Annotated in this window: 53 protein-coding genes and 2 tRNA genes; 18 read left to right on the plus strand and 37 right to left on the minus strand. The window is 60.1% G+C overall.

Annotation, left to right across the window (positions count from 1 at the left end):
* The 4 genes from aspS to RTS12_RS04465 all read left to right on the plus strand — a co-directional run.
* The coding region (gene aspS / locus RTS12_RS04450; RefSeq protein WP_312525897.1) for an aspartate--tRNA ligase at nt 1–1,631 on the plus strand (1,631 nt) is incomplete at its 5' end.
* A 73-nt stretch (nt 1,632–1,704) separates the two neighbouring features.
* Complete coding sequence (locus tag RTS12_RS04455; protein ID WP_312525899.1) at nt 1,705–3,078, plus strand: DUF1800 domain-containing protein; 1,374 nt, start codon at nt 1,705–1,707, stop codon at nt 3,076–3,078.
* Nucleotides 3,079–3,084: 6 nt separating this feature from the next.
* Nucleotides 3,085–4,260 carry a DUF1501 domain-containing protein gene (locus RTS12_RS04460; RefSeq protein WP_312525900.1) on the plus strand — a complete coding sequence of 392 codons (1,176 nt, stop codon included), beginning with the start codon at nt 3,085–3,087 and terminating at the stop codon, nt 4,258–4,260.
* A 41-nt stretch (nt 4,261–4,301) separates the two neighbouring features.
* The gene (locus RTS12_RS04465) at nt 4,302–4,985 is read left to right on the plus strand and encodes a GNAT family protein (protein ID WP_312525902.1); all 684 of its coding nucleotides are present in this window, start codon (nt 4,302–4,304) and stop codon (nt 4,983–4,985) included.
* Nucleotides 4,986–4,994: 9 nt separating this feature from the next.
* Here the strand turns inward: RTS12_RS04465 and RTS12_RS04470 are convergent, their stop codons facing one another.
* Nucleotides 4,995–5,732, minus strand: a complete 738-nt coding sequence (locus tag RTS12_RS04470; protein WP_409455665.1) for a response regulator — start codon at nt 5,730–5,732, stop codon at nt 4,995–4,997.
* A 135-nt stretch (nt 5,733–5,867) separates the two neighbouring features.
* On the opposite strand from RTS12_RS04470, the gene mce reads away from it, so the two are divergent.
* Nucleotides 5,868–6,272 (plus strand): methylmalonyl-CoA epimerase, encoded by a 405-nt coding sequence (gene mce, locus RTS12_RS04475; RefSeq protein WP_312525904.1) that lies wholly within the window; start codon nt 5,868–5,870, stop codon nt 6,270–6,272.
* Nucleotides 6,272–6,532 (plus strand): DUF1467 family protein, encoded by a 261-nt coding sequence (locus RTS12_RS04480; RefSeq protein ID WP_312525906.1) that lies wholly within the window; start codon nt 6,272–6,274, stop codon nt 6,530–6,532. Before mce ends, RTS12_RS04480 begins: the two co-directional genes overlap by 1 nt.
* Here the strand turns inward: RTS12_RS04480 and RTS12_RS04485 are convergent.
* Nucleotides 6,498–7,199, minus strand: a complete 702-nt coding sequence (locus RTS12_RS04485) for an EI24 domain-containing protein (RefSeq protein ID WP_312525908.1) — start codon at nt 7,197–7,199, stop codon at nt 6,498–6,500. The two genes, RTS12_RS04480 and RTS12_RS04485, sit on opposite strands and share 35 nt — an antisense overlap.
* Nucleotides 7,196–7,765: a nitroreductase gene (locus RTS12_RS04490; RefSeq protein WP_312525910.1), complete on the minus strand. Its 570-nt coding sequence runs from the start codon at nt 7,763–7,765 to the stop codon at nt 7,196–7,198. The genes RTS12_RS04485 and RTS12_RS04490 overlap by 4 nt, the downstream gene beginning before the upstream one ends.
* 160 nt (nt 7,766–7,925) lie before the next feature.
* Here RTS12_RS04490 and RTS12_RS04495 point away from each other — a divergent pair, with 160 nt between their 5' ends.
* Entirely contained in the window at nt 7,926–8,177 is a 252-nt protein-coding gene (locus RTS12_RS04495; RefSeq protein ID WP_312525912.1) for a DUF167 domain-containing protein, read from the plus strand.
* Between the two features lie 66 nt (nt 8,178–8,243).
* On the opposite strand, the gene RTS12_RS04500 is transcribed toward RTS12_RS04495, so the two are convergent.
* On the minus strand, nt 8,244–8,489 hold the full coding sequence (locus tag RTS12_RS04500; protein WP_312525913.1) for a hypothetical protein: 246 nt from the start codon (nt 8,487–8,489) through the stop codon (nt 8,244–8,246).
* 123 nt (nt 8,490–8,612) lie between these two features.
* Here RTS12_RS04500 and RTS12_RS04505 point away from each other — a divergent pair, with 123 nt between their 5' ends.
* Together RTS12_RS04505 and RTS12_RS04510 are read left to right on the plus strand one after the other, a co-directional pair.
* A complete protein-coding gene (locus RTS12_RS04505) occupies nt 8,613–9,395 on the plus strand; it encodes a M48 family metalloprotease (RefSeq protein ID WP_312525915.1) in 783 nt (260 codons plus the stop codon).
* 244 nt (nt 9,396–9,639) lie between these two features.
* On the plus strand, nt 9,640–10,074 hold the full coding sequence (locus tag RTS12_RS04510; protein ID WP_312525916.1) for a hypothetical protein: 435 nt from the start codon (nt 9,640–9,642) through the stop codon (nt 10,072–10,074).
* A gap of 11 nt (nt 10,075–10,085) precedes the next feature.
* On the opposite strand, the gene ilvN is transcribed toward RTS12_RS04510, so the two are convergent.
* From ilvN to RTS12_RS04525, 3 genes are all read right to left on the minus strand, one after another.
* Nucleotides 10,086–10,646, minus strand: coding sequence for an acetolactate synthase small subunit (ilvN, locus tag RTS12_RS04515; protein ID WP_312525918.1), 561 nt, complete (start codon nt 10,644–10,646; stop codon nt 10,086–10,088).
* Between the two features lie 62 nt (nt 10,647–10,708).
* The gene (locus RTS12_RS04520) at nt 10,709–12,463 is read right to left on the minus strand and encodes an acetolactate synthase 3 large subunit (protein ID WP_312525920.1); all 1,755 of its coding nucleotides are present in this window, start codon (nt 12,461–12,463) and stop codon (nt 10,709–10,711) included.
* A gap of 177 nt (nt 12,464–12,640) precedes the next feature.
* Entirely contained in the window at nt 12,641–13,450 is an 810-nt protein-coding gene (locus tag RTS12_RS04525; RefSeq protein ID WP_312525922.1) for an arginyltransferase, read from the minus strand.
* 313 nt (nt 13,451–13,763) lie between these two features.
* On the opposite strand from RTS12_RS04525, the gene RTS12_RS04530 reads away from it, so the two are divergent.
* Complete coding sequence (locus tag RTS12_RS04530) at nt 13,764–16,553, plus strand: putative nucleotidyltransferase substrate binding domain-containing protein (RefSeq protein WP_312525924.1); 2,790 nt, start codon at nt 13,764–13,766, stop codon at nt 16,551–16,553.
* Between the two features lie 5 nt (nt 16,554–16,558).
* Here RTS12_RS04530 and RTS12_RS04535 read toward each other — a convergent pair whose 3' ends face one another.
* Together RTS12_RS04535 and carA are read right to left on the minus strand one after the other, a co-directional pair.
* Nucleotides 16,559–18,655, minus strand: coding sequence for a glycosyltransferase family 2 protein (locus RTS12_RS04535; protein WP_312525926.1), 2,097 nt, complete (start codon nt 18,653–18,655; stop codon nt 16,559–16,561).
* Between the two features lie 101 nt (nt 18,656–18,756).
* On the minus strand, nt 18,757–19,905 hold the full coding sequence (carA, locus tag RTS12_RS04540) for a glutamine-hydrolyzing carbamoyl-phosphate synthase small subunit (RefSeq protein ID WP_312525928.1): 1,149 nt from the start codon (nt 19,903–19,905) through the stop codon (nt 18,757–18,759).
* Nucleotides 19,906–20,046: 141 nt separating this feature from the next.
* On the opposite strand from carA, the gene RTS12_RS04545 reads away from it, so the two are divergent.
* Nucleotides 20,047–20,511, plus strand: a complete 465-nt coding sequence (locus tag RTS12_RS04545; protein ID WP_312525930.1) for a GatB/YqeY domain-containing protein — start codon at nt 20,047–20,049, stop codon at nt 20,509–20,511.
* 86 nt (nt 20,512–20,597) lie between these two features.
* Here the strand turns inward: RTS12_RS04545 and RTS12_RS04550 are convergent, their stop codons facing one another.
* From RTS12_RS04550 to lipB, 4 genes are all read right to left on the minus strand, one after another.
* Entirely contained in the window at nt 20,598–21,140 is a 543-nt protein-coding gene (locus RTS12_RS04550) for a DUF2244 domain-containing protein (RefSeq protein WP_312525932.1), read from the minus strand.
* A 148-nt stretch (nt 21,141–21,288) separates the two neighbouring features.
* Nucleotides 21,289–22,962 carry a cytochrome c oxidase subunit I gene (gene ctaD / locus RTS12_RS04555; RefSeq protein ID WP_312525934.1) on the minus strand — a complete coding sequence of 558 codons (1,674 nt, stop codon included), beginning with the start codon at nt 22,960–22,962 and terminating at the stop codon, nt 21,289–21,291.
* A gap of 203 nt (nt 22,963–23,165) precedes the next feature.
* A complete protein-coding gene (locus RTS12_RS04560) occupies nt 23,166–23,612 on the minus strand; it encodes a cytochrome C (RefSeq protein ID WP_312525935.1) in 447 nt (148 codons plus the stop codon).
* 153 nt (nt 23,613–23,765) lie between these two features.
* A complete protein-coding gene (gene lipB / locus RTS12_RS04565) occupies nt 23,766–24,419 on the minus strand; it encodes a lipoyl(octanoyl) transferase LipB (protein WP_312525937.1) in 654 nt (217 codons plus the stop codon).
* A gap of 180 nt (nt 24,420–24,599) precedes the next feature.
* Between lipB and metH the strand changes: the two genes are divergently transcribed.
* Together metH and RTS12_RS04575 are read left to right on the plus strand one after the other, a co-directional pair.
* Nucleotides 24,600–28,343, plus strand: coding sequence for a methionine synthase (gene metH / locus RTS12_RS04570; RefSeq protein ID WP_312525939.1), 3,744 nt, complete (start codon nt 24,600–24,602; stop codon nt 28,341–28,343).
* Nucleotides 28,344–28,430: 87 nt separating this feature from the next.
* Nucleotides 28,431–28,517, plus strand: a tRNA-Leu gene (locus tag RTS12_RS04575).
* Between the two features lie 165 nt (nt 28,518–28,682).
* Here the strand turns inward: RTS12_RS04575 and RTS12_RS04580 are convergent.
* The gene (locus RTS12_RS04580; RefSeq protein ID WP_312525941.1) at nt 28,683–29,033 is read right to left on the minus strand and encodes a zinc ribbon domain-containing protein YjdM; all 351 of its coding nucleotides are present in this window, start codon (nt 29,031–29,033) and stop codon (nt 28,683–28,685) included.
* A gap of 161 nt (nt 29,034–29,194) precedes the next feature.
* Here RTS12_RS04580 and RTS12_RS04585 point away from each other — a divergent pair, with 161 nt between their 5' ends.
* Nucleotides 29,195–29,791, plus strand: a complete 597-nt coding sequence (locus tag RTS12_RS04585) for a histidine phosphatase family protein (RefSeq protein ID WP_312525943.1) — start codon at nt 29,195–29,197, stop codon at nt 29,789–29,791.
* Between the two features lie 96 nt (nt 29,792–29,887).
* On the opposite strand, the gene RTS12_RS04590 is transcribed toward RTS12_RS04585, so the two are convergent.
* The 3 genes from RTS12_RS04590 to RTS12_RS04600 form a co-directional block, all read right to left on the minus strand.
* On the minus strand, nt 29,888–30,247 hold the full coding sequence (locus tag RTS12_RS04590; RefSeq protein ID WP_312525998.1) for an SUF system Fe-S cluster assembly protein: 360 nt from the start codon (nt 30,245–30,247) through the stop codon (nt 29,888–29,890).
* Between the two features lie 85 nt (nt 30,248–30,332).
* The gene (locus tag RTS12_RS04595; RefSeq protein ID WP_312525945.1) at nt 30,333–31,082 is read right to left on the minus strand and encodes a MipA/OmpV family protein; all 750 of its coding nucleotides are present in this window, start codon (nt 31,080–31,082) and stop codon (nt 30,333–30,335) included.
* Nucleotides 31,083–31,148: 66 nt separating this feature from the next.
* Nucleotides 31,149–32,996 carry an ABC-F family ATP-binding cassette domain-containing protein gene (locus tag RTS12_RS04600; RefSeq protein ID WP_312525947.1) on the minus strand — a complete coding sequence of 616 codons (1,848 nt, stop codon included), beginning with the start codon at nt 32,994–32,996 and terminating at the stop codon, nt 31,149–31,151.
* Between the two features lie 231 nt (nt 32,997–33,227).
* Between RTS12_RS04600 and ndk the strand changes: the two genes are divergently transcribed.
* On the plus strand, nt 33,228–33,650 hold the full coding sequence (gene ndk / locus RTS12_RS04605; RefSeq protein WP_312525949.1) for a nucleoside-diphosphate kinase: 423 nt from the start codon (nt 33,228–33,230) through the stop codon (nt 33,648–33,650).
* Nucleotides 33,651–33,740: 90 nt separating this feature from the next.
* On the opposite strand, the gene RTS12_RS04610 is transcribed toward ndk, so the two are convergent.
* From RTS12_RS04610 to RTS12_RS04635, 6 genes are all read right to left on the minus strand, one after another.
* Nucleotides 33,741–35,066 (minus strand): cytochrome b/b6 domain-containing protein, encoded by a 1,326-nt coding sequence (locus RTS12_RS04610; RefSeq protein ID WP_312525951.1) that lies wholly within the window; start codon nt 35,064–35,066, stop codon nt 33,741–33,743.
* A 241-nt stretch (nt 35,067–35,307) separates the two neighbouring features.
* The gene (locus RTS12_RS04615; RefSeq protein WP_409455666.1) at nt 35,308–36,732 is read right to left on the minus strand and encodes a DEAD/DEAH box helicase; all 1,425 of its coding nucleotides are present in this window, start codon (nt 36,730–36,732) and stop codon (nt 35,308–35,310) included.
* Between the two features lie 213 nt (nt 36,733–36,945).
* The gene (gene dtd / locus RTS12_RS04620; RefSeq protein WP_312525953.1) at nt 36,946–37,395 is read right to left on the minus strand and encodes a D-aminoacyl-tRNA deacylase; all 450 of its coding nucleotides are present in this window, start codon (nt 37,393–37,395) and stop codon (nt 36,946–36,948) included.
* Nucleotides 37,395–37,811 (minus strand): DUF6691 family protein, encoded by a 417-nt coding sequence (locus tag RTS12_RS04625; RefSeq protein ID WP_312525955.1) that lies wholly within the window; start codon nt 37,809–37,811, stop codon nt 37,395–37,397. Before RTS12_RS04625 ends, dtd begins: the two co-directional genes overlap by 1 nt.
* Nucleotides 37,811–38,239 carry a YeeE/YedE family protein gene (locus RTS12_RS04630; protein WP_312525957.1) on the minus strand — a complete coding sequence of 143 codons (429 nt, stop codon included), beginning with the start codon at nt 38,237–38,239 and terminating at the stop codon, nt 37,811–37,813. Before RTS12_RS04630 ends, RTS12_RS04625 begins: the two co-directional genes overlap by 1 nt.
* A gap of 66 nt (nt 38,240–38,305) precedes the next feature.
* Complete coding sequence (locus tag RTS12_RS04635) at nt 38,306–38,533, minus strand: hypothetical protein (RefSeq protein WP_312525959.1); 228 nt, start codon at nt 38,531–38,533, stop codon at nt 38,306–38,308.
* A gap of 293 nt (nt 38,534–38,826) precedes the next feature.
* Here RTS12_RS04635 and RTS12_RS04640 point away from each other — a divergent pair, with 293 nt between their 5' ends.
* Nucleotides 38,827–39,069 (plus strand): DUF2312 domain-containing protein, encoded by a 243-nt coding sequence (locus RTS12_RS04640; protein WP_312525961.1) that lies wholly within the window; start codon nt 38,827–38,829, stop codon nt 39,067–39,069.
* Nucleotides 39,070–39,177: 108 nt separating this feature from the next.
* Here the strand turns inward: RTS12_RS04640 and RTS12_RS04645 are convergent, their stop codons facing one another.
* The 9 genes from RTS12_RS04645 to RTS12_RS04685 form a co-directional block, all read right to left on the minus strand.
* Nucleotides 39,178–40,053 (minus strand): hypothetical protein, encoded by an 876-nt coding sequence (locus RTS12_RS04645; RefSeq protein ID WP_312525963.1) that lies wholly within the window; start codon nt 40,051–40,053, stop codon nt 39,178–39,180.
* A 195-nt stretch (nt 40,054–40,248) separates the two neighbouring features.
* A tRNA-Phe gene (locus RTS12_RS04650) sits at nt 40,249–40,324 on the minus strand.
* 76 nt (nt 40,325–40,400) lie between these two features.
* Nucleotides 40,401–40,556: a DNA gyrase inhibitor YacG gene (locus RTS12_RS04655; RefSeq protein ID WP_312525965.1), complete on the minus strand. Its 156-nt coding sequence runs from the start codon at nt 40,554–40,556 to the stop codon at nt 40,401–40,403.
* A complete protein-coding gene (locus tag RTS12_RS04660; protein ID WP_312525967.1) occupies nt 40,553–41,611 on the minus strand; it encodes a ribonuclease E/G in 1,059 nt (352 codons plus the stop codon). The genes RTS12_RS04655 and RTS12_RS04660 overlap by 4 nt, the downstream gene beginning before the upstream one ends.
* Nucleotides 41,608–42,189, minus strand: coding sequence for a Maf family protein (locus RTS12_RS04665; protein WP_312525969.1), 582 nt, complete (start codon nt 42,187–42,189; stop codon nt 41,608–41,610). Before RTS12_RS04665 ends, RTS12_RS04660 begins: the two co-directional genes overlap by 4 nt.
* 49 nt (nt 42,190–42,238) lie before the next feature.
* Complete coding sequence (gene infA, locus RTS12_RS04670; protein ID WP_020949877.1) at nt 42,239–42,457, minus strand: translation initiation factor IF-1; 219 nt, start codon at nt 42,455–42,457, stop codon at nt 42,239–42,241.
* A gap of 279 nt (nt 42,458–42,736) precedes the next feature.
* Nucleotides 42,737–44,077 carry a FliM/FliN family flagellar motor switch protein gene (locus RTS12_RS04675; protein ID WP_312525975.1) on the minus strand — a complete coding sequence of 447 codons (1,341 nt, stop codon included), beginning with the start codon at nt 44,075–44,077 and terminating at the stop codon, nt 42,737–42,739.
* Between the two features lie 174 nt (nt 44,078–44,251).
* Nucleotides 44,252–44,935: a response regulator transcription factor gene (locus tag RTS12_RS04680; protein ID WP_312525977.1), complete on the minus strand. Its 684-nt coding sequence runs from the start codon at nt 44,933–44,935 to the stop codon at nt 44,252–44,254.
* Nucleotides 44,932–46,449 (minus strand): LapD/MoxY N-terminal periplasmic domain-containing protein, encoded by a 1,518-nt coding sequence (locus RTS12_RS04685; RefSeq protein ID WP_312525979.1) that lies wholly within the window; start codon nt 46,447–46,449, stop codon nt 44,932–44,934. The genes RTS12_RS04680 and RTS12_RS04685 overlap by 4 nt, the downstream gene beginning before the upstream one ends.
* 229 nt (nt 46,450–46,678) lie before the next feature.
* Between RTS12_RS04685 and RTS12_RS04690 the strand changes: the two genes are divergently transcribed.
* Both RTS12_RS04690 and RTS12_RS04695 read left to right on the plus strand, forming a co-directional pair.
* Nucleotides 46,679–47,623: a DMT family transporter gene (locus RTS12_RS04690; RefSeq protein WP_312525981.1), complete on the plus strand. Its 945-nt coding sequence runs from the start codon at nt 46,679–46,681 to the stop codon at nt 47,621–47,623.
* 148 nt (nt 47,624–47,771) lie between these two features.
* The gene (locus tag RTS12_RS04695; protein ID WP_312525983.1) at nt 47,772–48,704 is read left to right on the plus strand and encodes an MBL fold metallo-hydrolase; all 933 of its coding nucleotides are present in this window, start codon (nt 47,772–47,774) and stop codon (nt 48,702–48,704) included.
* Between the two features lie 220 nt (nt 48,705–48,924).
* Here the strand turns inward: RTS12_RS04695 and RTS12_RS04700 are convergent, their stop codons facing one another.
* From RTS12_RS04700 to RTS12_RS04720, 5 genes are all read right to left on the minus strand, one after another.
* On the minus strand, nt 48,925–50,877 hold the full coding sequence (locus RTS12_RS04700; RefSeq protein ID WP_312525985.1) for a 3-hydroxyacyl-CoA dehydrogenase NAD-binding domain-containing protein: 1,953 nt from the start codon (nt 50,875–50,877) through the stop codon (nt 48,925–48,927).
* A gap of 18 nt (nt 50,878–50,895) precedes the next feature.
* Nucleotides 50,896–51,597 carry an ABC transporter ATP-binding protein gene (locus RTS12_RS04705; RefSeq protein WP_312525987.1) on the minus strand — a complete coding sequence of 234 codons (702 nt, stop codon included), beginning with the start codon at nt 51,595–51,597 and terminating at the stop codon, nt 50,896–50,898.
* On the minus strand, nt 51,584–52,378 hold the full coding sequence (locus RTS12_RS04710; protein ID WP_312525990.1) for an ABC transporter ATP-binding protein: 795 nt from the start codon (nt 52,376–52,378) through the stop codon (nt 51,584–51,586). The genes RTS12_RS04705 and RTS12_RS04710 overlap by 14 nt, the downstream gene beginning before the upstream one ends.
* On the minus strand, nt 52,375–53,334 hold the full coding sequence (locus RTS12_RS04715) for a branched-chain amino acid ABC transporter permease (RefSeq protein ID WP_312525992.1): 960 nt from the start codon (nt 53,332–53,334) through the stop codon (nt 52,375–52,377). Before RTS12_RS04715 ends, RTS12_RS04710 begins: the two co-directional genes overlap by 4 nt.
* 2 nt (nt 53,335–53,336) lie before the next feature.
* The coding region (locus RTS12_RS04720) for a branched-chain amino acid ABC transporter permease (protein ID WP_312525994.1) at nt 53,337–53,693 on the minus strand (357 nt) is incomplete at its 5' end.

The raw sequence follows: 53,693 nt of genomic DNA on the forward strand, positions 1-53,693 counted from the left end.
TGATCGCCGACAGCGACAGCCCGGCTTTTGCCCAGTTGGAAAAGCTGCGCGCGGAAACAGTCATCCGCATCGATGGCAAGGTCAAGCTGCGCGATGCGGCTTTGGTGAATGCCAAACTGCCCACCGGCGAAGTCGAAGTCTATGCCACTGACATGGAAGTGCTTGGCCCGTCCGACGATCTGCCGCTGCCTGTCTTTGGCGATCAGGATTACCCCGAGGAAACGCGCCTAACTTATCGCTTCCTCGATCTGCGCCGTGAAACCTTGCACAACAACATCATGTTGCGCTCCAAGGTCGTGCGCTCGATCCGCAACCGGATGTGGGACAGCGGCTTTACCGAATTCCAGACCCCGATCATCACCGCATCCAGCCCAGAGGGTGCGCGCGACTTCCTGGTGCCCTCGCGTCTGCATCCGGGCAAGTTTTATGCTTTGCCGCAAGCGCCGCAGCAGTTCAAACAGCTGATCATGGTCGCGGGCTTTGACAAGTATTTCCAGATCGCGCCCTGTTTCCGCGACGAGGATCCGCGCGCTGACCGCTCGCCCACCGACTTCTACCAGCTTGATATGGAGATGTCCTTCGTCGAGCAGGAAGACATTTTCGCCAATGTTCAGCCGGTCATTCAGGGCCTGTTCGAGGAATTCGGCGGCGGTCGCCCGGTCGACACGAACTGGCCGCGCATCCCTTATGCGGAATCGATGCTGAAATACGGCAGCGACAAACCCGACCTGCGCAACCCGATCGAAATGCAGATCGTCAGCGATCACTTCCGCGATTCGGGCTTTGCGATTTTCGCCAAGCTGCTCGAGCAGGACGGCACCGAGGTCCGCGCCATTCCCGCGCCGACGGGCGGCTCGCGCAAATTTGCCGACCGCATGAACGCATTTGCTCAGGCGCAGGGCCTTCCGGGCATGGGCTATATCTTCTGGCGCAAAGCCGAGGATGGCTCGACCGAGGCTGCAGGCCCGATCGCCAAAGCGCTGGGTGCCGAGAAAACCGAAGCAATCCGCGTGCAGCTGGGTCTGGGCGAGGGCGATGCTGCCTTCTTCCTGGGCGGCAAGCCCGAGAATTTCGAGGCAGTTGCCGGTCGTGCCCGCAACGAGATTGGCCGCGAATTGGGGCTGACCGTTGAAAACCAGTTCAAATTTGCCTGGATCGTCGACTTCCCGATGTATGAGAAAGCCGACGACGGCAAGATCGACTTCAGCCATAACCCCTTCTCGATGCCGCAAGGCGGGCTTGAAGCGCTGAACAGCCAAGATCCGCTGACGATCAAGGGCTATCAATACGATCTGGCCTGCAACGGCTACGAGCTGATCTCGGGTGCTATCCGCAACCACTCGCCCGAAATCATGTTCAAGGCATTCGAGCTGGCGGGCTATGGCCACGACGAGGTCGAAAAGCGCTTTGGCGGCATGGTCAAGGCTTTCCGCTATGGCGCACCGCCCCACGGCGGCTGTGCGGCCGGGATCGACCGGATCGTGATGCTGCTTGCCGATGAGCAAAACATCCGCGAAGTGATCATGTTCCCGATGAACCAGCGCGCCGAGGATCTGATGATGGGGGCGCCGTCTGAGCCCACCAATGAACAGATGCGCGATCTGCGCCTGCGGGCTCTGCCAAAAGAGTGATCTGACCTCGATCAGAAAATATGCAATACAATGCGGGGGGTAAAATGCCCCCCGTATTTTATGAGGATATCTTTTGGAGTTTGGCTTTCCCGAACTCGCGGCGATCCGTTTAGGTTATGGACTTTCGCCGCATCACCGTCCCTTGGTGGATGCCGATGCTGTTCTAAGCAGCATTTCCTTTAGCGCTCCGCGCGCCGATGCGCCGACGATGGATGAGGCGCGGGCCGCGGCTTTGAAGCTGAACCAGCTGACCAAAGCGCGCGAGGAATCTGACGAACAGATGGCCCAATATAAGGCGTTCCGCCGCGAGATGGACCGCCAGCACTGGCGCGATCTGCAGGCGCGCGTCGCCCGCGCTTTGGATGATCCCAGCGGCTTTGGCGAACGACTGGTCCAGTTCTGGGCCGATCATTTCACCATCCGCGCCAGCGGCCCGACCAACCAGAAAATGCCCGAGGCTTTTGTCAACGAGGCGATCCGCCCTTATCTGCGCGGTCGCTTTGAAGATATGTTCTTTGCCGCCGATACCCATCCGATGATGCTGATCTATCTGAACCAGATCGCCAATGTCGGACCCAATTCGCCCTTTGGCATCAAGCGCCGCAAGCAAGATAAGCCGGTTGGGTTGAACGAAAATCTGGCCCGCGAGGCGCTTGAGCTGCACAGCATTGGCGTGGATGCGAAATACAGCCAAAAGGATGTGCGTGAATTTGCGAAGCTGCTGACCGGGGTGGGCTATAGCACGCAAAATGGCGCAGAGTTTTTGCCCAATCGCGCAGAACCCGGTGCCGAGACCATCTTGGGAAAAAGCTATGGTGGCGGGCGCCCCCCTCGGTTGGAGGAGGTCCGCGAGATCTTTGTCGATCTTGCCCGGCACCCGATGACGGCCCAATATATCTCGCGCAAACTTGCCATCCATTTTCTAAGCGACACCCCTGATGAGGGGGTGGTGGATGCAATGTCCAAGGCTTGGGTCAGCAGTCAGGGCGATCTGAGCCAGGTCTATCGCGTCATGATCACCCATCCCGCCTTGGCCGACAGCTTTCGCCAGAAGATACGCCAGCCCTTTGATTTCATTATCACCGGCCTGCGCGCTTTGGGCGTGACGGGTGACGAATTGCTGGGCTGGGATGAAAAAGCCGTCGTGCGTTATCTGGTCCGGCCCTTGCCCAAAATGGGGCAGCGCTGGGGGCAGCCCAATGGCCCCAATGGCTGGCCCGAGGATGCCGAGGCATGGATCACGCCACAGGCACTGGCGGCGCGTATCAACTGGTCGCTGGATGTGCCAAAGCATCTCAAGGCCGATTTGCCCGATCCGCGCGAGCTGATGCAGACGACCTTTGGCGGCACCCAATCCGAGGCATTGGCCTGGGCCATTCCCAAAGCCGAAAGCGCCGTCGAAGGGGTCGCCCTGATCCTTGCATCGAATGACCTGAACCGAAGGTAGGCGATTATGCTGAACAGACGCGGCTTTTTGCGCGGATCTGCGCTTTTGGGATGTTCGCTTGCTGCGCATCCGCTGATGACACGGGTGACATTTGCCTCGGCGCCGGGCGAGAATCGGCTGGTGGTGATCATCTTGCGCGGGGCCATGGACGGGTTGGATGTGTTCCAGCCCTATGGCGATCCGATGCTTGCCAAAATTCGGCGGACGATCTCGGTCGGGCCGCAACAGGGCGCCTTTGATCTGGACGGCTTTTACGCGCTGCATCCCGCCTTGGAGATGTTGTTGCCGCTGTGGAAATCGGGAGAACTTGCTTTTGGCCAGGCCGTTTCGACCCCCTATCGCGACAAGCGCAGCCATTTTGACGGACAGGATGTGCTTGAAGCAGGAAGCGGCAATGATCTGCCGGAAATCCAAAGGGTTGGCGGTTGGCTGAACCGTCTTTTGCAAGTCATGCCCGGCGCGACATCGGAGACGGCCTATTCGGTCGGTACCGATGAGATGAAAATCCTAAGCGGCAAGATCCGCGCCAAAAGCTGGTCTCCCGATGCCGATCTGGCGCTTTCGGCGCAGGCCCAACTGCTGCTAGAGCAGATCTATCATGAAGATCCCATTTTTCGGGATGCCGCCGCGGATGCAGGCGAGCTGGGCGGCGGGAAGATGGGCGAATTTTCCGCCAAAGGCCCGACGGGGGATGTGCAGGCGCTGGCCCGCTTTGCTGCAAGTCGGCTGAACGGTGAAAGCCGGGTGGCGGCCTATTCGATTACCGGCTGGGATACTCATGCGCAGCAAAAGGGCGTCTTGAGCCGCGCCTTGGCTCGGCTGGGCGATTCCATTCTTGCGCTACGCGACGAGCTGGGCGCGAATTGGCAAAGAACCACGGTCATGGCCATGACTGAATTTGGCCGCACGGCCCGCGAGAATGGCTCGGGCGGGACCGATCATGGCACTGCGGGTGCGCTTTTGATGGCGGGCGGGGCTATTCATGGTGGCAAGGCCTATGGCGACTGGCCGGGCTTGGGCGAGGGGCAGCTTTATGCGGATCGCGATCTGATGCCCCTGCGCGATATCCGCGCCTATTCGGGTTGGGCCATGCACAATCTGTTTGGCGTCTCACGCAGCGATCTTGAAACGCGGATTTTTCCCGGCCTTGATCTTGGGGATGATCCGCGTTTCCTTGGCTAGGCCATGCCGGATTGGGCAGCGGATCGATAAAGGAGATCAGGATGTTGCGACCCATTGGCCCTCAGGTGGCTGACTTTGCGCCTCCTGCGATTCCCGGCCCGACGAAAATCGCAGGGCGCTATGCGCAGCTTGAACGGCTGAACCCCGATCTGCATGCAGGCGATTTGTTTGCGGCCAATGCAGGACAGGATTGGGTCTGGGACTATATGGGTTACGGCCCCTTTGCGACGCTTGCCGATTATACGGCCTGGCAGCAGCAGGCCGCGCGCCAAAGCGATCCCTGTTATTATGCGATCCGCGATCTCAACAGCGGCAAAATCGGCGGGCTGGCATCTTTCTTACGCATCGCACCTGCTGATGGCGTGCTAGAAATCGGACATATCGAGATCGCCCCGACCCTGCAGCGCAGCCCCGCCGCGACCGAGGCCATTGTCATGATGATCAGTTGGGCCTTTCAGGCGGGCTATCGTCGCGTCGAATGGAAATGCGATGCGCTTAATGCCCCCTCGATGGCGGCGGCGCGGCGCTACGGCTTTTCCTTCGAGGGCACCTTCCGCCAGCATATGATCTATAAGGGGCGCAATCGCGACACGGCTTGGTGGGCGATCATCGATCCGGATTGGCCGCGCTTGGCCGCTGCCTATCAGCGCTGGCTAAGCCCTGATAACTTTACCAGCGACGGCAAGCAGATCCAGCGACTGTCCGAGATGACCCTGGCACCCTGAGGCACGCGCCTAGTTTTCGGCCACGGCATCCAGCCGGTCGTGCAGCAGGCCGCTGATGCGCGCCAGATTGGCCGCCAAGGCATTCCCTTGTGCCTGATCGCGCGCCAAATTCTGGGCTGCCTCCTCTAATGGGGCATCATGGACCGAGCGTGCGACCCCGGCCAAAAATCGCGCGATATATTCGATGCTGGATGTGTCGTGGGAATTGGCCAGCACCTCGGCGACATGGGCCAGATCATCGCGAAGCGCCGAGGCATCGGGGCAGATCACATCATCCGGCAGAACCCGCAGGCCGGGGCGGATGAATTCGCGCGGCAGGGCGGCCAGAACGGCTTGCTGAAAGACGGCTAGACGTTCGATCGGTTTGGCCAGAAAGCCCTGTGCCCCGGCCTCTAAAGCAACCGATTCGTTTTCGGGATCACCGGAAATTCCCAAAATGACTGGTGCAGAGGGGATCAGCCCGGTAAAGGCGCGGATCAGTTCTGCGCCGCTGCCATCTGGCAGGCCCATATCCACGATCAGCACAGTCGGACGATAGGTCTTGAGGTGACGCATTGCCGCACGTAGCGAATCCGCGCGTCGGATCCTTGCCCCCGACCGCAGGCACAACAGCCGCAAAGCCTCCGAGGCGAAGCGTGAATCCTCGACCACCAGGACGGTTAACCCGGCAAGGGGGCGGTCAGGCAGCGACTGAGGTCGCCAGACCGGCACCTCGGCCTCGGCGATGGAAGTATCCAGGCCCATCATGGTAAAATCCTCTTTTGGGTGGCATCTTCTGTTCAGAATGGCGCGATTCCCCTAAGAAGCGGTTAACTTGCGTCGGGTTTCGCTTCCCCTATCGGGCTGAGCGGCCTAGAACCTGCCCAAATGCGGAGAGAGCTTGTGATCGGACGCCTTAACCATGTCGCCATCGCCGTGCCTGACCTTCAGGCCGCGGCAGATCAGTATCGCAACATCCTGGGTGCCAAGGTCGGACCCGCGCAAGACGAGCCTGAACATGGGGTGACGGTGGTCTTTATCGAGCTGCCCAACACCAAGATCGAGCTGCTTTACCCATTGGGAGAGGGCAGCCCGATCGCCGGATTTCTGGCCAAAAACCCTTCGGGGGGGATTCACCATATCTGTTACGAAGTCGATGACATCCTTGCCGCACGTGACCAGCTTCGCGCTGGCGGAGCGCGGGTTCTGGGCGATGGTGAGCCCAAGATCGGGGCGCATCGCAAACCGGTTCTGTTCCTTCATCCCAAGGATTTCAACGGAACCCTGATTGAACTGGAGCAAGTCTGATGAATTTGACGGGTGGTATCGTCCTTTACGCCTCGTTGTGGTTTCTGGTGCTGTTTGTGCTTTTGCCGATCGGCCAGAAAAGCCAAGCCGATGTCGGGATCGTGACGCCGGGCACGCCCGCTGGTGCGCCCCACGAGCCGCAGCTGATGCGCAAAGCAATCTGGTCCACGATCATCACGACGATCCTGTGGGCGGTGATTGCCTGGATCATCTTTGGTGACATCATCACTCGCGCCGATATTGCGCGGACTTTTGGCTAAGATGAAAGAAATGGGTGAAGGCCGCCGCTGCCAGAACCGGAATGACGATGTTCAGCACCGGTACTGAAAGCAGCAGGGCGATCATCACCCCCAAGGCCATGATCTGGCCCGAGAGCTGCCGGCGAAGGTTGCTGGCAGCTTGACCTGAAACATGACGCCTTGCGGCCATCGCAAAGAACTCGCGGCCCAAAAGCCTGCCATTCGCGCCGTAAAACAGTACCGGCGCCAGCGGGCCCAGAAACGGTGTCAGGATCAGTGACACGATGCCAATCAGCAGCGACGCGCCAACCAGCGCAAATGATTCCAGCACACTGTCCCAAAAATCGACCGATTTCGGTCTAGCCGCAGGATAGTGGATCTCTTCGACGGCATTGGCGACATTTTCGGTAAACAGGCCTGAAAAAGCCATGGCGACCGGGGCCATCAGGAAAAAGCCCATCAGCGGAAACAGCGCCAAAGAGCCCCAGGACAGCGGGGCTGCCAGTGCGATCTCACCCAGATAGGGCAAGGTGAAAGATCCGGGCATCACAGCCCGGATCAGCCAGAAAAGTCCAGCCTGCAAAGCCACGAACAGCAAGATCGTCAGCCCGACCCCCAATAGCACCACGCTAAGGATGCGAGGGCGAAACAGATCGCGCCATGCCCGTGCCAATGCCTTGACGATCATGGCAGGAAGGTCGCCTTGGCTGCGATTTCGGGGCGCGGGCGCTCGGGCGGGGTGGATTGGGCCTGACCGATATGGATCAGACCAACCACACGCTCGCCTGATTGCAGCCCCAGATGGGCATTGGCGAATTCGGGTTGCGCTGCGGGGCCAGTCAGCCAGGCCGCGCCATAGCCCGAGGCCAGCGCCGCATTGACCAGCGAAAGACATACTGCCCCCGAGGACAGGAACTGTTCCCATTCGGGGATCTTGGGGCTGTCGACGGGGGCGGAAATCACCGCAACAATCACCGGCGAAGCAAAGGCCGAGCGCGCTTTTTCGATGGCTGCCTCATCCGCACCTTTGGCTGCGACATAATCCGCAAGGACCGGCGCAAGGCGGTCAAGGGTTTCGCGGCCAAGCACGACAAAGCGCCAGGGCTCTAGCTTGCCGTGATCCGGAACGCGCGCCGCCAAAGTCAGCAGGCGCAAAAGCGCCTCGTGGCTGGGGGCGGGGCCTTGGAGCAGCTTGGGGGGATGCGAGCGGCGATGACCAAGAAAGGTCAGGGTTTCGGTTTGGGTCTGGGTCATGCGATCCTCGCAGTTTCAGGCGGCAGGGCAGGGGCAAGATAGCCCGCTTGTCTAGACACTGCCATAGCCAGCGCCGGCGCAGGGCGATGTTGCGGGCCCGCCATGCGCGATCCCGCCCAAGCAGTCTTGCCAAATCCCGGTGCAGGCGCTTGATGGGCGCATGAGCGATCTTGGCCATCTTGCCCAGCCGGGCCGAACACTTGAGGTCCGCGTGACGCCGCGGGCGTCGCGCAATGGGGTAAGTTGCGACGAAAGCGGCGTCATCCGCGTCACCACCACCACCGTCCCTGAAGGCGGCAAGGCCAATGCCGAGGTCATCAAGCTGCTGGCCAAGGCGCTGGGAATTGCCAAGTCACGGCTAACGCTTTTGCGCGGCGCAAGCGGGCGCGACAAATTGTTCCGCATCGACTGACGGATGTGAAGGCTGGCCAGCCTGTCAGGCAGGCGGCCTGCGCCTTCCTGGCCCTAGTTCCTGGCCCTAGTCAGGACGCGCGAGACGGTAGTTCCCTTCGGGCAGGTTCAGTGCGGCACGCAGCTCGTCCAGCTGCTCGGTGCTCAGGACAATACGGGCGATGGTATCACCTTCGGCATTTGCCTGCTCGACGATCACCCGGTCGTCAAACGCCAGAATCGTGACATCTTCGTTCAGGGGGCGGGTATTGGTCTCGGATTCGTCGATTAGGGTGATGACGGTGGCGTCGAAATCATGCTCGATGGTGAACATCTTGGTAACCTCTCTGTATTCCGACAACATTTGCGTGAAAGATTGTCGGCGCAGGGCTGATGGGCTTGGCGTGGCGTCGTCGTCAAGGATAGATAGCGGGTAAATCTGCTGTGAGGTATGACGATGCGGAAATTTCTCGGGACTGGCATGGTTCTGGCGTTGAGCCTGGTGGTTTCGGGCTGTGTTGCGCCGGGGCAGATGCAAATGCCGGGCCAGCTGCCTTCGGGTCAGCTTCCGGGGGTGCCAGGTGGGACCCCTGTGGTCGGCGCGCCCTCGCCCGATTTCGCGGCCAGCCCCCAAGAGGCCGCACGTGGCTTTGCCCAGGTCATTCGCAAGATGGAGCCAGAGGTCGAACGCGAATGCCTGCAGCGGCGCACCCAGCCGATCAATTGTGACTTTCAATTCGTTGTCGATGATCGCCCGGGCCTAGAGCCGAATGCATTTCAAACTGTCGATAATACCGGGCGTCCCATCATCGGCTTTACCTTGTCGCTGATCGCCGAAGCTCGCAATGCCGATGAACTGGCCTTTGTCGTCGGCCACGAGGCCAGCCATCACATTCTGGGCCACATCAATCGCAAATCCAGTGCGGCGTCTGCGGGGGCCGTCATTCTGGGCGGGCTGGCCAGCGCTTATGGCGGCAGCGAATCAGCGATTCGCTCGGCGCAGGACATTGGGGCGCAAATGGGCGCGCGCTACTACTCCAAGGATTGGGAGCTTGAAGCAGACTACCTTGGCGCGATTGTGACGCTGAATGCCGGATATGATCCCGAACATGGCGCACAATTTTTTGCGCGCATCCCCGATCCGGGTGATCGGGTGCTGGGTACTCACCCCTCGCGGGCGGCGCGCATGGCTCAAGTCGCGCGGGCCGTGCAAGATTACCGCACAGGACAATTCCGCTAGGCCATGATCGGGGGGCGATACTCTTGAAAGTTGTATCTTGTTTGCGTTGCAGCGCTAAAAACGCTAAGATTTCCACACGTTATAAGGGTGAAAATCGATGACGTGCCGTCACAGCTTTCTTTCGGAATCTGATTTGCTTTAAAAACTCCTTTTACAGAACTGCCGCTGCAAGTAGGTTGCATCGGCAAGTTGTTGCTTACTGCGGCGCTGTGCGCGGCGGTAAAAGTCGAGGTTAGGAGCGGCCATGATTGGCGTGATTGTATGGAGCAGTGCGGCCAAACAGAAGGCCGTTGTTTGGTGCGAAGATCAGGGCGCGCTGGCCTATCTGCAGGGCCGTGACAATGTCATTGGTAAAGCGGGATGGCCCGAGGCCGGGGATATGATCGCCCTGGAAACCGAGGTTCGCGGCGAACTGCGCCATGCCTTCAACGTGCGGGTCATCGAAGAGCGCAAATGCAGCGATCTGCCCAGCCTGCTGCGTGGCGTGGGCGCTGGCGGGGGCGCTGGCGAGGGCCAGGCAGCTTCGACCTCGAGTGCGGCCAAGCCTCAGAAGGCGGCTGCGGCGCGTCCGCAGCTGCGCGTCGTGGCATCGCAGGATAGCGTAAATATTGAACCGGATGCCTTTCGTGAAAAGCACCCGGCACTGTTTGCTGTGAAATCGGCAGGAAAGCTGCGCTGAGCCCTTAGGGCTCAGGCGCCGCGCGACAATGCGGCAACGCCCGTCCGGGCAAGATCGATCAGCCCCAGCGGGCGCATCAGATCAGCGAAGGCATCCAGTTTCTCGGATGTTCCCGTCATCTCGAAAACAAAGCTTTCCAGGGTGGAATCGACCACGTTGGCGCGAAAGATTTCGGCAATGCGCAGTGCTTCGACGCGCTTTTCGCCCTGACCTTTGACTTTGAACAGCCCTAGTTCACGCTCGACCGAAGGGCCGTCCACGGTCAGGTCATGGACCTCGTGCACGGGCACAATGCGGCCCAGCTGTGCTTTGATCTGCTCGATCACCGAAGGCGTGCCGCGCGTCACGATGGTGATGCGCGAGCGATGCCCCGCATGATCCACCTCGGCGACGGTCAGGCTGTCTATGTTATAGCCGCGCCCGGAAAACAGGCCAATGACACGCGCCAGCACGCCGGCTTCGTTATCGACCAGAACGGCCAAAGTATGCGATTCCTCGATCTGGGAATTCGGGTCGCGCAGATCATAGGCCGAATGGCTGGTTGCGCCTTGCTGGATATTCAATGCCGCCATGATGGCCTCACTTCATGAAACTTGGGGAGAATGACCGGGGGCGGACCCCCGGCCTGCATGGCTTAGACCAAAGCGCCGCCTGCGCCGGTGATCGCGCCATCGGTGGCGTCTTCGGGCAAGAGCATCTCGTTGTGAGGCTTGCCCGAAGGAATCATAGGCAGGCAGTTCTCGTGCTTTTCGACCAGGACGTCCAGAACGAAGGGGCCGTCGTAATCCAGCATCTCTTGGATCGCATCATCCAGCTCGGCCGGATCGGAGACCACGCGGCCCTTGCAGCCGAAAGCCTCGGCCAGCTTGACGAAGTCAGGCAGGCTTTCCGACCAGCTTTGGCTATAGCGCTCACCATGCAGCAGTTGCTGCCACTGACGCACCATGCCCAGACGCTCGTTGTTCATGATGAATTGCTTGACCGGGGCGCGGAACTGTACTGCCGTGCCCATTTCCTGCATGTTCATCAGCCAGCTGGCATCACCAGCGACGTTGATCACCAAGGCTTCAGGATGCGCCACCTGCGCGCCGATCGAGGCGGGCAGGCCATAGCCCATCGTGCCCAAACCACCCGACGTCATCCAATGGTTCGGATCGTCGAAATGCAGATACTGCGCCGCCCACATCTGATGCTGACCCACTTCGGTCGAGATATAGGGCTTGCGGTCCTTGGTCAGCGCATGCAGGCGATCCAGCGCATATTGCGGTTTGATCACATCGCCTTGCTGCTTATAGGCAAGGCATTTGCGCGCCTTCCACTGCTCGATCTGGACCCACCATTGCGCAAGCGCATCGCTGTTGGTCTTGCGACCGCGCGATTTCCAGATCTTGAGCAGATCCTCAAGGACATGGCCGACATCGCCCACAATCGCCAGATCGACGCGGATGACCTTGTTGATCGAGCTGGGGTCGATATCGATATGCGCCTTGATCGAGCCCGGGCTGAAATCGGCCACGCGACCGGTGATGCGGTCGTCAAAGCGCGCACCGATATTGATCATCAGATCGCAATCATGCATCGCCATATTGGCCTCATAGAGGCCGTGCATCCCCAACATACCCAACCAGGATTTGCCGGTGGCCGGATAGGCGCCCAAGCCCATCAGGGTCGAAGTCACCGGAAAACCGGTCGCATCGGCCAGTTCGCGCAGCAATTGGCTGGCACCCGGACCCGAGTTGATAACCCCGCCGCCGGTATAAAGGATCGGACGCTCGGCCTTTTCGAGCAGCTCGACCAGCTTGGTGATCTGATCGATATCGCCGCGTTTCGTGGGCTGATACGTGCTGACATCGACCTGCTTCGGCCCGACATATTCACCGGTCGCAAATTGCACATCCTTTGGAATATCGACCAGAACCGGGCCGGGACGGCCGGTGGTGGCGACATGAAAGGCGCGGTGCAGCGTTTGGCTAAGTGCGTCGGTATCTTTCACCAGCCAGTTATGCTTGGTGCAAGGGCGGGTGATGCCGATGGTATCAGCCTCTTGAAACCCGTCCGAGCCGATCAGGAAAGTCGGAACCTGACCTGACAAAACGACCAGCGGGATTGAATCCATCAGCGCATCGGTCAGGCCGGTGACCGCATTGGTCGCCCCCGGACCCGAGGTGACCAGCACAACGCCGGGTTTGCCGGTGGTGCGGGCATAGCCCTCGGCCATGTGAACCGCGCCTTGTTCATGGCGCACCAGAATGTGCTTGATATCGTTTTGCTGGAAGAGCTCGTCATAAATGGGTAGTACCGCGCCCCCCGGATAGCCGAATACAGTATCGACACCCTGATCGCGCAGAGCTTCGATAACCATCCTTGCACCGGTCATGCTTCGGGACATGCCCATTCTCCGTCATTTTTTTCCAATTGCGCTCGCTCGACCCCAGCAATCTGCGGGCCGCGAACTCGGTGCAAACTATGTGGGTGGCAGCCAAGGGTCAATGGCTGCTCGCCAAGAAAATGACGAATGATGGCGAATTATTGTAATTATATTTCGGTTCGTTGACCGAATTCGCAATTATCCCTTGTCATATGGCAAGGAGATGCGGGCAACCTGTTCAACAATCGGCTCGACCGATAGGGTGTCAATGTCATCGCGATGGGCGTTACGGTCCCCAATCGGCTGCCAGACACCCCCCTTATAGATCTCAAGCGCACCGAAGCGGCCCTTGTAGTCCATCTTGCGACTGCCGGGAACCCAATAGCCTAGGTAGACAAAGGGCAGGTTGGCACTGCGCGCAAGCTCGATATGATCCAGGATGATATGCGTGCCCAGGCTGCGCTGCTCGAGCGAGGGGTCATAGAAGCTGTAGACCAGGCTCAGACCGTCATCCAGAATATCGGTCAGGCAAATTCCCAGCAATTGCTGGCTGGGCAGGCGATATTCCATGACGCGGGTGCGCACTGGCGTTTCTTCGATCATGGCGGCGAATTCGAAAATATCCATATCCGCCATCCCGCCATCGACATGGCGGCTGTCCAGATACAGTCTGAACAGATCGTGCTGCTCTTCGGTGGCCCAGGCGCTGGTGGCCAGCCGACGCAGATCGGCATTGCGCCGCTCAACCCGGCGCTGCGAGCGGGAGGGCTGGAAATCCGCAACCCGGATGCGGGCTGACATGCAGGCCACACAGGTCTCGCAGCTGGGTCGGTAAAGCACGTTCTGTGATCGGCGAAAGCCCTGACGCGACAGGACGTTGTTCAGCTCGACCGCGCCTTCGCCCGTCAGGGCAGTGAACAACTTCCGCTCGGCGCGACCATGCAAATAAGGGCATGGCTGTGGGGCTGTGACGTAAAATTGTGGCGCATTGGGTCGGTTATGCCGCATCTATATCCCATCCTTTGCACGCGATCCGTCGCCCGAACGCGCGCTCGTGCATAAGATGCCATGCCTTGATCGCATCTGCCGGCCCAAAGGCCGCAGCGATTGAAAGGCTGGAAAATCGAAGCACTGTTTTCATAAGGCGCTTGAGTGACGACGGGGTTTGAATCGCAGGCGTTTGTATAAGGAGTTCAGGATCAACGACGTTTAGCCTAACAACAGATCAGGACAAGGCCAAGCGTCGAAACCCTTAGAATGTCTGTCAACGCGCGCTGTCGATCATGGTTGCAACTGCTTGGCTCCGCGCTAGGCTGCGGCGATGGATTTCGCCGCACGTATCACCCGCTTTCCGCTTTCCAGCGATCTGGCCCGTGGCCAGGCTGCGCTAGAGCATTTCCCCGGACTTTCAGGGCCGTTGGCAAGGCTGATCGAAGGGACTGCGGGATCTAGCCCCTATCTTGCGGGATCGATCACGACCGAGGCCGCATGGCTGCTGGAGGCGCTGGATCATGGCGATATTCTGGCGCGCGAGACCGCAGATTTCGAGGCGTTGGGCGCCGAGGCGCTGGGACCGGCACTGCGACGTGCCAAACGCCGGATCGCGCTTTGGCTTGCGCTGGCCGATCTGGGCGGGGTTTGGGCGCTGGAAGACATCACCGGCACGCTTAGTAATTTCGCCGATCGTGCAACCGATCTGGCGTTGCGGGCCCATATCGCAACTGAAATCGCGCGCAAAAAACTGCCCGAGACAACCGCCGATGCGGGCGGCATCATCGTGCTTGCGATGGGGAAAATGGGCGCGGGCGAGCTGAATTATAGTTCAGATATCGATCTGATCGTGCTTTTCGATGAAACCGCCTATGCGCCGGAAGATCAACAAGAGGCAAGGGCTGCTTTGATCCGCGCGACGCGCAAGGCGGTGGCCACCCTGTCTGATATTACCGATCAGGGCTATGTTTTCCGCACCGATTTGCGGCTGCGCCCCGATGCTTCGGTGACGCCGGTTTGCATTTCGACCGCCGCTGCCTTGCGCTATTATGAGGCCGAGGGCCGCACTTGGGAACGCGCGGCCTATATCAAAGCCCGTGCCTGTGCCGGAAATATCGCCGCGGGCCAGCGGTTTTTGGACGAGATGCGCCCCTTTATCTGGCGACGTCACCTTGATTTCGCGACGGTGCAGGACACGCAGGATATGCGGCTGCGCATTCGCGAACATAAGGGGCTGCAAGGCCGTATGACCTTGCCGGGCCATGACATGAAACTTGGCCGGGGCGGTATTCGTGAGATCGAATTTTTTACCCAGACCCGCCAGCTGATCTCGGGCGGGCGCGATCCTGATTTGCGGGCGCGCGGCACGGTCGAGGGGCTGACGCAACTGGCGCAAAAGGGGTGGCTTGGCCGCGATGAGGCACATGAGCTGATTGATCTTTACCGCTCGCATCGCGAGGTCGAGCATCGGATTCAAATGGTCAACGATGCCCAGACCCATCTTTTGCCCGTCACCGACCACGGCATCGATGGCATCGCGCGTATGATGGGCGCGTCCGATACGGCCGCCTGGTCTCGCGATTTGCTCGCTCGGCTCGAGCGGGTCGAGACGCTGACCAGTGACTTTTTCGTCCCCGTTGAAACCGAGGCCAGGCCGGTGCTTTCGCCCGAGGCACAGGCCGTTATCAATGGCTGGCGCAGCTATCCGGCCCTTCGTTCCCAACGTGCGCGCCAGATCTTTCAGCGCATCGAGGCCGATTTGCTGACGCGGATGCAGCGCGCCGCCGACCCATCGGACGCGCTTGCCCGCTTTGACGCATTCCTGGCCGGACTGCCTGCCGGTGTGCAGCTTTTCTCGCTTTTCGAGGCTAACCGCCATCTGATCGAGCTGATCGTGGATATCTGTGGCACTGCACCGGCTTTGGCGGGCTATCTGGCACGACATCCGGATGTATTGGATGCGGTTTTGGGGGGAAGCTTCTTTTCACCTTGGCCCGGCTCTGCCTCTTTGGGGCAAGAACTGGCGGGGCTGCTGGACAATAGCAGATCCACGGGCGGCGGGGATTATGAGCGTGGATTGGATGATGCGCGGCGTTGGGCGCATGAATGGCAATTCCGGATCGGTGTTCATCACCTGCGCGCGCTGATCAGCGCCGAAGAGGCCGCCACCCAATATGCCGATGTGGCCGAGGCGGCGATCTCGGCGCTGTTTCCCTTCGTTGGCGCGGAGTTTGCGCGCAAGCACGGCCCCCCCCCGGGCCGGGGGGCGGTGATCATGGGCATGGGGTCGCTGGGGGCGCATCGGTTGAATGCAGCCTCTGATCTTGATCTGATCGTGATCTATGACAATGGCGATGAGGACAGCTCTCAGGGGCCGCGTCCTTTGGCGGCCCGACCCTATTATGCGCGGCTGACGCAGGCGATGATCACCGCGATTTCCGCGCCCACAGCCGCCGGGCGGTTGTTCGAGGTGGATATGCGCCTGCGTCCCTCGGGACGACAGGGCCCCCTGGCGACGTCGATCCACTCGTTTGAAAACTACCAGCGTAACGAGGCATGGACCTGGGAGCATCTGGCCCTGACACGCGCAAGGGTGATTGCCGGGCTGGGCGCCGATGGTGCTGCGCTTGGCCATCAGGTCGAGGCTTTGCGCGCCGACATTCTGCGCGATTGCGGGGGCAAGGATAATGTTTCGGCGGATCTGGCTGAAATGCGTCAGCGCATCTTTTCGGCCAAGGGCAACGATTCACCTTGGCAGGCCAAAATTGGCCCGGGAAAGCTGCAAGATCTGGAATTGCTGGCGCAGTCATTTGCCTTGCGCAGCGCAAGTCCCGCACGCGGCACCATCGCCCAGATCCGGTCGGGTCAGCGCGCCGGGTTGATTTCGGCCCAAGATGGTGCAGCCCTTGCCTCGGCCTATCGGTTTTACTGGAGTGTGCGCTGCACAAGCAAACTTCTGAGCCTAAGCAGCTTTGATCCCGAAGCCCTGGGGCAGGGCGGCCAAGAGATCCTGTTGCGCGAAACCGGATGTGACGATCTGGCTGGCCTTCGCACGCGCTTGGCTGAAACCTCGGCACTTACGACCTCGATCATCGAAAGCACCCTGCAAGCCGAGACTTGAGACCATTAGGAAATCTGGCCAAGCAGGTCCAAATCGGCGTGATCGTGACCTTCGCGACTGTGCTGAGCCGTTGGGCTGAGCGCCCCTGCGCCCTGGCGTCTTAGAGGAATGATTTCGGGCTGGCGTTGGGCGGGGGCAAGGGGCTCGACCTCGGTGGCATCAGGCGTGACATCGAAATGGCCGTGGCTGGTCTTATCCCAATAAAATGGCCGGGTGACGACTTCGTAGATCGCCTTCCACGCGGCAAGACAGCCAAGCGGAAAGTAAAAATGCAAGGTCGGCACCCAGGGCATCAAATGGCGATGGTCCTTGCCGCGCACGGCCCAAAGACCGGTGACGATGTTGATAACCTCGGTCAGGATCAGCAATCCAACCAATCCTTGGATCAGCGTGCCGCCCGCAAGGCTTGAAAGTGGCGTGGCGACCGGATGAGGCAGGCCAAAGGCAAGCAACCAAAAACTCCACAGAAGCGGGGCCAGAAGATATTGTGAGAGACCGCCCAGGAATTGCGCCTGAAAGCCCAGAAAGCGGCGTGGGCCCAGCTCGCGCCACAGGGCCACTGGATCGCGCATATGAACGGCCCAGGTCATTGCATAGCCCTTGAGCCAGCGAGAGCGTTGGCGAACCCAGGGCAAGGCACGGCAATTGGCCTCTTCATGGGTGACGGTATCGATCATTTCCGTGCGCCAGCCGCGCCGCGCCAGCCTTACGCCCAGATCAGCGTCTTCGGTGACGTTGAATGCATCCCAACAGCCGACTTTTTCAAGAATGTCGCGACGAATGAACAAAGTCGTGCCGCCCAAGGGAACCACCAGACCCAATTGGGCCACGCCGCGCAGATTGGCGCGAAACCAGCTGGCATATTCGATGGTGAAACAGCGCGAGAGCCAGTTCGAGCGTGGGTTATAATAATCCAAGATCCCCTGCACACAGGCAACTTCGGGCGGGGCAAAGTGAAAGTGGCGAGCGACTTTATGCAGCTGATCTGGCTCGGGACGATCCTCTGCGTCCCAGATCCCGATGATCTGACCTCGACAAAAATTCAGGGCATAGTTCAACGCGCGCGGTTTGGTCTTGATCGGCCCGTCGGGCACAGTCACAACCCGCATCCAAAAGGGCAGCTCGGCCTTGGCAAGCGCCTCGCGGGTGATCAGATCGCTTTCTTCGATCACCAGCAGCACATCTGTCAGCTCGCGCGGGTAGGTCAGGCCAGACAGCCGCTGCACCAGACGCTCGGCGATGTCGGATTCCGCAAACATCGGCACCATCACCGAGATCATCGGCAATGGGTCGCGCATTTCGGGGGGCGGGCTGAAATCGGCAAGGCTTTGCACAGGCTTGCGCCTGCCTCGCGCATCCGCGCGCAGGACCGAAAGAAAGGCTGCGACCTTGATCGTCATACAGGCGATCAGCGTCACGATTGCCCAGCCGGTCAGCAGGATCAGCATCACCTGAGGCAGCAGGTAAAGCCCCAGACCCAAGGTGAGAATGCATGCTGCCGCAAGGCCAGCAGTGCGGGTCTCATTGCGCGTGCGACAGCTTTCATGCGGCGGAACCCGGTTTTCGGCCCGACGCACCAAGGCTGTTTTGCGGCTGCCCAGTACCGCCTCGCGAAGCGCGGTATCGGGGCACAGCAACATGCGTAATTCGCCAAAGTTTGCAGGCAGCAGGTGCCGGGTTGCCTCGAAACGGTCAGGGCGAGAGGTGGCGACATAAGTTATGCCGCCCACGCGGCGCCAGGGAACCAGCCCATTGGACAAACATTGATCAACGCCGAATCGGTCGATCAAGCGCGGATCGGGGGGAAAGGCTGCCAGATCGACCATGCTGGTGCGCCATTGCCGCGACAGGGCGCGTGCCAGATCGGCCTCGCTGACCCAGCCGCGCGCCAGAAGGATTTCCCCCAATGGGACATCCTGGCGCTTGCGCATCACCACGGCTTTAAGCAGGTTTTGTGGGGAAACCGCCTGATCTTCGATCAGAATCTGTCCCAAGGGGCGCAGGTCGCGCTCTTGAAAGACCTCGGCCCGTGGCTGGGCGGGGGCAGTGTCGGCGGCAGGGGCCGCGCGGAATGTATCGGTCAGCGCGATAATGGCAGACATAGGGCCTCTCGCCGTGAGAATTTCCCTCTTGTGCCACATTGAAAGTTAAAGGCGGGTTAACCCCGCCTTTGTCTTGTCACAACCTCTGTTCGTGCAGCCGATCAGCGACGGCGCGCGCGCATCGCATCCGCGAAACGCTGGAACAAATAGCCGCTGTCTTGCGGGCCGGGGCTGGCTTCGGGGTGGTGCTGGACCGAGAAAACCGGCTTGTCGAGCAGGCGCAAACCACAGTTCGAGCCGTCAAACAGGCTGACGTGGCTTTCGATCACACCTTCGGGAAGGGTCTGAGCATCGACCGCAAAGCCGTGGTTCATCGAGGTGATCTCGACTTTTCCGGTCTCAACGTCACGAACCGGGTGATTCGCACCGTGATGGCCATGGCTCATCTTGACGGTTTTGGCACCCAGGGCGAGGGCCAGCATCTGGTGGCCAAGGCAAATCCCGAAAATCGGCAGATCTTTTTTCAGCAGTTCCTGGATCATCGGCACCGCGTAGACGCCGGTTGCAGCCGGGTCGCCAGGGCCGTTCGACAGGAAAATCCCCTCGGGGTTATGTGCCAAAACCTCTTCGGCGGTTGCCGTTGCGGGCAGAACCGTCACCTCGGCGCCGCTTGCCACCAACGAGCGCAGGATGTTGCGCTTGGCGCCGTAATCAAGGGCGACGACGCGGAAGGGCTGGGCCTCTTTTTGGGCGTTGAACGCGCCCGGCCATTCCCAAAGACCCTCATCCCATTTGTAGCTTTGGGTGCAGCTGACCTCTTTGGCCAGATCAAGACCTACCAGACCTTTCCAATCACGCGCCTTGGCAACCATGGCGGCGATGTCGAAATTCCCTTCAGGATCATGGGCTAACACAACATGCGGCGAGCCCTGCTGGCGGATCGCACGGGTCAAGCGGCGGGTGTCGATGCCACCAATGCCGATGCGGCCGTTCTTTTCCATCCAAGCGACCAGATCCGAGGTCGAGCGCCAGTTTGACGGCTCGGTCGGATCCCATTTGACAACGATCCCCGGCGAGACGGGCTCGGGGGCCTCTTCGTCCTGCGCGGTCACACCGGTGTTGCCGATGTGGGGGAAGGTAAAGGTCACGACCTGACTTGCATAGGACGGGTCGGTCATGATCTCTTGATAGCCGGTCATGGCGGTGTTGAAGACAAGCTCAGCCACCGTTTCCCCGGTTGCGCCGAAACCTCGGCCGTGGAAGACCGTTCCGTCAGCAAGAGCAAGACATGCGGTCGGTTTCTGTGCCATCTTCTATTCTCCGGATAAATCGGCCGGAACCTAAGATTAGTGGGCGCAAGCGTCAAGGCCGGAACTCGGGGAAAGCGTGCGACTTGACGCGGCACGGCTCTGGGGGCAGACGACTGTGCTGACCTGCAACATGAGGATGATATGGAACTTCGCGCACGCATTCAGGCGGATACGAAAGAGGCCATGAAAAGCAAAGACGCACCGCGCCTATCGACGCTGCGTCTGATTTCTGCGGCCATGAAGGACCGTGAAATCGCGGCCCGTGGTGAAAACACCGAACATCCCGGCCTGACGGACGCCGATCTGGTGGCGATTCTGTCGAAAATGGTCAAGCAGCGCCAAGAATCAGCGCGCGCCTATGAAGAGGGCGGACGGCTTGAGCTGGCTGAAAAAGAAGAGGCCGAGATCAAGGTCATTCAGGCCTATCTGCCGCGCCAGCTGGATGAGGCTGAAGTGCAATCCGCAATTGAAAAGGTTGTTGCGGATCTGGGCGCAAATTCGATCCGCGACATGGGGCGCGTCATGGCTGAGCTGCGCGTGCGCTTTGCAGGGCAGATGGATTTTGGGGCCGTCGGGCCCATGATCAAAGCCAAGTTGATGGCCTAAGGGTTTGCGACCAAGAGCGGCGCAGAGCCGCTCTTGGTGGGCCAGGATACGTTCTGACAGCCATGCGGTGCATCCGTAGGGACCGATCATCCCAAGGGCTGATGCAGGCGGGCAAGCGCTTGTTCAAGCTCGCGGCGCAATGTTTCGCGCTCTTCGGGCGCAAGGAAACTTCCGATTTCATATTCGCGCTGACCGTCGGTCAGGGTCAGGTAATTCTCGACCGGGCCGTGATGGTGCATGCGTGTGCGTACCCAATAGGGGTTGGCCTGCCATAGCCGGTCGCTGCGGCCGGGGTCCTGACGGCGCAGGGTCAGCTGATCGGGGGTCAGCGTCAGCACCTCATGGGTGGCACCGCTACGATAGCTGCGTTCGATCGCGACCCACAGCGCCCAGATCACCAGCGCAGCAAAAGGCAGCAGCCCCCACATCACCCCCGAACCAATCACCGACAAAAGCGGCAGCGACAGCCCGATGGCTGTGATCGCAATCACCCAGACAAACCCCTTTCGCGGCAAAGAGCGATGGGGCCACAGATGCAGCTCGATGGTGGTCTCGGGGCGGGGGCCTTGGCGTTCATGCGGGTCAGCGGCGCTCGCATCTGCAAGGGATGGGGTCCAGCGATAGGGCATAACTTAACTCGGCCAACCATGGCGGCCTGCCGCCGCCTGCCAATTTTACGAGGGTTTGAAGTCTTTTCCAAGGCTGGGTGCGACCCAGGGCCCGAATGGAAAACGGCCCCGGATTGCTCCGGGGCCGCTTGGTCATTGTGTGACAGCCTTAGTGGGCTTGTGCACGGTCCCAATCTTCACGCTTCGGCAGTTGCTCGAAGGTGTGCTCGGGCGGCGGGCAGGGCAGCGACCATTCCAGCGTGTCGGCATGCTCGTTCCAGTAGTTGTTCTGGGTCACGCGCTTACCGGCAAACAGGGTGTAGAAGACGATGCCGATGAAGAAGATGAACGACGCGAACGAGATATACGCACCGATCGACGAGATATTGTTCCACATCGCGAATTCGACCGGATAGTCGATATAGCGGCGCGGCATGCCTTGGCGGCCAAGGAAGTGCTGCGGGAAGAAGGTCAGGTTTGCACCGATGAACATCGCCCAGAAGTGCAGTTTACCAGCCCATTCCGGGTACTGACGGCCGGACATCTTGCCGATCCAGTAGTAGATACCGGCGAAGATGGCAAAGACGGCACCCAGCGACATCACATAGTGGAAGTGCGCCACGACGTAATAGGTGTCGTGATAGACGCGGTCCAGCGGAGCCTGCGACAGAACAACACCGGTGACGCCACCGACGGTGAACAGGAACAGGAAGCCAAAGGCCCACAGCATCGGGGTTTTGAACTCGATCGAGCCGCCCCACATCGTTGCGATCCACGAGAAGACCTTGATGCCCGTAGGCACGGCGATCGTCATGGTGGCCAGCATGAAGTAGGACTGCTGGGTCAGCGACAGGCCGACGGTATACATGTGGTGCGCCCAAACGACGAAACCAAGGATACCGATCGCAGCCATTGCCAGAACCATCGGCAGGTAACCGAAGATCGGTTTCTTGGCGAAGGTCGAGATGACGTGGCTGATGATCCCGAAGCCGGGAAGAATGATGATATACACTTCCGGGTGGCCAAAGAACCACAGGATGTGCTGGTACAGGATCGGGTCACCGCCACCAACGGGGTTGAAGAAGTTCGTCCCGAAGTTGCGATCCATCAGCAGCATGGTGATGGCGCCAGCCAGAACCGGCAGCGACAGCAGGATAAGCCATGCAGTGATAAAGACCGACCATGCAAACAGCGGAACCTTGAACAGGGTCATGCCCGGTGCGCGCATGTTCAGGAAGGTGGTGATGATGTTGATTGCACCCAGAATCGACGAGGCACCCGAAACGTGGACTGCGAAAATCGCCAGATCCATCGAGTAGCCGTCTTCAATGGTCGACAGCGGCGGGTACAGAACCCAGCCAACGCCCGAACCCATGCCGCCGCCACCAGGGGCCAGCAGCGATGCAATACCAAGCGCCACACCACAGACATACATCCAGTAGCTGAGGTTGTTCAGGCGCGGGAAAGCCATGTCCGGCGCACCGATGTGCAGCGGCATGAAATAGTTGCCGAAACCGCCGAACAAAGCCGGGATAACGACGAAGAACATCATCAGAACGCCGTGATAAGTGATCATCACGTTCCAAAGATGGCCGTTAGGCGAACATTCTTGCGTTGCATCAGCGATGAAACGCGCCCCTTCCATACACATATACTGCACACCGGGGTGTTGCAGTTCCATACGCATATAGACCGTAAAGCAAACCGAGATCAGACCGACGATAGCCGCCGTGAACAGATAGAGGATCCCGATATCCTTGTGATTGGTTGACATGAACCAACGGGTGAAAAACCCGCGGGTGTCATGATGGTCATCCGAGCCATGGACGGCGGCGTCTGCCATGTGTGATCTCCCTAGACTTGCGGCTTGCCGACCATCGGAAAGGTCGGCGGACTCAGAGTGGTTCTAGACCACAAAAACCAGACCGGCAATGGACCGGAGTGGCGATTGAGGTGCCCCCGACCCAATTTTCAAGGGGCCGGGGGCACAAAATGCTTCACAATGTTCCCAGCGCCTACCAAAGGCCGGCGCCGGGCATTTCAGGTTTACTGAGCAGCCGGCGCCGCAGCGGCCTCGGGCGAGTTCGCAGCCAGGAAGGCGACGACATCAGCCTGATTCTTGTTCATCTTGAAGGTCATTTTGGTCTTCAAGGATTTGTCGCCGGTCTTTTCATCGACATAAGCGTTCGGGTCGGTGATGTAGGCGGCCAGATCTTCCTGGGTCCAGACCTCACCGGCCTCACCCAGTTTCACGAGCGCGTCAGAGAATTTGAACCCGTCAGCAGTACCGGCTTTGCGGCCGACGACGCCGTAGAGGTTCGGACCGGTTTTGCCGCCTTTGACGACATCGGTCCCATCAGGAGCCTGAATCATGTGGCAGGCTTTGCATTTCTTGAACTCTTTTTCGCCATTAGCTGCGTCGCCAGCGTCTTGGGCGAAGGCAGGAACGGCAAGCAAAGTTGCGGCAAGAGTGGCGAAAAGGCTGATCTTCATCGCATGATCCTTTAGAAGCGGATTGATCCCGGCAGGGATGCTGCATTTGGTCAATGTTTATAGCAAGAGCTGACACGCTCTATCATCCAGATTGTGATCATCTACCACATACTGGTGAGAGGCGGCCATCCTACTGATGGTGAGGGGTTGGACTTAAGGGTCCGGGAAACTTTTCGAAAACCGCGCTTTTAACGCGGAATCGATGTCTCCCATCGTAACCGGCAGACCTAAATCCACAAGGCTTGTGACGCCATGTGCAGTTATGCCGCAGGGAACAATTCCGGAATAATGGCTCAGGTCAGGCTCGACGTTGATCGCCAAGCCGTGAAAGCTGACCCATTTGCGCAGTTTGACGCCGATTGCGGCGATTTTGTCTTCGCGCGTCGTGCCATCCAGCAAGGGGGCTTTGTCAGGACGCGCGATCCAGACACCGACCCGCCCTTCGCGGATTTCGCCCTTCAGGCCGAATTCGGCAAGCGCGCCGATGACCCAGTTTTCAAGGGCTGTGACAAAAGCGCGCACGTCGCGCCCGCGCCGGTTCAGATCCAGCATGACATAGGCCACGCGCTGGCCCGGACCGTGATATGTATATTGGCCGCCCCGTCCGGTGACATGAACGGGAAAGCGGTCAGGGTCGGTCAGATCCTCGGCCCTGGCGCTGGTCCCTGCCGTGTAAAGCGGCGGGTGTTCGACAAGCCAAATCAGCTCGTCTGCGGTTCCGGCCGAGATTGCGGCTACACGCTCTTCCATCCGAGTGACGGCAGTGGCGTAGTCGAGAAGGCCGGGTTCTGTAATCCATTCAACCATAGCGCCTCTTACTGCCGCCGGGACATCGCCTGCAAGAGGATCCGGCATGCAAAGGCATATGATGACGCGGGGCTCTTCGGGTTAATATGAGACTTTTTCATGATTATAGTGCGGATGATGAATTTCCCTAATTGATCCAGCAGGGCTATAAGGCGCCATGCACAAGTCCGGACCCAGAACATGACCACCTATCGCGCACCTGTTATCTCTCCTGTGTTTGAAAGCCTGCGCCGTGCCGCGGCCGAGCGGATCTTGATCCTTGATGGGGCGATGGGCACTCAGATTCAGCTGTTGAATCTGGGCGAGGATGATTTCACCGGCCATGGTTCGGGCTGCGGCTGCGGACATCATTCGGACCATCCGCAAAAGGGCAATAACGATCTGTTGAACCTGACCCAGCCCGCTGCGGTCGAAGAGATCCACTATCGTTACGCCAAGGCCGGGGCCGATATTGTCGAGACCAACACATTTTCCTCGACTTCGATTGCGCAGGCCGATTACGGCATGCAGGGCGCGGTCTATGATCTGAACCTGCGCGGTGCACAGATCGTACGCCGTGCGCTGGATCGGGCCACGGCCGAGGATGGCCGGCCTCGCTTTGTCGCAGGCGCGCTTGGGCCGACCAACCGCACGGCCTCGATTTCGCCCGATGTGAACAATCCCGGATACCGGGCAGTCACCTTTGACGATCTGCGCATCGCCTATTCCGAACAGCTGCGCGGGCTGATCGATGGTGGCGCGGACATCATCCTGATCGAGACGATTTTCGACACGCTGAACGCCAAAGCCGCCATTTTCGCCTGCGAAGAAATGTTCGAGAAATTCGGCGTGCGGCTGCCGGTAATGATCTCGGGCACGATCACCGATTTGTCGGGGCGCACCCTGACCGGGCAGACACCCAGCGCGTTCTGGTATTCGATGCGCCATGCCCAACCGCTGTCGATCGGCCTGAACTGTGCGCTTGGCGCCAATGCCATGCGCCCGCATCTGGCCGAGCTTTCGACCGTGGCCGATACCTTGATTTGCGCCTATCCCAACGCGGGCCTGCCCAATGAAATGGGCCAATATGACGAAGATCCGGCCCAGATGGCCGCCCAGATCGAGGAATTCGCGCGCGAAGGGCTGATCAACATCGTCGGCGGCTGCTGCGGATCGACCCCGGATCATATCCGCGCCATCGCGCAGACAGTGGCAAAATACCCGCCGCGCGCCATCCCCAAAATCGAGCCTTTGCTGCGCCTGTCGGGGCTAGAGCCTTTTGTGAAAACCCCGCAAATCCCCTTTGTTAACGTGGGCGAGCGCACAAACGTCACCGGCTCGGCCAAGTTTCGCAAGCTGATCACTGCGGGCGATTACAGCGCCGCATTGGTGGTTGCGCGCGATCAGGTCGAAAACGGTGCGCAGATCATCGATGTGAACATGGATGAAGGGTTGATCGATTCCAAACAGGTGATGATCGAATATCTGAACCTGATCGCATCCGAACCCGATATTGCGCGTGTGCCGGTGATGATCGACAGCTCGAAATGGGAGGTGATCGAGGCCGGGCTGAAATGCGTGCAGGGTAAGCCGATCGTGAACTCGATCTCGCTGAAAGAGGGCGAGGAGGCGTTCTTGCATCATGCGCGGCTGTGCCGCCGTTATGGCGCGGCGGTTGTCGTCATGGCCTTTGACGAGGTTGGCCAAGCCGATACCGAAAACCGCAAGGTCGAGATCTGCACCCGCGCCTATAAGATCCTGACCGAACAGGTGGGCTTTCCGGCAGAAGACATCATCTTTGACCCCAACGTCTTTGCCGTAGCCACCGGGATCGAGGAACATAACAATTACGGCGTTGATTTCATTGGTGCGACGCGCCGGATCATGCAGACATTGCCGCATGTGCATATCTCGGGCGGCGTCTCGAACCTGTCGTTCAGTTTTCGCGGCAACGAACCCGTGCGCGAGGCGATGCATGCGGTGTTCCTGTACCACGCCATTCAGGCGGGGATGGATATGGGCATCGTCAACGCTGGCCAGCTGGCGGTTTACGATCAGATCGATCCGGAACTGCGTGAGGCCTGCGAAGATGTGGTGCTGAACCGTCGCGACGATTCAACCGAACGCATGCTGGACATCGCGAGTCGCTATCGCGGTGAAATGGGCGCCAAAGCGCGCGAAAAAGACCTGAGCTGGCGCGAATTTTCGGTCGAAAAGCGTCTTGAGCATGCTTTGGTCAACGGCATCACTGAATATATCGACGCAGATACCGAAGAGGCGCGTCTTGCGGCCGAGCGCCCGCTGCATGTGATCGAAGGTCCGCTGATGGCGGGGATGAATGTCGTTGGCGATTTGTTCGGCTCGGGCAAGATGTTCTTGCCGCAAGTCGTGAAATCGGCACGGGTGATGAAGCAGGCCGTGGCCCATCTTCTGCCCTTCATGGAGGCCGAAAAGGCCGGCAGCGGGGCCTCGAACTCGGCTGGCAAGATCCTGATGGCGACCGTCAAAGGCGACGTTCATGATATCGGCAAGAACATCGTCGGCGTTGTTTTGGCCTGTAATAACTACGAGATCATCGATCTTGGCGTGATGGTTCCCGCAACCAAGATCCTTGAGGTCGCCAAGCGCGAGAATGTCGATATTATCGGCCTGTCGGGGCTGATCACGCCCTCGCTGGACGAGATGGTGCATGTCGCATCAGAAATGGAGCGCGAGGGGTTCTCGGTGCCGTTGCTGATCGGTGGCGCAACCACCAGCCGCGTCCATACAGCGGTGAAAATCAATCCGCGTTATAACAAAGGCCAGACTGTCTATGTCACCGATGCCAGCCGCGCGGTGGGGGTGGTCTCGAACCTGCTGTCCGAACAGAAAAACAGCTTTGCCGCTGATGTCCGTGCCGAATATCTGGACGTGGCCGAGCGCTATACCCGCGGTGAGGCCGATAAAAAGCGCCTGCCGCTGGCCAGTGCGCGCGACAATGCGGTCAAAATCGACTGGAGCGGCTGGCAGGCCAAAACGCCAAAGTTCTTTGGGCCTCGTGTCATCAGCGATTTCACGCTGCAGGAAATCGCCGCCTATATCGACTGGACGCCATTCTTCCAAACCTGGGAGCTGAAGGGGGTCTATCCGCGTATTCTGGACGATCCCAAACAGGGCGAAGCCGCGCGCCAGCTTTTTGCTGATGCGCAGGCGATGCTAAAGCTGATCATTGACGAGCAGTGGTTCAAACCTCGCGCCGTCATCGGCTTTTGGCCCGCGAATCGCAAAGGCGACGATATTCAGCTGTGGCAGGACGAGGAACGTAAAGCACCTTTGGCCATGCTGCACACGCTGCGCCAACAGCTGACCAAGCGCGATGACCGCCCCAATGTCGCCATGGCCGATTTTGTCGCGCCCGAGGGTGTGCAGGATTACGTCGGCGGTTTTGTCGTCACCACCGGGGCCGAAGAGCAGACGATTGCCGATCGCTTCAAGGCGGCGAATGACGATTTCTCGGCCATTCTGGTGCAGGCTCTGGCTGACCGTTTTGCCGAAGCATTGGCCGAAATGATGCATGAGCGCGTGCGGCGCGACTATTGGGGCTATGCGCCTGACGAGGCCTTTACGCCTTCTGAATTGGCGGCAGAACCCTATGACGGTATTCGGCCCGCACCGGGTTACCCGGCCCAGCCTGATCACACTGAAAAGGTTACGCTTTTCGATATTCTGGACGCAACTGCGGCCACGGGTGTCGAGCTGACCGAATCAATGGCGATGTGGCCCGGCGCGTCGGTTTCGGGGCTGTATATCGGTCATCCGGACGCCTATTATTTCGGCGTTGCCAAGGTCGAGCATGACCAGGTTCTGGACTATGCTGCGCGCAAGAACATGAGCCTTGCCGAGGCCGAGCGCTGGTTGGCGCCGATCCTGAACTACCTTCCTGTGCAGGTTGCAGCAGCGGAATGAAAAGAAGATGAATTTTCTTTCAAAAAGCTGACGAATGCCTCTTTTCAACGCCAGAGCGACGGGCTACATCAGCCGGGCTGACAGGATGCGGTCGTGGCGGAATTGGTAGACGCGCAGCGTTGAGGTCGCTGTTCCTTAACCGGAGTGAAAGTTCGAGTCTTTTCGACCGCACCATCAGCCAGAATAAGCCGACGCTTAAAGCGTCGGCTTTTTTCGTTACAGCACAGGAAACCTTTCCCGAACGCAGCCTGCATAGCTGCCAGGCTGAAGCGGCCAAAGGTGGCAAACGCCCCCTGTCATAACAAGGGGCGTGTCTGATCCACGCCTATTCGGCCAGTTCTATTCGGCTACTTTTTTGACGAATTGCGATTTCAGGCTCATCTGGCCAAGGCCGGGAATTTTGCAATCAATGTCGTGATCGCCCGAGACAAGGGTGATGTTGCGCACTTTCGTGCCCACTTTGACGACCGAGGAAGATCCTTTGATCTTCAAATCCTTGATGACGGTGACGGTATCGCCGTCTTGCAAGATATTTCCAACGGAATCGCGAATGCTTTCGTCATCAGCACTGGCGCTATCGGCGCCATCGGGCGCCCATTCATGGCCACATTCGGGGCAGGTGAGCAGGGCTCCGGTTTCATAGGCATAAAGGGACTGACAGACGGGGCACGGGGGCAAGGAATTGGTCATGGAACGACTATAGCCGGGCGATGTTGCCCCGGCCAGATCAGCGGCTTCGCCCAAGCGATGCGTAGACGCCTGGCACAAGGAATTCACCTAACTTCACCAACACCGGTTGACAGCAACTTGCCCCGGGCCGCAGTCTGCCTGCTCTAACGGCAAGAAGTGCCATGAGGGGCGATGTGACGAAATTTCCCGATCTCTATTTGATGCGGCACGGACAGACGATCTGGAATGTCGAAGAGCGAATGCAGGGCCTGCTTGATTCGCCCCTGACCGAACTGGGATTGGGCCATGCGCAACGTCAGGCGGCGTTGGTCAGCGCTTTGGCACAAAAGCAAGAGATTGACCTGGCCGCAGTGGGCAAATTTGCCAGCACACAGGGCAGGGCGCAGCATACGGCACAGATCATTTTCGGCGATGGTGGCTTTGAAAGCGATCAGCGCCTTGTTGAAATTGATGTGGGTGCCTTTACCGGCGCACAGATCAAGCACCTGCGGATCAGCCATCCCCATATTTTCACCGGGCCGCGCTATGATTGGTACAACCGCACCCCGGATGGGGAACATTTCGCCGCGCTTGAGGCGCGGGTCCGCTCGTTTCTAGAGGGGCTGACCAGCCCTGCGATGATCGTGACCCATGGCATGACTTTGCGCATGATTCGTGTGGTGGCTTTGGGCCTGCCTGTTGCGCGCATTGCCGAAATGCCGGTGCGTCAGGGCGTTATCCATCTGGTTGCGCAAGGCAGACATCGCACCTTGTCCTAGATGAACAGGGCGAGGATCGGCCCTGCACATAAATGCCGAACGCCGCCCAATTCTCTGGGGCGGCGTTTTGCAAAACAGATCGTCGTGGGGTGCGGATCAGATAAAGCCCAGCTCTAGGCGTGCTTCATCCGACATCATATCCATGCCCCATTGCGGCTGGAACGTCATTTCGACATCGACCATCTTGACGCCGGGCACGGCCTCGACCGCATCGGCGACCCAACCGGGCATCTCGCCGGCGACGGGGCAGCCGGGCGCAGTCAGCGACATGATGACCCGCACCGCATTCTCGTCGTTGATCTCAATGGTGTAGATCAGGCCAAGGTCGTAAATATTCACTGGGATTTCAGGGTCATAGACCGTCTTGCAGGCCTCGACCACGGCGTCGTACAGCGCGTGTTCGGTGGTCGATGGCGCGATCAACGGCGCGCCTTCCATTAGCGTCTCGGCGGTCATGGCCAGAATGTCCCGGTTAACTGTCATTTCTGACAGAAGATATAGGCATCAAGGGCCCCGCGGTCCAGTGCGGGGCGCGCGATGATCAAAATCCGAAGCTGAAGCGGTGCACAACGCCCAGACGGATCGAGGGTTGGCCTTTGGATTCAACCAAGGGCGAATCTGCGGCATCGCCGATCAGGCGGGAATATTCGACCTCGCCGACCACTGCCATTTGTTCGGTCAGCGCATAGCGCGCTTCCAGACCAAGCGATGCGGCATAGACGCCACCATCGGGGGCATAAGCAGCACGATCGGGGGTGGCTTCGGCATCGGTCACGCCGAAATAGGTCTCGGTGAAGTCGCTTGAGCCATATTTGGCCTCGGCCTTGCCCCAAAGCGTCAGGCGATCATTGGCCTCGACGCGGTATTTGGCGCCGAATTCGCCGACAACGCCCTCGTGGCCGCCAAAGCCCCTGCGCAATGCCAGATAGCTGCGGGTCGCACCGTAATCATAGCCCAGACGGAAGCCGACTTCGCCCGAACGGTCGATGTCCTTCATGCCGGTCAGCGAGTCGTGGTCATCCGAATCGCGGCCACCGCGAAAGTTGAACGAGGGCACGATCGAGAAACCATCCGTCGTTCTGTCGCCGCTAGCGGTCGGGCGGCTCAGGGTGCCGTTGCGCAAGATCAGCCAGGGCGATGCGTCGTGATCGTCCGAACCCATATAGGAGGGGCTATAGCTGGCCCCCAGCCCGACATCAGCCGAAAGCACGTAGCCGCTCAGATCCTGCGCCTGTGCCGCACCCGCCAGCGGGGCTGCCGCCAACATCAGAAAGGGAATCACATGGCGCATGGTCGGCTCCTCAAGACACGAATTTGACCCGCAATGCGGTCATCCTAGAGCAAACTCAAGCGAAAATCACCCGCGCTGTGCGGTTTCCAACCGTTCGAGGGCTTCTAGCCACAGTGCCTCGGCGCGCTGCATGGCCTGTGTGATCTCGGTATGCTTGCGTCCCCATTTTTCCGAGGCAACCGCATCATCATAGGTCGCAGGATCGGCCATGATCGCATCCAGCTTGGTCATCATCTCGCTAAGCTTCTCGATGCGCTCTTCTGATTTGCGCACCTCGGCACGCAGGTCCAGGATCTCATCGCGCGAGACGCGCTTGGGCGCGGGGGCCTTGACCGGCGCACCTGCCTTGGGCTCTTCGCCGCTCAGCAGCAGTTTGCGATAGCTGTCGAGATCGCCCTGATAGGGTGCGACCGCGCCATCCGCGACCAGCCACAGACGCTCGGCCACTAGGTTGAGCAAATGCATATCATGGCTGACCAGCACGACTGCGCCGGTGTAATCATTCAGCGCTTCGGTCAAAGCCTCGCGGCTTTCGATGTCCAAGTGGTTGGTCGGCTCGTCCAGAATCAGCAGATGCGGCGCGTCGATGGTTGCCAACAGAAGCGAGAGGCGGGCCTTTTGGCCGCCCGAAAGCTTGCCGACCAATGTATCGGCCTGATCGACCATCAGTCCAAAACCAGCCAGTCGCGCGCGCAATTTCGGCGGGGCCTCGTTGGGACGCAGACGGCGGATGTGATCCAGCGGCGTTTCGTCCAGATGCAGCTCGTCGACCTGATGCTGGGCGAAGTAGCCGATGCGCAGCTTGGACGAGCGGGTGACTTTACCCTCCATCGGCTCCAGGCGCTCGGCCAGCAGCTTGGACAAGGTCGATTTGCCCTGACCATTGCGACCCAGCAGGGCGATACGGTCATCTTGATCGATACGCAGGTTCAGCTTGTGAAGCACAGTGCGCGATTCATAACCAATCGACGTGCCATCCAGCACCACAATCGGCGGGGACAGCTGTTCGGGCTGGGGAAAGCTGAAGCGGTGCAGCTTGGCCTCTTCGGGGGCCGTGATCGGCTCCATTTTGGCCAGCATTTTGATACGTGCCTGTGCCTGCACGGCTTTGCTGGCTTTGGCGCGGAAGCGATCGACAAAGCTTTGCAAATGCGCGCGGCGGGCATCTTGCTTTTTGGCCTCGGCGGTCAGAAGCGCGCGCTTTTCCGCGCGGGTGCGGGCAAAGGTGTCATAGCCGCCCGTATAAAGCGTCAGCTTGCGGTCTTCGAGGTGAAGGATATGGCCAACCGCACGGTTCAGCAGATCGCGGTCATGGCTGATGACAATGACCGTATGGGGATAGCGTGCCAGATAACCTTCCAGCCAAAGCGCGCCCTCGAGGTCAAGATAGTTGGTCGGTTCGTCAAGCAGCAACAGGTCAGGCTGCGAGAACAGGACCCCCGCAAGGGCGACGCGCATCCGCCAGCCGCCGGAATAATCGCTGGTCGGGCGGGCCTGATCCTCGGTCGAGAAACCCAGGCCGCGCAAAATCGTGGCGGCGCGTGCCTCAGCGGACCAGGCATCAATATCGGCAAGGCGCGAGTGAACCTCGGCGATGCGATTGGGATCGGTGGCGGTCTCTGCCTCCAGCATCAGGCTGGCGCGTTCGGTATCGGCGGCAAGCACCGTGTCCAGAACGCTGGTCGAATTGCCCGCAGCCTCTTGCGCGACGCCGCCGATACGGGCGCGCGAGGGCAAAGAGAATGACCCGCTATCCAGATTCAGCTCGCCCCGAAGGATGCGAAACAGCGTGGTCTTGCCCGCGCCATTTGGCCCCACAAGGCCAACCTTATGGCCCGTCGGGATCGACGCCGAAGCGTGCTCGAAAAGCGGGCGACCCGCGATGGAATAGTTTATGTCATCAATGCGCAGCATCCGGGCGGCTTGCCGTATCCCGAGCCTCGCGTCAATCGCTAGTCGGTGCGGCTTTGCCGGTTCGGCTGAATTTGTGGTGAAGATCGCGCCCGTCTTGGCTGTAATCAGCAAAGGATGGTGCATAAAATGCGCGACATGCCTGTCGGGCGATCTTTCCAAAAACCGGCCTGCGTGTTAACCGGGCGCGGATTATCGGACCATGGGGTCCGAATGTTTAAAAAGGATTTCACCATGGCTGTTGAGCGCACTCTCTCGATCATCAAACCGGACGCAACCAAGCGCAACCTGACCGGCAAGATCAATGCGAAATTCGAAGATGCCGGCCTGCGCATCGTCGCACAAAAACGCATCCAGCTGACCCTTGACCAAGCTGGCCAGTTCTACGCCGAGCACAAAGAGCGTCCCTTCTTTGGCGAACTGACCGAATTCATGGTTTCCGAGCCGGTCGTTGTGCAGGTTCTGGAAGGCGAAGGCGCCATCTTGAAAAACCGCGAAGTCATGGGCGCAACCAACCCGGCGAATGCCGATGAGGGCACCATCCGCAAAGAGTTCGCTCTTTCGGTCGGCGAAAACTCGGTTCACGGTTCGGACAGCCCGGAAGCAGCAGCACGCGAAATCGCGTTCTTCTTCTCGGGTCTTGAACTGGTCGGCTAATCGCCACAGGTTCGACTAAGAAAGGCCGCCCCTTGGGGCGGCCTTTTTTCTTGCGCAAATGTCAGTTGCTTTGCGCCCGTTTGGGCAGGGTCATTGCTGCTTGGCAATCAGATCAAAAGCGATGTCCACGCCAAAGGCCACGGTGCTTTCATCGGTGTAATTCTTGCCAAGATCGAAATCGCGCCGATCCACGTGAAGACCGCCTTTTGCCGTGGCGGTATCGCCTTGGATTGTCAGATCAAAGGCCAATTCCGCCGGAACGGTTTTGCCTGCAATGGTCAGCTCGCCCTTGGCCACATGAGCGCTGCCGCCTGCCGGTGCCGGATCGATCTGCCCGGTGAAATGGGCCTTGGGAAACTCTGCCGCATTGAGAAAGTCGGGGCCCTTGGCATTTTCACTGACCGCACCCAGCGTCAAAGATGCGATATCGATATCGACGGCAACCTGGCCGGTTTGGCTGGTCGGGTCATAGCTGATCTGGGCCTGCCACGCGCCAAAGCTGCCGGTCACGGCGCTGCCTGCTTGAGTAACCGAGATGCTCAGGTTTCCGCTTTCGACCGTCCAGCCGTTGGCCGCAAGCGTTGCAGGGGCTTTGGCCGCCGGGGGGCCAGATTGCGCGCCAGATTGCGTGTTGGCCTGCGTGTCGGCCGGGGGGGCATGAGCCGCATCCTGAGCCGAGCTCTGAGCGGAGGCATCGGGGGTGGCAAGCTCGGGAGCGGCGATCGCCTCGGCTTCGGATGGAAGCGGCGAGAATGCGGCAAAGCCCGCCAAAGCGGCCCAGATCAGGCCCGCAGCCACGACGGCCGAGATCGCCAGTCGGTGATCTTGGGCAGGTGGTTCGGGCAAATCGGCACTGGGCCCTGCCATGCGGGCCAGGGTCGCGTCTTTGTCGATCAAGACATGCTTTAAAACCCCCGCCACATGCAGCGCAATCAAGGCGCCCAGAACCCACCATCCCAGATCGTGAAAGGTACCGAACCGCTCGGACAGGGTCAGGTCTTGTGGGACGCCGGGAAGGCGCTGACCAAAAGGCCATAAAATGCGCGCAAATCCACCCGGTGCCGCCGAATGCAACAGCCAACCCGACAGCGGAATGACGATCATGCCGATTGTCAGCCCGAAATGGACCATTTCGCCCAGCCATGTCTGCAATTTGGCCTTGGGGTGCAGGGGGCGCGGCTTTGGCTGGGTGAGCGTCCAGATCAAGCGCAAAACCGCAAAGACCAGAACCGTGATCCCCAGCGTCTTGTGGATCGAGAATGCCTGAAAGACGCGCTGGATCTGCTCGGGTGGGGTTGCGCTCAAGCTATCTGCATATAGCCCAAGTGCAATTGCCGCGAAAATCAACAGCGCTGTGCCCCAGTGAAAGAAACGCGCAACCCAGCCGTATCCGCGCGTGTCATTGGCAGCTTTCATCGCAAGCTCCTAAAATTGGCTTATATCTGCGCGGTCCAACCGAGCCGCGCGCAAAGAGGTTTGATGGCCGCCAGTCCCGGGCTCGGCCCACGCCAGAAAGGGGCACTGCCCCCAATCGCGGCTGCGATGGAACCCAAGACTTTGGCTATGTCGCAGAGGGTTAGAGACGAAAAACGGGACCGGCAAGGGCCGGTCCCGGTGATGTGATCAGATCGTCGCTGCCTGTGATCAGGCGTAGGGATTAGGTGTCGGCGTGTTGGCGACCCGATTGGCCTTGACCCGTACGCGGCGCGCGCGAAGGGCGGCGGGCAGGGCGCTTTTTGGCGTCAAAGCCGGGCTTTTGACCTTTGGGCGCACCGCGGCCCGCACCATTGGGGCCGGGACGGTTGGTGAAGTCAAAGGGTTCATCACCGCCGATGACCGGGATCTTGGCTTTCATCGCCTTTTCGATGGCGCGCAATTCGCCAACCTCGGCAGGCGCGCAGAAGGCGACGGCACGGCCATCACGACCCGCACGCGCGGTGCGGCCGATGCGGTGGACGTAGTTTTCCGGCACGTTGGGCAGGTCATAGTTATAGACATGCGCAACTTCGGGGATGTCGATGCCGCGCGCGGCAACATCGGTCGCGACAAGAACCTTGGTCTCGCCGGCACGGAAGGATGCAAGCGCACGCTCGCGCTGGCCCTGGCTTTTGTTGCCGTGGATGGCAGCGACTTTATAGCCCCATTTATCCAACAGCGTCGCCAGTTTTTCCGAACCATGTTTGGTGCGGCCGAAAACGATTGCCAGCTCGCTCATGTGTTTGGACAGATATTCCGCCAGCAGGCTTGCCTTGTCGCCCTGATTGACGAAATGCACGCCCTGCTCGATTTTCTCGGCAGCTTTTCCCGGAGGGTTGACGGCGACGCGCACCGGCTCTTTCAGGTAGCTGTCTGCCAGTTCGGACATCAGCTTGGGCATGGTCGCCGAGAACAGCAGCGTCTGACGCTTGGGCGGCAGCAGGCGGGCAATGCGGCGCAATGCATGGATAAAGCCGATATCCAGCATCTGGTCGGCCTCATCCAGCACCAGATATTCGGTTGCGCTTAGGTCAATCGCCTGACGTTCCAGCAGGTCGATCAGCCGGCCCGGCGTTGCGATCAGCACGTCAACGCCGCGCGACATGCGCTCGGTCTGAACATTGATCGAGGCGCCCCCCACGATGCGGTAAGAGCGGATCGAGGTGCCTTCGGCATAGGCGTCGATATTTTGGGCGATCTGGGTGGCCAGTTCGCGGGTCGGCGCAAGGATCAGCGCGCGGCAGGTGCGCGGATCGGGTTTGCGGCCGTATTTGATCAGGCGCGTGATCATCGGCAGCCCGAAAGCTGCGGTTTTGCCGGTGCCGGTCTGTGCCAGGCCCAACAGGTCACGTCCGGCAACGATTGCCGGGATTGCTTCGGCCTGAATCGGGGTCGGGACGGTCAGGCCCATGGCGATCAGGTTGGCGTTGATGCGGCCATCAATGCCCATGTCGGCAAAAGGCCCTTCGGCAACAGGTTCACGCACGATTGCGCGGCGGCGCTGTGCGGCCTGCGAATCGTCATAGCCATTGGTGCCATCGGTTTTTGGGGTGCGGTTAAAGCGCGGCTTCCCGCCCGAGCGCGGGCGGCGAGTGGTTTCGGTCATCAAATGTCTTTCGGTCCGTGCCGCCCGTATCGGAGGCAAGACGTAATGCGGAAAATTCCGCGATGCAAAGGAGCGGGCCAAGATACGAAACCCGCCGGACCCCTGCGTGACATGGGATTCGAAACTTTATCGCGCCATTTGGGCCTAAAGACCCGGCTGCTCACGCGCCAGCTTGTTGCGACTTGGCTCAAATGGTGCCGCAGCGCAGAAAAGTCAAGCGCGGTCCGTGCTGTCCATCCAGATTGTGACAGGACCGTCATTGACCAGCGACACTTTCATATCCGCGCCAAAGATGCCGTTTTGCACGACAAGGCCCAGCTCTCGTAGCGCTTGGCTAAAGCTTTCATAAAGCTCTTGGCCGCGGTCAGGGGCTGCGGCGGTCGAAAAACCGGGGCGGTTGCCCGAGCGCGTATCAGCTGAAAGGGTGAACTGGCTGACAACCAGTACCTCGCCCCCGATATCCTGTACCGACTTATTCATTTTGCCCGCCTCATCGCGAAAGATGCGGCATTTGGCGACACGTGCGGCCAGTTTGGCTGGCGCATCGTCACCATCGCCTTGCATGGCACAGACCAGAACCATCAGCCCTGTGCCGATCTTGCCGGTGCTTTGGCCGTCGACCTTGACCTCGGCCTCAGAAACCCGCTGGAGAAGTGCCCGCATCAGGATTTTGCCTTTAAATTTGCATTGATGAAAATGCCGACCAGCATGGCGGCAACAAAGGTCCAGATCGCTGCGCCGCCAAAGCCGATCGAGGCAAGGGCCGGGCCGGGGCAAAGGCCCGCGATGCCCCAACCCAAACCAAAAAGCGCCGAGCCGCCGATCAGTCGCTTGTCCAGCCGGGTGCTGGGCGGGCCGGGCAGCTTTTCACCGCTGAGCGCGCAAGGCATGCGCGCGGCAACGCGCCATGCAATGGCCATGGGGATCATCGCTCCGCCCAGCACAAAGGCAAGCGCGGGGTCCCAATTTCCAAAAATATCCAGCCAACCCTGCACTTTGGCAGGATTGGTCATCCCCGAGACCACCAGACCCGCGCCAAAAAGTCCGCCCGAGATCAGCGCAACCAAAAGACGTACCATCAGATCATCCACCCAAAGGCGCGCGCGACCAGAACGCCCACCACGCCAAAGATCAGATAGGTCAGGGTGGCGACAATACCGCGCCAAGCCAGACGTGAGACGCCGCAGACACCGTGACCGGAGGTGCAGCCATTGGCCATTCGCGTGCCAAGCCCGACTAGCAGACCCGCGCCCCCCAAGCCCAGACCGCTTGCAACCGGAGCCGAACGCTGGCCAAAACCTGACCAGACCATCAATGCGGGAAACGCGATCAGGCCAAGCACAAAGGCCAACCTTTCAAGCCGCTCGGCGCCTTTGGCGCTGCCGTCAATCAGCCCGCCGAAAATGCCGCTTGCGCCCATGATACGCCCGTTGACCAGCAAATAAATCGCTGCTGCACAGCCGATCATCAAGCCACCGATCCCCGCGCGGAGCCACTCCATCTCCATGACGTCATCTTCCTGTGTGACGTGGCCCCATCGCTTGGAATTGCACAGGGAAAGCCGATTTTAGGCTTATTTTCCCAGCATAATCCCGATGACCACTGCCATCAGACCTATCACCGAGCCCGCCAGAGCAGCAAGGTTCACAGCCATGACGCGACGCATGGTCACGCGCAAAACCTCGTCGGATTGGCCCGAGCGTCGCGCGCGGATCACCGTCAGAATACACCAGCCAAGGGCCAGCAGCCCGACCACGGTCAGGGCGGTGCCGCCCCAGATCAATATGTCCCAGATCGTCATCTTTTACCCTCGTTTGGCGCGAATGGCCTAGCGGTGATTGCACCTCGCCGCAAGACCGCCTAATTCCTCGGCCCATCAGGCAAAGGACGGATCATGGACGACGATCAGGCTTGTGACATCCTGCCAGGCAAGGCGGTATGACCGCTTTGGGACAGGAATGTGCGAGCATGGGTCAGAATGTGATCCGTTTTCATACGGTGGATCAAAGCGTTGGAATATTGCTTTCGCGCGCCTTGCCGTATCGCCCTTAGGATAATTACTGTGGTCCGCAAGCAAGACAGAATGGAGCAGACATGGACTCTTATCAGGTAACGGCGGATGAACTGCGTCAATTCGTCGAGCGCATCGAGCATCTGGAACAAGAGAAAAAAGACATCTCTGAACAGATCAAAGAGGTCTATAGCGAATGCAAAGGCCGTGGTTATGACACCAAGGCCATCAAGGCGATCATTTCGCTAAGAAAGAAGGACCAAGAGCAGGTCGCCGAAGAGGAAGCCGTCCTTGAGGTCTATATGGCCGCATTGGGCATGCGCTAAGCCGCGCCTTGGGCTGAAAATCCCTGTCACGATAGATATAAGGCGGCCCATAGGCCGCCTTTTGTCATTCCTGGGCTCAATATCGGGCCGCACGGGTGTGGCGCCTCGTTACGGCGCGATAAATTCGACACCCGGCAGCGCGGCAATCTCGGCCGTGTCACGGTCGTAGTCTTCGGTCATCTCATCGATCAGATCCTGGGACCAGCCGGGCAGGTCGATCTGGGTTTCCAGCTTTTCGGGCAGGGCGTATTTCACAAGTGCGGCCGAGAAAATCTCGCGGCGCGTCGCAATCGTCATGCGCTCGTGTTTGCTCATCTCATCGCGGATCATGTGGATGCCGTCGGGATGAAGAATATCGCCCAGAACCTGCAGCCCTGCCTTTAGCGGGACATCCCCTGGCATATTGGCGATGCGGCGAATGACCTCGGGCCAGATCAGCGGGGTATCCTCGTGGCACCAAAGAACCAGGCGGCGGTTGCCGATTCGGCGAAGAATCTCGCGGATCGTCGGCCCCCAGCGCAGCGTTTCGGGCGGGATGCCGCCCATGATCTTTTCATAGCTGCGATCGGGAATGTTCTGGATGGCATAGGGCAGCAAGGTCGCGGGGTTTTTCAGGGCCAGATGAAATTCGACCTCGGCGCTGGGGAAAAGATTGGCCAAAGCCATCATTTTCTCGCCCGCGGGGGCCAAAAGCCCATCCTTGGAGATGACGCGAACCGGCATGCCGATAAAGCCCGGCTGGCTGCAGATCATGCGCGTGGTGTTGTCATTTTCAAGAATGGCATCAAGCATCATCTCTTCCATGTCGGGCGATGCCGGCCCACCATTCAAAGAGGCCAGTGCCTTTTCAAAGATGCCGCGATGACGGCTGCGCGGAACCGCCTCGATGCCATGACGGGTCATCCAGTCGCGGTTTTGGAAGAGGGTCTTAAGCAGGCCGTCCTGATCGGTGCCGTGAACTCCGCAATGAAAGACGATCTGCATATCAGTCCTGTTCTTGTAAAAGGCTGCCGACAAGTTAGCGGGCATCAAGCTACAAGGAAACAGCGAAGCTGACTTAAGATCCAGGCGCGGGCCGATCTGTGCCGCATCATCAGCCCAAGGAAACGACACGGGCACAAGCCAATAAGGATTGCCGCGCGTTGCGCTAAAACTTTAACGATTTCAATGTGGGGGAAGTGGTGCCCGGAGACGGATTCGAACCGCCGACACGCGGATTTTCAATCCGCTGCTCTACCAACTGAGCTATCCGGGCTAAGCATCATCTGCTTGCTTGAGCGGGTTGTTAAGTCACGGCGCAGCGACTGTCCATACCCGAAATGAAGAAAAAATCATTCTTCTGTTTGATTGTTTGAAACAGGCTCGGCGGGGATGCGATAGTCGCCGCGCAGCCAATGCGCCAAGTCCACATCTGCGCAGCGTTTGCTGCAAAAAGGCCGATAGGCCTCGACCGCAGGTTTGTTGCAGATGGGGCAGGGGGCGCTCATTGCGCGCCACCTGCAAGACGCGACAGCAAGACGCGGTCACGTTTACGATTGATCTCAAACAGGCCCATTGCCGTCCAGCCGATCAAGACTGTCTCGGCGCTATCTGCTTTAAAGGACGCGCGCAGGACTTGCTCTAGCGTGCCGCGATCACGCTTGGCGATCGGAGCAAAGTCGATGACGATCTGGCCACCAATCCCGCGCAGCCGCAATTGGCGCGGCAGATCGCGAGCCAGTGCGATATTGGCCTTGAGCCCGGCTGCCGGCGATGTGTCAGGCCCGGTGTTGACGTCGATGGCGCAAAGCGCACGGACGGGTTCGACAGCGGCCCAGGCGCCGCCCTCTAGTTCGACGCGGCTTGAAAGAAAGGCCATCACCGCGTCCTCGGCCCCGGAGATCGCGAAAGCATCATCGCCTTCTTCGATCTGATCGGGCTCGGGCTGCGCCCAATCGCGCCAGGCTGCCTCGGCCGGCGAGGCGGCATCCAGCAGCAGTTCTGGTGCGCCTTCGACATCCCTGGCCAAGGATTTGGCCAGTTCCACCAGCCCGGCCAGCTCGTCACGGATTTCATCGTCATCAGCCAGCATGGCGGCGCTGCGGATAATAATGCCGGGGGCGTCTTGTTCAAAACCAGCAAGCGCATCGTTTCCGATCGCGGTCAGCGCCTCGCGTTCCTCGCTGTCCTTGATCTGGCGCGAGACATTCACGCCAGAAGCGCCAGGCGTGACAATCGCATAGCGACCGCGCAGCAGAAGACGGCTGGAGGCGGGAATAGCCTTGCCATCTTCGGCGACGCCAGTGATTTGAACCAGCAGTGACTGTCCCTCGCGCAGGCCGTTGCGATCACGCAAATAGCCGCGTGCGCCATCGGGAAGGCGCAGGAAAACCCCGCCCTGACCCTTGATCAGGCGGTCGACCTTGGCGCGGCAAATGGCACCGGGCGCGAGCGGCGAGATATCGCTTGCATCGATGAACAGATCCTCAAGGCGTCCGTCGACAACAAGCGCCGCAGCCTCTTGTCCGAGGACGCTGCCGATAATGACCTGACGGCCTTTCATAGGTGATCTCCGTAAATTCCGGCGCTGGCAAGCAGCGCGGCAGTTTCGGCCAGCGGCAATCCGACGACCGAGGTGAATGAGCCTTGCAGCCAGGGAACGAAAGCCGAGGCCCGGCCTTGGATCGCATAACCACCCGCCTTGCCCTGCCACTCGCCCGAGGCGACATAGCCCGCAATATCGGCCCCGGTCAGGGGACGAAAGCGCACGGTGGTCTCAACCAGGCGCTCGGACATGCGTTCGGGCAGGCTAAGCGCCACAGCGGTCATGACCTTGTGGCGGCGACCCGACATCAAGCGCAGGAAATCTGCAGCCTCTTGCGCCGTCTCGGGCTTGCCAAGAATGCGCCGCCCGACGGCCACAACCGTATCCGCGCAAAGCACCGCACCCGTCGCACGACCGCGCAGCGCAATGGCCTTTTCGCGGGCCATGCGCCGGACATAGTCGCGCGGCGGTTCCGAGGGGTAAGGGGTCTCGTCAATATCGGCAGGCAGGACATGATCCGGCGTGATCCCGATTTGAGCAAGAAGCTCGAGCCGTCTTGGGCTGGCCGAGCCAAGCGTCAGAAGAGGAGGTGACATTTCACGTCCTGTCTGATGGGGAAGATCGACCGCATGTCGCGGTCGATTGTCATTTGAAGCGATAATTGATCCGACCCTTGGTCAAATCGTAAGTGTTCATTTCAACCTGAACACGGTCGCCGGCGAGAACGCGGATGCGGTTCTTGCGCATCTTGCCTGCCATATGCGCGATGATCTCATGGCCGTTTTCCAGCTCGACCTTGAACGTCGCATTCGGCAAGAGTTCCTTCACGACGCCGGGGAATTCGAGCAGTTCTTCCTTGGCCATGATCTCTCCTGATTGGGCAGCCCGCAATTCGTACGGGCGCGAGCTACATGCGACCTGTTGCCAAGGTTTTCAAGGGGAATCTGCTCTTGCCGGGCGCGGAAGCGGGAATATTGCAGCTTTGTCAGGCCAAAGCGGCGAAATCCGGGCGGTCGAGCGACCACAGAGAGCTTTCGCCCGCTTGCCACGCATTTGCCACGCGCTTGCCACATCCGGGGCCGTGCGATGCATTTGCGACAAAACCACACGATGATGGCGATGCCCGCAGACAATGCCCGTTCATCAGAAATTGGCCAATGCGGACAGATCCATCATGTCAGCATCCTCGTCATTCTCGAATGAGGTGTCCAGAACGGGCAGGGGCCGGCTGCGAAACTCATCAGGCTCTTCCATGTCGATCTCGCTGGGCGGTGCGCTGTCATCTGTGGTTATGGCATCATCGTCGTGATCCAGCGATGGGCGAAGCTGAGGGGCAAAGGTCAGGGCGTCATCGACGGAGAGGCCGTCACCGCCTTGACCGGGATGCGCGCCATGCAGGCGGATGGCATATTGGCCCTCGGCCTCTCCTAATTTGCCAATCGCCAGCAGCTGGCCATCGGTGGTCTCGATACGCGCCTGAGCCAGAACGCCAGCTGCCAGCGGGATCACATCACCTGCGCTTAGTGCGCGCAGCGCGCGTAATGTCATGTCGCGGCGGCACAGAACGCCAACCAGCGTCAGGGGCGCGGCCTGAACCTGGTGGCGCATAAACCCGGCCTCGGTGCCCGAACCCTGGGGATCATCGCCATGGGGGGCCACGTCAGATATCGGGGCAGAAAGCTCTGGGCTTTCCTCGTGGCTGTCGGGGTAAGTCGTAGGTTCGCCAAGATCGAAGCTATGGCCGATCATGCCCAATTCCGCCGTGCCGATTTGCGCAAGCCTGGCCTGCGGCAATGCCACGATCAGTTCGCCATCTCGCAACCCACCCGTCCCGATGCGAAAGCGCAGCGTGAGTGTTGCCAATGGCACATCCTCGAGCATGAGCATCAGCGGGCGGATGTCATCCAGAAAGCTGACATAGCTGAATGAGGCGAAATCGGGCAGCTCATCCCCGCTTTGCTGTGTGGCATGCAGCTCTCGCAGAAGGGCATTGACGAAATCCGCCGAAATCGCGGCATCTGTTCGCGTGGGCTTGCGCGGGCGCACCGGCCGCCCCGAGACACGGCCGATCGCCTGCATCTCGATCAGCGAGGCAATCAGCGACGGACATAAGGCCACCACGCCCAGATGATCGGCATGGCCTTGAACAATGGCCAGCAGGGCGCGATCGGGAAACAGCTCGGCCAACTCGGCCGGGGTTGCAGAGTTCATCTCGACCCCGGTGATGATCATGGGCAGCCCATAAAGGCGATCCGCAGTACGCCCCAGGGCCGTCGCCGCCAGCCGATCGAATGACTGAACGTTCGCAGTCGCGGCTGTGGTCGGATCGGGCAGATCGAACCCGGCCGGTGCCATATCCTGCGCGGAAAAGGGCTCGGGCTCTGCTCGCCGCACGATCAGCTTTTGCAGCACCTCGATATGGGTTGCCTTGTCAACGCGCCGCGGCGGGGCGTGGGGGGCCGCACGGGCGTCCTCATCCTCCATCATGTTTTCCTTGCTCGGCACATTCGTCATTGGGTCGGGAATCGCTTGTTCGCTTCAGCCGACTTTTTCAGAGAAAGGTTGCAAAAGGATTGACGGCTAAGGCTTAAAACGCCCGCAGATGCGCAAAATGCCGCGCGTGGCATGGCCCTGGGCTGCGCGGGCTTTGGATTTGGCCTAGACCTCGTCGAAATAGCGGATGGCTTTGCCGACCAGATCGGCCAACCCATTCGCGCCCAGCTTGTCTTTCAAGGTCATGCTGACATTCGAGACCGTTTTATAGCTGATCTGCGCCCGTTCGGCGATGTCGCGATAGGACATGCCCTCGGCGATACCACGCAGGATATGCTCCTCGCGCGGGGTCAGACGCGGCTTGGCTGCGAACATTCCGGGCTGGTTCATCAATGCGATTTTCCGCGCCATCTCTGCCGAGACGTAGCTGCCGCCATTGGCGACCTCGACGAAGGCCTGACAGATCTCTTCTGCGGGGGAATCCTTGTTGATCAGACCGTTGCATCCCGCCTGAAGCGCGCGGCGGGCGATGATGGGGCTGCGGTGCATGGTAAAGACCAAGATCGGCTGCGTGGCACCTGCGCGACGCAACCGCGCAATCAGCCGCACCCCGGCGATTTTGGCATCCCCGATGCTGAGGTCGATCACCATGACATCGGGCCGTTCATGACGCCAGGCGCGAAAGGCCTGCAATGGGCTGGAGGTCGCAATCACCTCAGTCGGCAGACTGTCGCGGGTGATGCGGCCCCAGCCTTCGGCCACAACCGGATGATCGTCCAAGATGACCACGCGGCAGGGGCTGACGCTTGAAGGGGTCGGGTGGGCGATCTGGGCGGCAGAATGTGTCATAGGGGCATCCAAAATTCGGTCACGGTCTGGTCGTTCTTGCGTATGGGCGGATGATATACTGCCCCAAGCATCTGCGCACGCTCTTCCATGCCACTTTGCCCCAGTCCGGTGCGCCGACCCGGCGTGGGGCCGGTGCCATTGTCGCAAACGCGCGCCACAAGGCGCGGCTGAGGCTGGAATTGCTGGTACAGTTCGATGCGGATCCGGCTGGGATTTGCATGGCGGATCGCATTCAGGACGCTTTCGCGCACGAAGCGATAAATCGCGATCTCGGCGGCTTGGCTGCTTTGGGCATGGGGGTCGGCATCCAGCGCCAGATCGATTTCGGGGGCCATCTCGCCAAAGCTCAGGACCAGCTCATGCAATAGCTCATCCAGCGTGGCATCATCGATGGTGATCGGCTGCAGATCCTCGATCGCACTGCGCGCGGATCGTTGGACGGCCTGTGCATGGCGCGTCACCGCATCCAGCGATTCCTCCAGTGCCAAGGAGGCGCCATCCTGTGGATTGGCAAGCCGCTTGGCGCTTTGGCGGGCCTGTCCGGCGGCCGCGCTGAGGGCGAAAAGCAGCGGTCCCATATCGTCATGCAGATCGCTGGCAATCCGCGCGCGTTCACTCTCGGCCAGCGTCATCATGCGTTCCTGCAATTGTTGGTTCTCGCTTCGACCCTGACGCAAATGGGCGGCCAAGGCGTTGATGCCATTTGACAGATGGCTAAGCTCGCGCAGCGCGGAATCAGGTGCGCGCACGTTCAGATCATTTGCCTGCATCTGCTGCATCACCTGATGAAACTGGCCCAGGCGTCGGGTCACGAAAAGCGTGATGGCCATGGTAATCGCCCCCATGACCAAAACGGCCATGACCAAAAGTAGCAAGATCACCCGCAGGCTTTCCCAGGTCTTGGCGATCTCATCCGAGGGGTCGTTGCTGATGGTCACAATTCCCACGACATTGGGATAGTGGCGGATGGGAAAAATCTCGCTGCGGGGCGGAGGCGACAGAAGTCGCGTCAACCAGCCGGGCACAGGGGGAGGGGCGGCGACTTGGGGCGGATCAAGGGTGACCGGGCGCCCCTGCGCATCGTCCAGACGGGCGGTGACGTGACGCAATGCGTCGATCTCGCTGGCAAAGCGGCGCGCCTGAACCACGGCATTTTCGCGGCCAAAGCTGGTGGGCAGCTGGAATGTCGCGGCAGCAGTTGCCAGCAAAAAGGCCTGATCGGTTTCTTCGCGCACTGCGTTGCGAGCATGAGAGATCAAGATTGCCGATACGATCGCGCAGATCAGAAGGCCCGCCGCCGCTGCCCCCAGCGCGGTCAGCATGGCAAAAGACAACTTGCTTGGGGCCGCGCCCTGAACCGGATCGGAATGGGCGCTGTCATCGCGCTTACCGGGGGCCGGGGCTGCGCCTGACGCGGCGCTGTCGCTGCTGCTTTGCCTGCTGCTTTCCCCGCGCGAGGTGCTGGTTGGGGCGCAAAGCCCAGGGTTGAAACCGATCTGATCCTTGGCCGACATCTGGTCCCTCTGGCGTTGCGCTGCACCACACAAGGGTCATGCGCGTGCAAGCCTATGCGGGCGATGGGGTGGCGACAAGCCGCGCCTGAGGCAGCCGCGTGCTGATGGGGCAGGCGGGTGCGCTTTGCTTGCCCCCACCCAGCCCTGCCGCATTGAACTGCTGGGGTGAAGGGAATAGTCCCGGCCCTGCCGGGCGGCGCAAGCCCGCGCTTTGGAAGAAAGACGACAGATGACCCCCTCGACAAAGGTTCAGCAAACCGGCGGCCCCTTGGCACGGTTCTGGGCCAACCCCTATCTTTTGCTGGTGTTGGCCACGCTCTTTTGGGCGGGAAACTTTGTGGTTGGACGCGCCATTCTGACGACCGAGCCGCCGCTGGCAATTGCCTTTTGGCGCTGGACCTTGGCGTTGGTTCCGATCTTGCTGTTGGCGCGCGGGCGGGTTGATTGGGCGCAAGAGCGGGCGGTGATCCGTGAAAACTGGCTTATCGTCGCCATCCTTGCCGTGTTGGGGATCAGCTGCTTCAATACATTCGTCTATTTCGGGCTGCGCCAGACTAGCTCGGTCAATGCGCTTTTGCTGCAATCGGCGATGCCTCTTTTGATCCTGGTCGTGTGCTTTGTGCTTTTCGCCGAGCGCGCGCGGCCTGCGCAGGTGGTGGGGGTGGTTTTATCCTTGGTCGGGGTGACCTTTATTGCCCCGCGCGGGCATCTGGGGGCGCTGGTTGATCTGTCGGTCAATGCGGGTGATCTGTGGGTTGTGGCTGCGGTGATCGCCTATGCGTTCTATTCTGCGCTGCTGCGCAAGCGCCCGGCGCTGCATCCGCTGGGCTTTCTTGCGGCAACCTTTGCGATCGGTGCGCTATGCCTGCTGCCCTTCTATATTCACGAGCATCTCTATGTGCAGGCGCTTGGACTGGGGCCAAAGACGCTGGCCGCGATCGGCTATCTGACGATTTTTCCCAGTTTTTTGTCCTATCTGTTCTTCAACCGCGGGGTCGAGTTGATGGGCGCGGCGCGGGCCGGGCTGTTCATTCATCTGTTGCCGGTTTTCGGTTCGGTGTTGGCGGTGATTTTCCTGGGTGAGCGGATCTATGGCTTTCACCTGATCGGCGCGCTTTTGATTGCTGCCGGTCTGGTCGTCGCCTCGCGCATGCGCGCAGGCGGCGCGCGTTAGGTCGATATAGAGGCACGGCCACAGGCCCGCGATGAAAGGCGCGCTGGCATAGGTCGACCTAAACCCCGCGCGCCCCGGACCGATTTGGCTTCGTCGAAGGGTCTGGTTGTGACATGATCCAAAAGATCCAATCCACAGGAGCGCGGTGATGAAAACCACATGCCATGTCAGCCGACGGGGGGCGCTATCCATGGGGGCCACCCTACCTTTGGCGGGGCTTTTACCCCTTAGCGCCGGGGCGCAAGCCGCGCCGACACCGGGGCCCGTTCAAGCCGCGCCTTCGGCCAAGATCCTGTTGGGCCAGATCGAGGTGACGCCCGTTCGCGCCGGCAGTGGCATTGCTGAAAAGCCGATCGATACCTTTGCATTGGGAATTGACCCGGCGGAATTTGCCCGTGTCGCGCAAGATAACTTCTTGCCCATCGACAAAAGCGGCAGCTCTTATACGCCGGTTCTGGTTCGCACCGGGGCGGCGCTTGCCCTGGTTGATACCGGGCTCAAACCCGATGAGACGCTAGCCGCTTTGGCCGCGAACGGGATCTCCGCCGAGCAGATCACCCATGTCATTTTGACCCATATGCATGGTGATCACATTGGCGGGCTGATGGGCGAGGGGCCAAGTTTTCCAAATGCCGAGCTGATCGTGCCGAAGCTGGAAAACGACTATTGGGCGACACAAGACAGCGAGGCCTATAAGGCCAAGGTCGCGCCATTGATCGGTAAAGCGCGCCAGATTTCAGATGGCGACGAGGTTTTGCCCGGCATTCACGCTGAAGCCGCTTATGGCCATACTCCCGGCCATACGACCTATCTGCTGAAATCCGACGATCAGCAGCTTTTGCTATCGGGCGATAGCTTCAACCACTATGCCTTTTCTGTCAGCCATCCCGAGTGGAAGGTGCGCTTTGATATCGACAAAGAGATGGGCATTGCCACGCGCAAAAGGGTGCTGGCGCGGCTTGCCGAGGAGCGCTTGCCGTTTATCGGCTATCACATGCCCTTTCCCGCGATGGGCTATATCGCCAAGGCCGGAGACGACAGTTATCGCTATGTACCCGTGACCTATCAATTCGCGGTTTAACCCAGGGTATCGGTGATTGCCGCACCTGTGGCGCGGCAATCATCTGGCCCTAATGCCCCGAAAGGCGACGCATGGTCCTGTCGCCTTTCAGGACATCAGATCATGCCCTTGGCGGTCTAAGGCCGGGTATTGGTGACTGCCGCTATTCAGGCGCGGCAATCATACGGCCCTAAAGTCCCGATAGGCGGCGCGTGATCCCGCCGCCTTTCGGAACATCGGATCAAGCCTTGCCGGCGCGCCGGTCGCGGGCATGCATCGGGCCGCCGCGCCAGCGCGGAAAGCCGTAGCCGTGAATCTCCACCAGATCGATATCAGAGGGCAGGCGTGCGATCCCCTCGGCCAAAATCGCATCGCCCTCGGCGGCCATTTCGGCCACCAAAGCCTCGGCAATGGCGTCGCGGTCAAGCGGGGGCGTGGGGGTGATCGCGGCCTTTAGCAGGCCCGCAACCTCGGGCGAGGGTTGGGGTTTGCGCTCATTGGGGATGTAGTCGTACCAGCCGCCCCCGGTCTTTTGGCCTTTGCGACCCGCGCGCACCAAAATATCGCCAAGCGTTTCGGGCACATCCTGCCCCAAGGCGCGCGCCCCTTCGCGTTGCAGATAGGCAATGTCGAGACCGCCCATATCCTGCGCCTCGAATGGCCCCATGGCAAAGCCATAGCCGCGCATAGCCGCGTCGATCTCGGCGATGTCCACGCCTTGACGCACTAATGCCTCGGCGGCCGCGCGATAGCGTTTGAGGATCCGGTTTCCGATGAAACCCTCGCAGATCCCGGCTTGTACCGGGATTTTGCCCAAAAGCTTGGCCAGATGAAATGCCGTAGCGAGGGTTTGGTCCGACGTCGCCGGAGTGGGGACGATTTCAAGAAGTTTCATCACATTCGCAGGGCTGAAAAAGTGCAATCCGATGAAACGTGTGGGGTTGGGCAACCCGGCCTCGATCTGGCGCGGATCAAGGTAAGAGGTATTCGTGGCAAGGATGGCATCCGCCCGGCAATTTTGGCCCAGCTGCTCAAAGACCGCGCGCTTGACGCCGATTTCCTCGAACACCGCCTCGATGACCAGATCGGTATCGGCAAGATCGGCATAATTGGTCGACGGGGTGATACCGGCCAGGCGCGCGTCGAATTGGGCCTGGGTCAGTTTGCCGCGCTTGATACCACCCGTAAAAATGGCTCGGATATTGTTCATCCCCCGCGCCAGCGAGTCGGGGGCGCGCTCGATCAATGTCACGGGCAGGCCCGCATCGCGCAGGGCTGCGGCAATGCCCGCGCCCATGGTGCCGCCGCCAATCACGGCAGCGCTGCGGATCTGGACGGGCTTGGCATCGCCCAGATGCGCCGGTCGCGTGGCGCCGCGTTCCGCGAAAAAGACCGCGCGCAGCGCCGCAGCCTGATCCGAGCCGCGCAAAGCCAAAAAGGTCTCGCGCTCGAATGCCATGGCCTCGTCAAAGCTGACCTCGCTTGCCTTGCGAATGGCCGCAAGCGCGCGAAGGGGGCCGTGATTGCCCTTGGCTGCTTTGGTCACCGATGCGGTCTGATCCGCCCAAAAGGCCTCGGGCTGGGGCTGGATCTGGCGTCCCGATACGGGCTGGGGCAGCGGCTGGAGCAGGGCGTCATTGGCAAAACGAATGGCCCCCTCAATCAGGTCATCGGTGATCACCGCATCGATCAGGCCCAGTTCAAGCGCCTTGGTCGCGCTGACAGGCCTGCCCGAGGTGATCAGACCAACGGCAGCTTCGACCCCGATCAGGCGCGGCGTGCGCACGGTGCCACTGGCGCCCGGGATAATGCCCAGATTGACCTCGGGCAGGCCCAGATTTGCGTTGGGCTGAGCAATGCGAAAGCGGCAGCCAAGCGCGACCTCTAGCCCGCCCCCAAGGGCCGAGCCATGAATTGCGGCGATCCAGGGCTTTTGCGCGGCCTCGATCCGGGCGACCAGATCAGGCAGATGCGGCGGCTCGGGGGTGCGGCCAAATTCGCGCACATCAGCACCCGCAATAAAGGTGCGACCCGCGCAGGTCAGGACCACCGCCGCCACCGCCGGATCGGCATCAAGCGTGCCGACTGCATCCCAAAGGCCTTGTCGCAACGCTTGCGAGAGGGCGTTCACGGGCGGATTATCGACCGTGACGATGGCGATCTGGCCCTGACGGGCGATGGTGACGACGGACATGTCCTTACTCCTGACTTGTCAAATGCCCAGATAGGCTTCGCGGATCCGTGGATCTGCGATCAGCTCATCCGCGGGGCCATTAATGGTGATATGGCCGGTTTCCATCACATAGCCGCGGTCGGCGATTTTCAGGGCGCCAAAGGCGTTTTGCTCGACCAGCAAGACGGTGACGTTCAACGCTTTGAGGTCTTTGACCACCTCAAAGATCTGTTGCACGATAATGGGTGCCAGCCCCATCGAGGGCTCGTCCAATAGCAGGCAACTTGGCCGACCCATCAGCGCGCGCGCCATCGCCAGCATCTGCTGTTGACCACCCGAAAGCCCGCCCGCCGCAAGATTGCGCTTTTCCTTGAGGATGGGGAACATCAGAAATGCATCCTCCATATCCTTTTGCACGCGGTCATCGCTAAAGAGATAGGCCCCCATGCGCAGGTTTTCCTCGACGGTCAGATTGGTAAAAATCTGGCGCCCCTCGGGGGATTGGGCAAGCCCGCGCCCAAGGCGCTTGAAGGCGGGAACGGTGGTCAGCGGCTCTCCGCGAAAGGTGATCGTGCCCCCTGAGACGGGCTGCACCCCGGAAAGGCAGCGCAGCAGCGTGGTCTTGCCCGCGCCATTGGCACCGACCACTGTGACGATTTCGCCGGAATTGACCGTCAGATCGATGCCATGCAGCACCTCGATCCGACCATAACGCGAGCGTAACCCTTCAACTGTCAGCATGGTTTGCCTCGTGAAGTTCAGTGGTTTCGGTGCCCAGATATGCTGCGATGACAGCCGGATTGCGACTGACCGAGGCCGGGTCGCCTTCGGCGATCTTTTCGCCGTGATCAAGCACAACGATATGGTTGGAAATCCGCATCACCATTTTCATGTCATGTTCGACCAGCAAAATTGCGACGCCCGAGGCCGCGACCTCGGCGATCAAATGGTCGATTTCTTCGGTTTCGACGGCATTGCAGCCGGCGGCAGGCTCGTCCAACAGCAAAACCTTGGGCTCTAGCGCAAGCGCGCGGGCGATCTCTAGGCGCTTAAGCGCGCCGTAAGACAGGTTTCCCGCCTCGCGCTCGGCCGCGCGTTCAAGCCCGACACGAGCCAGCAACTTCATGGCCTGCGCATTGGCTTGTGCCGCACGGCGGCGCGACGAGGGCAGGCTAAGAAGATCGGCCAGCACGGGGCCACGCTCTTTCAGGTGAAAGCCCGCCGCTGCATTTTCCAAAACGCTCATGCTTTGAAAGATCTGAAGGTTTTGAAAGGTGCGCGACATGCCGCGCTCGGCCAGACGGTTGGGGTCAAAACCGGTGACATCCTCATTGTTCAGGATGATCTGACCTGCACCGGGGTGGTAAACACCCGATATCATGTTGAACAGGGTCGTTTTCCCTGCGCCGTTGGGGCCGATGACGGAAACGATTTCGCCGGGTTTGACCGAAAAGCTGACATCGTGAACGGCGCGCAATCCCCCAAAGGTGATGCCCAGGCCTTTGATCTCAAGAAGGCTCATTCGCGTTTCCCCGCTCTGAATTTGCGCAGGATCGAGGGCAAAAGTCCCTGCGGCATGAAGATCATCACGACAATCATCACCAGACCCAGCATCAGCTGCTCATATTCGGCAAAGACGGTCAGCGCCTGCGGCAGAAGCGTCAGAATGCCCGCGCCCAAAATGGCCCCCAGCACCGAGCCGACGCCCCCCAGAACGGCCATGGTCACCATTTCGATCGAATGCATGTAGCCAGCGACATCAGGGCTGACGAATTTGTTTTGCAGCGCCAGAAGCGAGCCGGAAACCGAGGCGAAAACCGATGATATGACAAAGGCCTGCAATTTGGCGCGCGGGACATCGATACCGATGGTGCGCGCGGCGATTTCCGAGCCATGCAGCGCACGAAGCGCGCGACCGGTCGGGCTGGAATACAGGTTCAGCGCCAGCCAGGCCCCGATCAGCAGGCAGATGCCGCTGAACCCATACCAGAACTCGCCATTGCTGAGGTTCAGGCCCATGTCCTTTAAAAACGCGCGCAGGCCCAACTCGGGGACTTCGATCCCGTCTGGGCCCTTGGTCAGCCAGCGCTCGTTGGTCAGGACCATCGAAATCAAAATGCCCATGCCCAGGCTGGCGACCCCAAGATAATATCCCTTTAGTCGCAGGATCGGGCGGCCAACCAGCCAGGCCAGCGCCGCCGAAAGCACCGCACCCAAAACGACGGCAAGACCGGGGTGGATACCCAGATGCACCGGGGCCAAAGCGCAGGCATAGGCCCCGATCCCGGCAAAACCCGCATGTCCAAGGCTGATTTGCCCGGCATAGCCCGTCAGGATCACGATCCCCGTAACCGCCAATCCATTGACGAAGATCAGCGCTCCGATGCGGTAGTAATATCCCGAGGGAAAGAAGAACGGCGAGATCGCGATCAGCGCGGCAAGCAAAAGCAGGGTGATGTGTTTCGAGTTCAAGCGCATCCTCACACCCTTTCGGTTGATTTTTTGCCGAACAGGCCCTGCGGCATGAAGAACAGCACGGCCAGGATGACGATAAAGGCGGTCGCGTCTTTATATTGCGAGCTGATATAGCCCGCCGTCAGCGCCTCGAGCAGACCAAGGACCAGACCGCCCACCAAAGCGCCGATGGGATTGCCCATCCCGCCCAACATGGCTGCGGCAAAACCCTTAAGCGCCAGCGCAATGCCAACATCATAGGAAATCAGCGTGATCGGTGTGACCAGCACCCCGGCAAGCGCGCCGATTGCTGCAGAAAGCGCAAATGAGATGGTCATCACCAGATTGGTGTTGATCCCCACCAGCTGTGCGGCGATGCGGTT

It is taken from the genome of Paracoccus sp. (in: a-proteobacteria) (assembly GCF_032007265.1).
Lineage (GTDB): Bacteria > Pseudomonadota > Alphaproteobacteria > Rhodobacterales > Rhodobacteraceae > Paracoccus.

Bases quoted from the DNA above. Each gene is read 5' to 3' on its own strand.
- RTS12_RS04520 (WP_312525920.1), bottom strand. From the start codon at position 12,463: ATGTCCCGAAGCATGACCGGTGCAAGGATGGTTATCGAAGCTCTGCGC.
- RTS12_RS04500 (WP_312525913.1), bottom strand. From the start codon at position 8,489: ATGTTCACCATCGAGCATGATTTCGACGCCACCGTCATCACCCTAATC.
- ndk (WP_312525949.1), top strand. From the start codon at position 33,228: ATGGCTGTTGAGCGCACTCTCTCGATCATCAAACCGGACGCAACCAAG.
- RTS12_RS04615 (WP_409455666.1), bottom strand. From the start codon at position 36,732: ATGACCGAAACCACTCGCCGCCCGCGCTCGGGCGGGAAGCCGCGCTTT.
- RTS12_RS04625 (WP_312525955.1), bottom strand. From the start codon at position 37,811: ATGGTACGTCTTTTGGTTGCGCTGATCTCGGGCGGACTTTTTGGCGCG.
- carA (WP_312525928.1), bottom strand. From the start codon at position 19,905: ATGGCACAGAAACCGACCGCATGTCTTGCTCTTGCTGACGGAACGGTC.
- ctaD (WP_312525934.1), bottom strand. From the start codon at position 22,962: ATGGCAGACGCCGCCGTCCATGGCTCGGATGACCATCATGACACCCGC.
- RTS12_RS04580 (WP_312525941.1), bottom strand. From the start codon at position 29,033: ATGACCAATTCCTTGCCCCCGTGCCCCGTCTGTCAGTCCCTTTATGCC.
- RTS12_RS04465 (WP_312525902.1), top strand. From the start codon at position 4,302: ATGTTGCGACCCATTGGCCCTCAGGTGGCTGACTTTGCGCCTCCTGCG.
- RTS12_RS04480 (WP_312525906.1), top strand. From the start codon at position 6,272: ATGAATTTGACGGGTGGTATCGTCCTTTACGCCTCGTTGTGGTTTCTG.
- RTS12_RS04545 (WP_312525930.1), top strand. From the start codon at position 20,047: ATGGAACTTCGCGCACGCATTCAGGCGGATACGAAAGAGGCCATGAAA.
- RTS12_RS04695 (WP_312525983.1), top strand. From the start codon at position 47,772: ATGAAAACCACATGCCATGTCAGCCGACGGGGGGCGCTATCCATGGGG.
- infA (WP_020949877.1), bottom strand. From the start codon at position 42,457: ATGGCCAAGGAAGAACTGCTCGAATTCCCCGGCGTCGTGAAGGAACTC.
- RTS12_RS04530 (WP_312525924.1), top strand. From the start codon at position 13,764: ATGGATTTCGCCGCACGTATCACCCGCTTTCCGCTTTCCAGCGATCTG.
- RTS12_RS04710 (WP_312525990.1), bottom strand. From the start codon at position 52,378: ATGAGCCTTCTTGAGATCAAAGGCCTGGGCATCACCTTTGGGGGATTG.
- RTS12_RS04660 (WP_312525967.1), bottom strand. From the start codon at position 41,611: ATGAAAGGCCGTCAGGTCATTATCGGCAGCGTCCTCGGACAAGAGGCT.
- RTS12_RS04610 (WP_312525951.1), bottom strand. From the start codon at position 35,066: ATGAAAGCTGCCAATGACACGCGCGGATACGGCTGGGTTGCGCGTTTC.
- RTS12_RS04655 (WP_312525965.1), bottom strand. From the start codon at position 40,556: ATGAGCGCCCCCTGCCCCATCTGCAACAAACCTGCGGTCGAGGCCTAT.
- RTS12_RS04490 (WP_312525910.1), bottom strand. From the start codon at position 7,765: ATGACCCAGACCCAAACCGAAACCCTGACCTTTCTTGGTCATCGCCGC.
- RTS12_RS04705 (WP_312525987.1), bottom strand. From the start codon at position 51,597: ATGCTGACAGTTGAAGGGTTACGCTCGCGTTATGGTCGGATCGAGGTG.
- RTS12_RS04560 (WP_312525935.1), bottom strand. From the start codon at position 23,612: ATGAAGATCAGCCTTTTCGCCACTCTTGCCGCAACTTTGCTTGCCGTT.
- RTS12_RS04510 (WP_312525916.1), top strand. From the start codon at position 9,640: ATGATTGGCGTGATTGTATGGAGCAGTGCGGCCAAACAGAAGGCCGTT.
- RTS12_RS04550 (WP_312525932.1), bottom strand. From the start codon at position 21,140: ATGCCCTATCGCTGGACCCCATCCCTTGCAGATGCGAGCGCCGCTGAC.
- RTS12_RS04535 (WP_312525926.1), bottom strand. From the start codon at position 18,655: ATGTCTGCCATTATCGCGCTGACCGATACATTCCGCGCGGCCCCTGCC.
- RTS12_RS04495 (WP_312525912.1), top strand. From the start codon at position 7,926: ATGAGCGATCTTGGCCATCTTGCCCAGCCGGGCCGAACACTTGAGGTC.
- RTS12_RS04470 (WP_409455665.1), bottom strand. From the start codon at position 5,732: ATGATGGGCCTGGATACTTCCATCGCCGAGGCCGAGGTGCCGGTCTGG.
- RTS12_RS04600 (WP_312525947.1), bottom strand. From the start codon at position 32,996: ATGCTGCGCATTGATGACATAAACTATTCCATCGCGGGTCGCCCGCTT.
- RTS12_RS04640 (WP_312525961.1), top strand. From the start codon at position 38,827: ATGGACTCTTATCAGGTAACGGCGGATGAACTGCGTCAATTCGTCGAG.
- RTS12_RS04635 (WP_312525959.1), bottom strand. From the start codon at position 38,533: ATGACGATCTGGGACATATTGATCTGGGGCGGCACCGCCCTGACCGTG.
- RTS12_RS04715 (WP_312525992.1), bottom strand. From the start codon at position 53,334: ATGCGCTTGAACTCGAAACACATCACCCTGCTTTTGCTTGCCGCGCTG.
- lipB (WP_312525937.1), bottom strand. From the start codon at position 24,419: ATGGTTGAATGGATTACAGAACCCGGCCTTCTCGACTACGCCACTGCC.
- RTS12_RS04700 (WP_312525985.1), bottom strand. From the start codon at position 50,877: ATGTCCGTCGTCACCATCGCCCGTCAGGGCCAGATCGCCATCGTCACG.
- ilvN (WP_312525918.1), bottom strand. From the start codon at position 10,646: ATGGCGGCATTGAATATCCAGCAAGGCGCAACCAGCCATTCGGCCTAT.
- RTS12_RS04675 (WP_312525975.1), bottom strand. From the start codon at position 44,077: ATGGAGGATGAGGACGCCCGTGCGGCCCCCCACGCCCCGCCGCGGCGC.
- RTS12_RS04460 (WP_312525900.1), top strand. From the start codon at position 3,085: ATGCTGAACAGACGCGGCTTTTTGCGCGGATCTGCGCTTTTGGGATGT.
- RTS12_RS04665 (WP_312525969.1), bottom strand. From the start codon at position 42,189: ATGTCACCTCCTCTTCTGACGCTTGGCTCGGCCAGCCCAAGACGGCTC.
- RTS12_RS04485 (WP_312525908.1), bottom strand. From the start codon at position 7,199: ATGATCGTCAAGGCATTGGCACGGGCATGGCGCGATCTGTTTCGCCCT.
- RTS12_RS04590 (WP_312525998.1), bottom strand. From the start codon at position 30,247: ATGACCGCCGAGACGCTAATGGAAGGCGCGCCGTTGATCGCGCCATCG.
- RTS12_RS04585 (WP_312525943.1), top strand. From the start codon at position 29,195: ATGAGGGGCGATGTGACGAAATTTCCCGATCTCTATTTGATGCGGCAC.
- RTS12_RS04525 (WP_312525922.1), bottom strand. From the start codon at position 13,450: ATGCGGCATAACCGACCCAATGCGCCACAATTTTACGTCACAGCCCCA.
- dtd (WP_312525953.1), bottom strand. From the start codon at position 37,395: ATGCGGGCACTTCTCCAGCGGGTTTCTGAGGCCGAGGTCAAGGTCGAC.
- RTS12_RS04630 (WP_312525957.1), bottom strand. From the start codon at position 38,239: ATGGAGATGGAGTGGCTCCGCGCGGGGATCGGTGGCTTGATGATCGGC.
- RTS12_RS04685 (WP_312525979.1), bottom strand. From the start codon at position 46,449: ATGTCGGCCAAGGATCAGATCGGTTTCAACCCTGGGCTTTGCGCCCCA.
- RTS12_RS04645 (WP_312525963.1), bottom strand. From the start codon at position 40,053: ATGCAGATCGTCTTTCATTGCGGAGTTCACGGCACCGATCAGGACGGC.
- RTS12_RS04690 (WP_312525981.1), top strand. From the start codon at position 46,679: ATGACCCCCTCGACAAAGGTTCAGCAAACCGGCGGCCCCTTGGCACGG.
- metH (WP_312525939.1), top strand. From the start codon at position 24,600: ATGACCACCTATCGCGCACCTGTTATCTCTCCTGTGTTTGAAAGCCTG.
- RTS12_RS04505 (WP_312525915.1), top strand. From the start codon at position 8,613: ATGCGGAAATTTCTCGGGACTGGCATGGTTCTGGCGTTGAGCCTGGTG.
- RTS12_RS04595 (WP_312525945.1), bottom strand. From the start codon at position 31,082: ATGCGCCATGTGATTCCCTTTCTGATGTTGGCGGCAGCCCCGCTGGCG.
- RTS12_RS04680 (WP_312525977.1), bottom strand. From the start codon at position 44,935: ATGACACATTCTGCCGCCCAGATCGCCCACCCGACCCCTTCAAGCGTC.